Source organism: Verrucomicrobium sp. BvORR106, from assembly GCF_000739655.1.
Taxonomy (GTDB): domain Bacteria; phylum Verrucomicrobiota; class Verrucomicrobiia; order Verrucomicrobiales; family Verrucomicrobiaceae; genus Verrucomicrobium.
Genome location: NZ_BATR01000025.1, coordinates 1 through 57671, shown reverse-complemented (window position 1 = coordinate 57671; position 57671 = coordinate 1). Strand labels below are relative to the sequence as shown.

Below are 57671 nucleotides of genomic sequence, written 5' to 3'. Positions count from 1 at the left end.
ACAGTGCGGACGCGGGTTCCGCATTCAAGATTGACTGGGAGGTCAAGGTTGGCAACGGCGACTGGAGCGCGATCGGCAGCACCAAGCACACGGTCTACATCGTGATGGCAGACCCGATCAAGACGGCGGCGGCGGAGAAGAGAGAAGGCTTTTTCAACATCAGTTGCCGCAATGCCCAAGGCAAGGGGGCGGATGCGCAGGCCGTGGTGGATGCCATCTATGCGGACTTCACTGACAGGGATGTCCAAACGGTGAAACCCGGTACGGGTGAGAAATCAGGGACGGTGATGAAGTATTGGGGAAATCCGGCCACCGTCACCGCCAACCCTTTTGACTTGCTAAGCACAGGTGATGGGAAATGCGGTGCCTGGGCCACGCTCTTCATCAATCTCTTGCGAGCTCAAGGGATCGACTCGGATGTCTGCATGGTCACTCCGCCCCCGCCAGATCAGAACAAACTCAATACAGATTTGGTCGCCTACAACATCTTCCCGAACGGAACGCAGTACTATTGGGACGCAATGTTCATGGTCAAGGACTGGACTCTAAATGCGAACCCCTTCACTCCGACGGATGGGAACGGTGTGGCAGGGCAGGGGAATGGCAATCCTCAAGCCGTTTTCACCGATCATGCTATTGTCAAATACAATGGGAAGTACTACGATCCTTCCTACGGTCCGGCAAATCCCTATCCAAGTGTGCAAGCTTGGGAAGACGCTTCGCTGGATGCGTTTGGTGCATTGGTCAAGCTTTCACCGACTGGGCCAGGTCTTGTCTGGGTGTGGAAAGCGGATCCAAAAAACACAAAAGAAGTAGGGGAACCCCCAGTAAGCTACTAACATGAGAACTGCCATTTTGCTCCTGCTCCTGCTCCTGCCTGCGTCCAGTCGTGCTAAAGATATCAAGGAATTGCCGATGGGTAATTCTGCCAGCATGGTCCTGCAATCGGAAGAAGCCGACCAGAAGATCACCTACAGCCTGCAGCTTCGCCGGGAGGGGAGTGCTCCTGCTGAGTTCTGGAGAAAGGAAGTGGGGACGGAGAAGGTTCCCGGGAAGCTTCAGGAATGGGTGAAGATGGTCGATGGGATCGATGTCAATGGCAGGGTGACCGTGCTGGTTCAGACCTATATTGCGAGCTTTGTGCTGCTCCAGGGTGGGGAGAACGGTCAGGTGGAAAGTGAAGTCTCATTCCTTTCCAGTGCCCTTGAAGCTGCTGAGAACCTTGGTGGAGGCAGCATCAAGCTCAAGTCTCCCACTGAGGTGGTGATTACCTCCATATCCCATCCGGCTCCGGTGACGGCCACCATCACTCCCAAAGGAGAGCTGCTGGTGGATGGCAAACCGATGGTGCAAAGTGGTGGCACGTTGACGGTTGGCGGTGGGGTGTCGCAATCAAGCGCGGCCACACCTGATGGAGCTGCCACAGGTGCTGCGGCACAGGGCAAGGCTCCCACCGCGGCTGGTCAGAAGGGGGTGCAATCGCAAGCGACAGCTCCCGAGGCGAATGGCCTGTCGTACACGCGGTGGGGGATCGGGGCAGTAGTCGCCTTGCTGGGCCTGGGGGTGTTGCTTTGGCTGGTGAAGAGGTAGAGTCTCTGCGATGGGGTGAGGTCTGACCCGATGAGGCTTCCGGGTGTCGCTGCGAGGAGGTGCGGACTGGTTTCGCATTAATCTTATGTGCCTCTGACCGCGTCGGGCGGTGCCACATAGGGGCAGGCAAATCCTCCAACATACGAGTGAGACCACGCTCACTAAGGATCCTTGTTAAGATATGAAGTTGGCGATTTTTACAGCTTTGTTCTTCGCCTGTGCTGAGTGTGTGGCCAAAGATATTGTCGAGAAGAAGCTGACTCCTGCTTCCCAACTGGTGCTGCAGTATGATCAGACGGATGCGAAAACCACGTACAGGTTGCAGCTTCGAAAATCCGGCCAACAGCCAATAGAGTTCTACTTCAAAGAGGTCACCAAGGAGACGGGGAAGCCTTCGGAATGGCTCAGTCTTCTCGATGCGCTGGAGTCAGAGGGGAAAGTCACCGCTCTGGTGGCCACCGAAATTGGGGCGTTCATCCTCTTGCAGGGGGCGAAGGATGGGAGGCTGGAGAGCCAGCAGCGAGTCCACTCCCAGGCACTTGCGACAACCTTGAATTCAGGAGACGGGATAGTGCGGCTCATCTCGCCTCGCGAGATTGTCTTCCGCCCTCCTTCGTTCACGGAGTCCGTCACGGCCATGGTCATGCCGGACGGGGAATTGCATGTGGATGGCAAACCTTTTTGGCCCTATGGGGGCACTTTGAGGATTGGCTCCGAGGCGTCGCAATCAAGCAGCGCAACCCCTGATGAGGCTATCACGTCTGCTACAGCCCATCAGGAAGTGCCGGAATCACAAGTGACAGCTCCGGGTCACAGCAATTCGTTGTACCTGCCGTGGGTCATTGGCACACTTGGCGCGTTGCTGGGGGTCGGGTTGATGCTTTGGATGATGAAGAAGTAGATTGTCCGGCGGCCGTGTATCCAAGAATACTGACAAGAGGTTGGCTCCTTTTGAGCGCCGCTGTTTCGGCAGGGCACCTGTGCGGCCGAAATCCTGAACATGACTTGCGGAGGTTGAACCTTGTCTTTCGACTCCTGCCTGACTATGGATCACGATGGAATCGGTCCTCCCCCAAGTCATCATTCATACCGACGGCGGCTGCCTCGGCAATCCCGGCGTGGGAGGATGGGCGGCGGTTCTGGAGTCGCGTGGACGGCGCAAGGAGATCAGCGGAGGCGAGCCAGCCACGACGAACAATCGCATAGAGCTGCGCGCGGCCATTGAGGCGCTCTCCCACCTGAAAAAACCCTGCGCCGTGGAGATGCACACGGACTCCCAGTACGTTCGCAACGGCATCACGAAATGGCTGGCGGGATGGAAGAAGAACGGCTGGAAGACAGCCAGCAAGCAGCGCGTGAAGAATGAGGATCTCTGGAGCACGCTCGATGCCGCGGCACAGCGGCACCAAGTGAGCTGGCACTGGGTCAAGGGGCATGCCGGGCACGATGACAACGAACGTTGCGACCAACTCTGTGGGGAGGCCATGGAGGAGGTCAAGAAGCAACACACCCGTCAGCAACTCGCTGCCGCGCTCGTGGCTTTTAAAGACACCGGGCCGTGACCATGAGCACGACGAGATTCCCGATGAAGCTTCGCGACATCCGGTCCGCGGGCCGGACCCTCTGGCATCTCGGCATCCTGTTGTTGTGGGCGCTCATCATTGGCCTGGAACTGCTTCATGTCCGGCATCCGTCGGATGAGATGAGCTCGCTGCAAGATGGCCCGGAAGCGAACAAGCTTCACAGTATCAAACAAGCGTTGGAACAGGTGGCGTCCATTTACCGCACTCGTGACATGAGTGTCCCGACAGATCGAATGATTGGGCTCTGGCCGGATTTTGACGGGACCAAGCTCGGTGGGAAGCCAATCTTCTCAGGTGCAGATCCCCAGTCGATAGCGGACCCCCAAATCAGGGCTGCTTACGAGCAGGCACTCGTGGATCATGACAAGCTCTTGAGCCGGCTGCCGATCGAGCTGCACAAGCTTCAAGAAGGAGACGATTGCGCGAGCGAGGCATGGAGGATCCTCCAATCTTCCTCGAACTCCGCGAGCTTGATGGAAGCGGTCGCGAATCAGATCGCATCCATGCCAGAGGCTCCGTGGATCAAGGAGCGCTTGAGCAAGGTCATGCTTCTCGGGCATCCCTCCAAGGAGCCGCAAACGTCTGCTTCGGGCACAAAAGGTTAGAAGATGAAAACGCCGCGCATTCGAACTTTGCTCTGGGCTGGAACAATCACCGTCGGAGGCGCGGCAGTGCTTGCGTGGTTGTCGTTGGCCACTCCTGTGCTGACCAATGCAGCGGGACTGGCCTCTGAAAAGGTTTACATCATCCCCGAAGAATCGAACCTCTTGCGATTCAGACCGACAGAGATGAACAACGGATCCGGGGATTGGTGGATCTATGGCGAGGATCCCGACTGCTACTACCATTTCGAAGGCTCAAAGGAAGTGGCCTACCACGCCTTCAAAAGGAGCGACGTGGCGCAGTGTCCGAATTTCGAGCCGCGCGACTACGAGACATGGTGCGCGGGCCTGGTCATCCAAAGGAAGTCCGCCCGCATCACAGAATTCTGGACGCGGTAACGGGTGCGATGTTGATCAGTCCCGCGGGGTGCGAGGGCGTTCGTCACGCTTTCCGGATCTCCGCAAGCTTCGCGGACCCTTCGCTCCACGGCACTTCATGAGGCAGTCGTTTCGATTGCGCGGCGAGTGCCGCGATCACGCCAGCTCCTTCCCCCATGGCGACCGAGTTGCCCGTCACGCGATAACTGGAGTGCGAGATGAAGTCGCCGCTGATGCAGCGCCCGGCCATCATCAGGCCGTCCACGTCACGCGCGATCATCGCCCGAAGGGGGATGTCATAAGGCTCGACTTTGATGTTCATGTTCGCGCGATGGCCTGAGCCATCTTTGTTGTGATCGGCTGAGGTGGCGTGCACATCCACGCCAAAGGTCGCCCGCACCACCGCATCATCATACCTCGAACCTTTTATCACATCCTCCTTGGTGACGGTGAAGCGCCCCGCCAGCCGTCGTCCATCGCGCACGCCGATCTGCTCCGCCGTCGCCACCAGTTGCAAGCCCTCCCAGGGGCCACCGAGGCCGCGCAGTCCCGCCACCATTTTGTTCATCTCGGCGCGCGCCCGCACCGTCGCCGCGGTGAGCTCCGCCGCGTCCCAGGGTTTGACGCCATATTCGTGGTTCAACATGGCGAAAAGCAAATTATCCCGCACGTGGAACATGGTGGGGTTCGCGTAGGAGGGGAAGTGCCCTGTCTTCACGATCGCGTCTTTGATCTGTTTCTTCTTGTCGCCCTTGCTGTTTTCACCCGCCAGTGGCACTCCAAAGCGGACAAACTTCCGCAGGGCTTCGACGTCCTTCACGATCAGCAGAGCATTGAGCGACAGAGGCTGGCAGGGGCAGTCGGCCGCCTCGCCGATTTCAAACGTGCATCCTGCCAGTGCGCCCAGATCGCCGTCGCCGGTGGCATCGATGAAGACCGGCGCGCGCCAGGCCTGCCGGCCTGACTTGGACTCCGTCACGACCGTGGTGAGGCGTCGCCCATCCTTGAATGCCGCAGAGACCTTGGTGTGGTATTGAAACTTCACCCCGGCTTCCACACACAATTCTTCGAGAAGCAGCTTCAGCGCCTCGGGATCGTAGCAAAAGGCGCTCGCACTCTTGGTGTTCGCGCGCGCATCTCGCTTGTCCAGGCTGTCCCGCAGTTCCTTCGCAAAACCCGGTTTGTCGAAGTCGAGGAAGTACCCGAGCAATCCTGCGGTCCACACGCCACCCAGGCAGCCGCGCCATTCGAACAATCGCACCCGTGCTCCGGCGCGAGCGGCGGTGATCGCCGCCGTCACTCCCGCAGGTCCTGCTCCGCACACAATCACATCCGCATCTTCCACCAGGGGCACCTCGCACGCGGGCACCGCGAATGACCCTAGTTTGGCCGCCACCGCTTCCTGCGCTTGCGCTGAGGCACCGAGAGCAAATGGGGCGAGCCCGCCGCCCGCCAATGCGGTGCGGAGGAAAAGTCGGCGGGAGGAGTTTTCGGCAGACATCGGTGGTAGCGGGGATTGATGGGCCAATGACTCCCCAGGTGAGGAGCATTGATCGTGTTGGGTGGGGAGTTACGCGTCCGCCTGGGGTTTCTTTCGAGGATGAGGCTTCGAACGGCCTCCATTGAAATCAGGAGCATTGCTGGAGCAAAAGCGAGACTTGCACCCTGTCGGCAGGCGAGATATGGCGGGCTGGCAAGACGCATATGAGGTTTGATGACTACATAACCCAGTTTCAGCGGGTGAAGTGGGAGGGGGAACCGCTCTACTATCTGACGGAAGATTCATTGAAGGTGGATCGCCTGCGGGACAGGCTGGTGGTGATGGGCAAGCCGTTGCGATGGAAGGTCATTGGCGTGGTGATGGCGATTGCGCTGACTTTGGCTGCCATTGTCTCATCCGCATGGTTCACGGAGACGGTAGCCAGGAATCGGAACACCCGCATCATGGCGGGATACCTGCTCGCCGTGGGTGTGTTGGGCTGTGTGGTCGAGGTCGTGAGAGCGCGGGCGGCGAAGAACCGAGGCGTCATCATGGAGGCGGATGCGCATCAGATCAGATTGCCGCAACTTGAAGCAGTCATTCCCGTGAGCGACCTCGCGGCCATTGTGCAGATCGTTTGCACGAGCAACGCCACACTGGGCATGGAAGGGGCTGTGAAAGTGGATGAGCACATCGGCAATCATCGGATTCTGTCCACCTGTCTGGTATTGCAAAAGCGTGAAGATGAGGCGGGCGCGACCGGTTTGTACCGGGTGCTTCTGGGCGGAAAGCCGAATGCGTTCATCCGGCTCATGCACTCCATGTCTGAAGTGACAGCGCTGCCTTTGAGGTATGTGGCGACTTTCCCATTTCCCGGTGAAGTGCCAGATGGATGGAAGCTTGCCGATCGAGAGGCGTGAACTCTGTTTGTGGAGCTTGTCGCGGGATTGGACGGAGGCATGCGGTGGGAAGCATGCCCGTTGAATTTTCCTGCGCGTCGCATCGCGAGGCTGTAAACTGACCAACCATGTTCGGCCTAGGCAAGTCTCAAAAGTTGAGCATCAAACTCGATCCCATCCCGCTTGGAATTGTGCCAAGCGTGATTTCTGAAGGATGCGGGACGGGCAGGGCCTATGTCATCTATGTAACAACGGACCACAAGATGGGCATGATTGTCTTCAATCATTGTGCATCGATCTCATGTCTCCTGGAGAAGGGCTCTGGTTATGCCTCTGGCTTCGTGCATGATCTGCACCATTCGTCGGAATGGCGCTCGCTTTCGCCTGGCAGATCCGTGGATCTATGCCTGTCAGCCCCGAATGCCACCACCTGGGGAGACATCCATCACTACAAGATCCCCTTTGGACGAAGCATCGTGAATGTGTTTGCTGCGGACTTTGAAGTGAGGAGGCTCGACTGCCTTTCCGTTCCAGAAGCCGTTGAACACTGCATGGCCGATCTGCGGGCACACCACCGCGAGTTGGAGGAACTCGCCTCGGTGATCACTGAAGCTTACGGCGATTGAAAGTAGGACAAAATTTTGCGTTACAAGGTCGCGCCTAAATCCGTGGATAAAAACGTTTCATCGCCGACGGAGGACGAGGTCAAAAATTATCCATTTGGCTAGCTCGACACATTGGAGCGTGCAAAAAAACTTTGAGCCTCATAAAATGATCCTTCGCGCGTTTGCCAAGATCAGTCGTCATCCTTGTAACTCGACTGGGTGGCGTCCATCCTACTTCGAACCTTTTTCCCGCTTTCTCGTATGGCCGAATCGGAACACAATCCACCGACGCCTCTGAACGACGTCGCGCCATCCCTTGCACCTGCGAATGGTTCCGGCGGGGCTCCCATCCTGCTGCAAAAGCAGGCCATTTCAGGAAATTCTCCGGTGCACCAACCCACGTACGACCTGCCCAAGCCGCCGGGAGCATTCAGGAAATACTGGAACAAGATCGGTGGCGGTTCCTTCCTGGTGAGCCTGCTCATCCATGTGGGTCTGTTGGTGATCGCCTACTTCATGGTGCAGACCATTGTGCAGGAAAAGAAAGTGGACTTCCTGCCCGGCGGCGGGAGCAAGGCCGGTCAGGAGGCCTCCCAGCAGTTGAGCCAGCAGATCCGGAACAAAAAGCAGATGCTCAACAAAACCACGCCGATGAGGAAGGTGGTGTCCAGTTCGACCAATGCCGCCATCTCGCTGCCTGACATGCCGATGGACAGCATCGACATGCCGGAGATGAGCAGCATCATGGGCGGAGGGGCCATGGGCTCGGGTGGCTTTGGCAACAGCGGGGCCGGCGGCGGCTTTGGCTCGGGCATCGGCACCGGTGGCATGAAGGGGTTTGTGGCGCGGACGGTCTTCGGCAATCTGGGTGGAACCGGCGGCGTGCCAGGAGTGCTCTACGATTTCAAGCAGGATCGCAAAGGGAAACCGCAGCCCTACAACGCCAACGGATACTTCCAGCTCGTGAAGGCGTTTGCGGACAAGAAGTTTGGAGCCTCGGAAATGAAGGGTTATTTCCAAGCTCCACAGCAGATGAACTTCACCTTCCTGGCCGTGCCCTTGCTGGCGGCAGAGGAGGGCCCCAAGGCCTTCGCTGTGGAGAAGGACGTGCAGCCCCGCGGCTGGCTGGTGCACTACACCGGTATGGTGACCCCCCCTGAGAACGGCGAGTGGCGTTTTGTGGGCTACTTCGATGATCTCCTGGCCGTGTACATCAACGGCGAGCCGGTGCTGGATGCTTCGCGTGATGACCTGGTGAATCTGGGCGAATCCAAACCCGACATGGACCTGCGCCAGCCTTGGGGCGGGAGAGGCGTGCTCAACGGCAAGTGCATGGTCGGCAAGTGGGTCAATCTCAATGGCCACTTCAAGATCGACATCCTCGTCGGTGAACGTCCCGGCGGACAGGTCGGCGGCCTCCTGCTCGTCGAGAACCGCAAGGAAAAGTACAAGAAGACGGATTATGACCTCCCCATCCTGCCCCTCTTCACCGTCGGTAAGCCCGACAAAGAGGACATGGAACGTATGAGGGCTTTCTCAGAGAAGATCGCCGGCCAGATCGGCGGCCTGGAACTGAAGAACATCCCCATCTTCACCGCTGGCACCGTCGCCGATCGCGCCCGGTCGATGCTCAATCCCGGCATCGGCCTGCTGCCGGCGAGGGGCAATTGAGGGGAAAGTTTCTCATCCTGACGATCGACGTCAGTCAGCCTGGCATGATGATGGAGTTCGGCTGCCTGAAGCCGTCTGCAATGGCTTGTGTAGGGAATGCTCGTTCGTTCCCTTCCTATGGGTGCGCCGTGCGGCGCACTGTCAGGAGTGTGAGCAGACAGGCTATTGAAAGTGCTGAGAGATGAGGAAGAGCGCATTTTCAGCCAGCGATTCTTTTATGCTGGGCATGAAAGTTTCAGCCCGACAGGCACCGTAATCCGACCTGTGATCCCACTGCCGCACCCACTGAAGAAAGCGTTCACGCTGGCTCTCAGGGTGGTCTTGCTGGGCCTTTGGGGATGGGCGGGGGCCGAACGAGCCTTGGCAGCAGATATGCCACCTGCACCTTCACCCGCCGCGGCAGCCAATGACGCCGAGGGAATGCCGCAGCCGCTGAAACAGGAGCTCTTCGAGGGCCTTCTCACGAATCCTCCTTTTACCCGCTCCCTGGGGCTGTCGGACACGCTGATCCTCACCGGCGTGGCCCGCTTCGACAACGAGGTGTATGCCACGCTCCTCGACACCAAGACGATGGAATCCCAGGTGGTCTCGCAGAAGCCCAATCGGGAAGGGTGGCAGCTCATCGGCATCGGTGGCGATCCCGCCCTGATGCACACTTGGTCGGCCAAGATCCAGATCAAGGGGGGCGAGGTCGCGGTGATCCGCTACGGGAAGCCTCCACCCAAGCCTAAACGGCCTATTGGCGGTGGCGGAGGCTTTGGGGGTGGCCCGGGCGGCTCCCAAGCCCCCCTGAGTCCGTCTGAGCAGGCGGAGGCCAAGCAAGCCGCCGTAAACTTTCGCGAAGGATTTTCCTCAGACGGGTATCCGCGCCAGCCTCCGCCCGAGACGGTGGAGAAGCTGTCCCGCATGAGCGTGGAACAGCGCGAGGCGATCAACCGCGAGATGATCGGCATCCGTAATCGCGGCATGAGCATGGAGGAGCGCCGTCGCATCTACGAGGACATGGTGAATCGCACCAGCCGGGGTGGACGGTGAGCTGATGCAAAGCATGAAGGATTGACGCATGGGTGACGTTCATGAGGGGCGCGCCGTCCAGGTGCGCCTGACTCCCTGGCAGCCTCTGACCACCACCCCCGCTGCCCACAGGAGACTGTCGTTCGTGCCTTCTGCCACCGGTCAACACCCCACCACCACCGACTGTTGTACCGGATGGCTTTGCTAGTGCCTCCGTTTACATGAAAATCTCTCTACTGATTCTGTTGGCAACGGTCTGCTCGGTCGCCGCTGCCCCCTCTGAAAGACCCAATGTCGTGGTCATGCTGGTCGATGACATGGGCTGGTCGGACATTGGCTGCTATGGCGGCGAATTGAAGACGCCCCATCTGGACGCCCTGGCGAAGGACGGGGTGCGTTTCACCCAGTTCTACAATGCGGCACGCTGCTGCCCCACGCGCGCCTCCCTCCTCACCGGACTGTATCCGCATCAGGCAGGCGTGGGCCACATGACTGACGAACGGCGCGATGAGAAGGGCAACGCCCTCCCAGGATATTCCGGCCGGCTCAATGACACCTCCGTCACCATCGCTGAGGTGTTGGGCCAGGCAGGCTACTTCACCGCCATGACGGGCAAGTGGCACGTGGGCCAGAACTTGGGCGTGGTGCCGGACAAGCGCGGATTCCAGCGCACCCTGACGGCCGCCGCCGGTGGCTTCTACTTCCCCGAGGCCAAGAACGCGCGCCTTTTCTACAATGGCGAGGAGGTTGCCAAAGACAAAGAGGGCGGACCTGTGCCCAAAGAATGGTACTCCAGCGATCTATGGGCAGACTTCGGCCTGAAGTTTGTGGATGAGGCTCTCGCCGCGAAGAAGCCGTTTTTCCTCTACACCGCCTTCAATGCGCCGCACTTCCCGTTGCAGGCTCCGGAGGAGGACATCGCCCGCTGGCGGGGCAAGTTCAAGGCAGGCTGGGACAACCTCCGTGAGGAGCGCTATCGCCGCCAGATCGCCGCCGGGCTCATCGATGAGAAGTGGCCGCTCTCTCCCCGCCCCGGCGAGGTGCCTGCGTGGGACAGCCTCACGGCAGAGCAGCAGGACCGCTATGATCACCTCATGGCCATCTATGCTGCTGTCATCGAGCGCATGGACCGGGCCGTGGGGCAACTGGTGGACGGGCTGAAACAGCGCGGCCAGCTGGACAACACGCTCATCCTCTTCCTGAGCGACAACGGGGGCAACGCGGAAGCGGGCGTTCAGGGGCGCTCCAACGGGAAGAATCTGGGCAGTGTGGACTCTGACGTCTTCATTGGCCAGTGCTGGGCCACGCTCAACAACACCCCGTTTGTGCGCTACAAGCACTACACGGACGAAGGTGGCATCTCCACACCGCTGATCGCCCATTGGCCGAATGGCATCCCTGCGGCACGCCGTGGTGTCTTGGAAAAGCAACCCGGCCACTTGATCGACATTCTCGCGACGGCGGTGGATGCCTCCGGCGCGGAGTATCCGAAGGAGTTCAACGGCAAAGCCATCACCCCCAAAGCGGGCACCAGCCTGCTTCCGGCGCTGAAAGGCGAATCCCTGGCCCGCAGCCAGCCGATCTTCTGGGAGCATGAAGGGAATCGTGCGGTGCGTGACGGCGACCTCAAGCTCGTCGCTCTGGAGAATCAGCCCTGGCGTCTCTATGATCTGGCGGCAGATCGCAGCGAGCAGAACGACCTCGCGGCCGCACGCCCTGAAGTGGTGAAGGCCCTTGCGGACAAGTGGCAATCCTGGGCGGCAAACTCGAATGTGCTTCCGCTGGGAGGGTGGCGGGCTGGCCCCCGCAAGAAGGGGCCCAACCGTTTCACCCTGAAGAGCGGTGACCACCTCGATGGTGAGAAAGCTCCCGGTGTGGGGGGCAGGGGATTCACCCTCACCGCGAAGTTCGAGGCAGCAGATGGCGACAGCGAAGGCGTTCTTGTCGCTCATGGCGGCACGGCCCACGGGTACTCGCTCTCCTTCCAGCAGGGAAAGTTGACCTTTGCGGTGCGCCGTGATGGCAAGATCACCCAGGTGGCGCTGCCGGAAGCCGTCAAAGGACCGCAGACCGCCGTCGCCACCTTGGGAGCGGATGGAGCGATTTCGCTCTCGGTCGGCGGGAGTGCGGTCACAGCGAAAGCGGAGGGCGTCATCAAGGCCAATCCCAAAGACGGGCTCGATGTCGGCAACGACCTCGGCGCCCCCGTGGGACCTTATGCGAAGGCGGCTCCCTTCACGGGCAAGATCGACTCCGTAGAGATCGTGCTATCCAAGAACTAGTCGCCAGTGATGGCGGTCGTTTAAACCGTCTGCCTGCCTGCTGGCGCTCTTCACCGGGTGCCAGCGGTGCAGGGGCCTGGCTCCCCCTACATTTGTTGGGGGTAGAACAGATGCCAGAGGTTCGTAGGAGAGAGACCGTCCCATTCTCCTCCTGTGTTCGTGAAATACCTCCTGCTACCCGCCCTGCTCATCCTGTGGGGTGCTGCTCCCGCCATCTCCGCGGCTCCTGTCGGACCGGATCCGGTCACCATCTCAAGCCTGGCTGAGCTTTCTCAAAAGGCGGTCGAAAGCGGCCAGAAGGTGAAAATGACGCCCGGGGTGTACCGCTTGGCGGACTTCATCCCGCTGGCGACCATCCGGGAGCGGGCCAAGCGGAAGGCGTGGCAGTTCATCACCTTCAGCGGGAGCAACAACACCTTCGACCTCACGGGCGTGACCATCGAGCTGGACACCGCCCTGAGGGCAGCCCTCCGTTCCCCCATCCACACGGATGAGTTCCTCATCAACGGCAGCAATGTCACCCTCAAGGGCCTGACGATCACCAGTGTGGGTGATGGCAAGGCGAATGGCGGGGCGGTCCTCGGGGTGGTGGGACAAGGCACCACCCTGCGTGATTGCACCATTCATGTGCAGGGATCGGCACCGTATGGCTATGGCGACCTGTTCGGCAAAGGGGGGCTCAAGCACAGCGGGGTGCACATCACCGGCAGCCAGACCACCATCATCGGGTGCAGGATCGACTCGCGCTCCTTCGGCCACGGCTTCTACCTGCAGGAGGATTGCAACGACATCCGCTTTGAGGACTGCCACGTGGAGGGCGTGATGCGCTCCACCGATGAGATGCTGAAAGAGACGGATGGCCTCGCGGTGAAGCGCAAGTTTCAGACCGTGATGAAGACCCATGCAGGGGACTACCAGATCCTTCCGGGTTATATGAAAGCACTGGGGGAGGATGCCTTCCGCACCTATGGCCAGCACAAGAACCTGACGGTGAAGAACTGCACCGCGAAGAACATGCGCGGCGGGTTCGAGTTGCGCACCAAGACCGCGCCCCGGGTGGAGGGCTGCACGGCGCTCGGCTGCGAGCGCGGCTTCTGGGTTTCCAACGGCGCCACCATTCTGAGATGCAAGGGAGACACTCAATACGGGCCGCTGCTCTTTGTGGAAGGCGATGACGCCACGGTGGAGGTGAAGCTGGTGCCCTCGGAGGACAGCAACTTCAAGGTGCACGAAGTGGCCGCCATCTACGGGCGTAGAAACAAGGTCACGATCACCGCCCAGGGCAAGCCCGCGCGCCTCCTCCCCATCCTGCTTGGCTTTGGGCCTCCCGGCATGGGCACAGGCTTGTCCCCGGTCAGTGAGCGGGATGCGCGGGAAGTTTCGCTGCGCAATGAGACAACGATGCCCGTGGTCATCGGGGGCAAAGCGGCCAAGTGCGAGGTGACAACGTTCGGCCCGGTGAAGGAGAACAAGGGCAAGGAGATCACGATTACGAGCTTGGAGAAACTCTGAGGGAAATCTGGCCGGCGACTGCCTCCGGGGGGCTCACCGGAGAGAGTGGAGGAGTGCGGATTCTCAATGGATGGACGGGGCAGGGCAGCGCAGGAGGCGGCCCGCCCGGTTTTCGTCCTAAAAGCGCGCGATTGGCCGCGTAGTCTCGAACCGCCTTGTTCATTGGGCGGTCCGGCAGTACGATCCCGGCCCCCTTTTTCGCTTCCCCCAGCTCATGTTCCGTTTCCGATCCGCACTTGCTTTCACTTTACTGGCCTTTTCCTCGCTCCCTGCTGTGCGAGCCCAGACCTATTGGGATACCAACGGTGTGGCCTCTGGCTCGGGGAACCTCGGTGGGGTGTGGGGGACGGATGCCTTCTGGTCGAGCAACGCCAATGGCCTGACGGCGACGGGTGCGTATGTCTCCGGGAATCAGGTGGTATTCTCCGCCGGCACGGATGGAATCGGCACCTACACCGTCACCCTGTCCAGCAACCAGAGTGCTGCCGGGCTCAATTTTCAGGAGGGGCATGTCACCCTGGCCCCGGCCACGACCGTGGACTTCGCCTCCACCCAGGTGCTGACGCTCACCGGAGCGACGCCCGGTGTGAACGTGCAGAACATGGATTCGGTGATCACCAGCAGGCTCACTTCGTCAGGATTGACCAAGACCGGGCTGGGCAAGCTCACTCTCAACTACGGCACCTCGGGCAGTGCCAGCTACTTTAACCTGGCGGGTGGGGCCATCACGGTGAACGCGGGTACGCTGGAGCTGGCCGGTACGGGGGCCAGCGCAAACCAGCTGAATGCCGCCAATGGCATTGTCGTGAATTCCGGTGGGACGTTCCTGTGGAGCAGCGGGGTCAACAACATCAGCGATGGTGCCAAGTTCACCATCAACACCGGCGGCACGTTGATCACGAAGGTCAACGACCAGATTGGCACCTTCGAGGGGAGCGGTCTCATCTCCGTGCAAAACGGCTCCGTCAATCTCTCCATGGGGGCCAACGTGACCACCTTCTCCGGCATCATCACCGGCAATGGCACCCTGCAGGTGAACAACTCCACCGGAAGCCTTACCCTGACCAACGCCAACACCTTCTCCGGGGGAATCACCTCTCAGACCACCATCACGAACTCCGGCAGCATCCGGCTGGGGCACAATCGGGCGGCGCAGAATGCCACACTCAGGCTCAACAACTACGACGCATCGAAGATCAACATCAGCTTCGCCACCGGCATCGGCACCTTTGTGACGGGCGGTCTGGAGGGCATCAGCAAGCTGCTGCTGCAGGACACAACCGGTGCCGCCATCACCTTGCAGGTGGGGAACAACGATGCCTCCACGGTGTACCGGGGCGCTCTCAGCGGGAGTGGCGGACTCACCAAGATCGGCAGCGGTACGCTGACCCTGACCGGAGAGTTTATCACCGTCACCGCCACGACGGGCGGAGTCCCGACCACGCTGACCTCTCCAGGCGCGGCTTCACACACCTATACGGGTGACACCACCATCCTCTCCGGCCCGCACACCAACGGCGGCGTCAACTCCACCAGTGCCAGCACGTTGAAGCTGGACTTTAATGCTCTGGTTGATGTGACCACCGTCAGCGGAAGCACCACCTACCTCACCACCGCGACGGCGGCGACCAGCAACATCATCAGCAGCTCCAGCCGCCTGGTGCTCGGTACCGGGCGGCTGTGGGTAACGGGAAACAACGCCGGTGGCACGGCCAGCCAGACCTTCAACAACACCCGGCTCCTGACCGGTCGCAGCTATGTGACAGTGACCCAGGGGACGGTGGCCGGTCCCACGGTGGTGAATCTGGGCACCATCACCCGGGAGGTGGCGAGTATTCTGGAGTTCACCCTGCCTACGGGCACCCAGAGCCTGACCAACGGGATCACCACCACCACGGCCAACGGGGCCAGTGGCATCCTCGGTGGCTGGGCTATCGTGGGCAACGAGTGGGCGGTGAAGAATACCGCCGGGAGCGACATCGGAAACATCGTTGCTGCCGGCGCAGGGGTGTACACCGCCTATGCAGGTGGCGATGTGGTGGGCACAGCCATCACCAATGTGTTGATCAATGACGCGTCCACCACCGTCTCCACCGGCACGGGGACCACGGATGTGAACACGGTCATGGTCAGGAATCTCGTAGCCGACAACAGCGTGGTGAACCGCACGATCGACATCGCGGCAGGGGAAACCCTCCGCCTGGGGGAATCTGGCAGCATCTGGAATCAGGGGGGCGGGACGCTGGCAATCGGGACCGCCGCGAATGTGGGGGTGCTCACGGCTGGCGGCGCGGATAACACAGCAGGGGAGATCATTCTGCACCAGACGGGTGCCGGCGAGGTCACCCTGCGGTCATCCATCCGGGACAACGGCACCGGTGCGGTCACCTTCATCCGCACCGGCGCGGGCGGGCAGGTGATCATCTCCGGGGTGAACACCCACACGGGTGGCAGCGTCTTCACTCAGGGCCGCACCCGCGTGGATAGTGTGGGCGGCCTAGGATCCGGCCGGGTCACCGTTACCACAGGGGGGCAGCTCTGGATGAATGCCTCGGGCACGTACGCCCAGGCGTTTTCACTGTCGGGTACGGGCTATGGGGAGTCGGGCGTCCCCGGGGCGCTGCGCCTTGCAGGTGGGCAGGTGCTCAGCGGAGTCATCACCCTCACGGGTGACACCCGCATCGGAGCCGTGAATGCGAATACCGCCAGCACCCTGTCGGGCAAGATCACCGGAGACTATGCCCTGGACCTCTCCGGCGGCGCCGGTGGCACCAACATCATCGTGCTCAGCAACACGACGAATGATTTTACCGGGAACCTTTCGCTCAACACTAACCTCAACAGCACTACCGCCTTCAACTCGGCGCTGGTGACGGTGCGGCTGGGCGCATCAGAAGTCATCCCCAGCGGCTTTGGTAAAGGCAATGTGGTGCTTTCGGGCGGCTCCCTGGCGGTCACGCTGGATCTCAACGGGTTCAGTGAAACCATCAACAGCCTGATCTCCTATGGCACGCACGCCAACACCTTTGTGATCAACAACGCCACGGGCACCACCTCCACCCTCACCCTGGGGGACAACAACACGAGCACGCTTGTTGCCATAAACGCCGCCTACAGCACCTACTTCGGCGGGGCCTTGAAGGACGGTCTGGGCGTTCTGGGCCTGACCAAGGTGGGCGAGGGCACGCAGACCTTGAGCGGGGCCAACACCTACTCTGGCGTGACCCAGATCAACAAGGGCATCCTCCAGGGCGGGGCGGTCAACACGCTTTCCGCGAACTCCGATGTGGTGCTGATGAATGATGCCACCGTGATCCTCGCACTCACCAACGGCATTGCGGACTTCTCGCAGGTCATCAAGTCCCTCTCGGGAGGTGGCATGGTCAATCTGGGCACCATCGCCGCCGCAGACACGGTGGCGACGCCCGGCACGCGACTTACTACAGGCAGTACGGCGGACACCACCTACTCCGGCCAGATGGTCGGTGCGGGTGGTCTGGTGAAGCAGGGCGCAGGACGCTTCACCCTTGCCGGGGCGAATACGTATGTCGGTACCACCACCGTCACGGCAGGGAATCTACAGGTGGGGGTGTCCGGTGCGGGACAGACGGGCACGGGCCAGGTCACGGTGAATGCAGGGGCCACACTCTCCGGCACCGGCGTGGTTCAAGGAGCAACAACCGTCAATGGGTTGCTGAGCGCCGGAGACAATGGTGGCACCGGCATGGGCAAGCTCACCTTCAGCAATGTGACCTCAGGCAGCCTGGTGCTGGCGGGTGGCGGCTCGGCGCTGGATCCGCGCGCTCTCTTCACCCTCGGCGGTGCCACTGGGAATGAGACCAATCCCATGGATGGCATCCAGACCACCGGATGGCTCAATGGCGGTACCGGCAACCACGATCACCTGTCGGTGCAGGGCTCCCTGACCCTGACGAGTGGCAGCGTGATCAAGGTGGTGCTGGCGGATGCCTACACCCCGGCGTGGGGCGATGTCTTCAACCTCCTCGATTGGGCCACGGTGACCGGCAGCCTCAACGCAGGCACCTTCAATGTAGCCACAGACCTGAATCTCCAGGTGAGTGACACGATGACGGCCAACGGTTGGTACTGGGAAACAAACCAGTTCCTCACAGATGGCATCATCTATGTGGCACCCGAGCCGGGACGGGCGATGCTGATTGCGATTGGCCTGGGGCTCGGATTGCTGAGGCGGCGGCGGAGGTAGTCTCCCGCCGAACAGTCCTGCTGGAATCTCGTCAATGCGGAGGTTGTGGCTGCGTCTTCTTCAAGGAGGGAGGGGCCACGTGCTCAACAGTGACGAAGACCAGCAAACGTCTCTGGAAGCTCACGGTCTCTGACTTGATGGTGCGTCCGGCCCCGTCTGTCTCTTCCACCTGCTGCTTGTCGATCCTCGGTTCCATTTCGAGGACTACGGTCTGTCCGGGGAGCACTGCCGCGTTCAGCCTGGCTTTGCGCACATTGAAGATGGGCTCCTGCCAGCCGCTCTTCTTGCGAGGGAGAAACCCTTCGAACTCCATGACCTGGGAGGACACATCGAGAGCGATCTCTCCCGTCTTCTTGAGCTTGGGGGTGACGCTGAGCGTGACGCCGGGCTTTTTGGTCGCCTGTCGCTCGGCTTCGTCTTTGTAGGAGAATTCGCGTACCACCTCGAACCGGGCTTGCTGGCGGTCTCTGGTGATCATTTGCGGCGCCGAAAGGAGATCCAATCCCTTCCGTTGATTGAGGTTCCGGATGAGTTTTTGGAACTCTGGATCGGTCAGAGTGGCAATGTGGCCGGGCACTTTCTGATCCGGCTTGTCCAGCGGTGCGGGCAGAGGAGTGCTACTGGATGATCTTGGATTGCGTTCGCTGACCTCCACAAACTTGGCGTGGATGAGGATCTGCGGTGCCTTCGGGTCCGGGGAGGCTGCTCGAGTGATGCCAAGGAAGGTCAGGAATGCCATGGCGAGGCAAAGGGCGGTCTTCATGAGAGGATGGGGCGTGGGTGGCGTGGCGATGGATTGAATGCGGGCACGCAAGGCAGTGCCCCGCTGGAAGATGCCCACAAAACCGAGGCTGAATCCAGCGGGGCTGAAGGCGGTTTCGACCTTTAACAGCGTGTGGCCATAGGCGACTCGTCCGGCCTGGCTTTCGCGGTCGAGCACCTGCGCATCGCAAGCAGCTTCGCGATCAAGGCGGAGTTTGAAGAAGGCGACCCAGAGTACGGGATTGAACCAGTGCACAGCGAGCAGCAGGCAGAGCAACGCATGGACGGGGAGGTCACCTCGCTTGAGATGCGTCAGTTCGTGTTTGAGGACAAAGCGCCTTTCCTGCGGCGCGAGCGTTTGCTCAAAATGAGCGGGCAGCAACAGGGTGGGGCGCAACAGACCGGTGACGGCAGGACTGTGAACCTCTGAGGACACCCAGACGCGTGGCACCCGCCGCAGACCGATTGCTTGGGACTGTCCGTCGATCTCGCTGAGCAAGGCGGAGCTGGCGGGAAGAAGGTCGCGCTGGCACCGGCGCAGCGTGTGCAGATAGGCACCCAGGCCCAGGATGACCATGCCTGCTGCCCCACCGAGCCATATCCAGCACAGCAGGAGCGCCCACGAGGTCGGCACGGGAATGCCCGGGGTTTCAGCCTGAGTGGTGTGGGTGAGCAACACCCCGGTGGGTTGCATAACGGAAGAAACGGTGAGCGGAGACTCCGGGGCCAGATTGATGATGGAACTGACGGCCCACGGACTCTCCGGGCAGACCGGGATAAGTAAGACCACCAGCACCGGCAGCCACAATGCGTAGCGCCAGCGTGGGGAGACACGATGCCTGACTACCGCCTGGGTCACGAGCACCACCATCACAAGCAGGGAAGCTCGGGCACTCGTCGCGAGGATCCAGTCAAAGAGACGCAGGAGAGTTTCCATGGCAGGTCAGGATTTCAGGGATTGATCCAGGATCTTCTTCAGCTCGCGCACTTCCTCAGCCGTGAGCTTGCTGTTCTGGGCGAAGTGGACGAGCAGAGGCTTCGCCGCCCCGCCGAAGACCCGCTGCATGAAGGACTCGCCCTCGGCCCGCACACAGGCCTCGCGCTTCACCGCCGGCAGATAGGTGCGGGTGCCGGAGCTGTTTTCGGCCGTCTTGAGCGCGCCTTTTTCCACAAGGCGGGTGAGCAGTGTACGCACGGTGTTCTCCGCCCACTTCGTGGTAGGGCGGAGGAGTTTCGTGAGCTCGGATGCCGTCTGCGGGGCCGCATCCCACAATGCCTCCATGACGGTCCATTCGGATTCGGAAATATCAGGCGCGGGTGTCATGCGCACAGTTTCACTACATTTGTCGTGATGTGGCAACTACAAATGTAGTGATGGGAGACAAAAGACTTCAAGACACAAGTCGCAAGACCTGAGGTCAGGGGGGCTGGACCGTACGACTCGCGAACCTGGCCGGGCAAAGGAGGCGGGGGTTCCCAGCCCCGCTCAGTCGGGCGTTCCTTCAGCAAGTCAGGCCGATGGCACCTGCTCCTCACGTGCAAACCGCCAGCACCTGGCCCCGCGTGCGGGGCTGTGGAGTGCGTGCGTGAAGCGCCGCTTTCGCCAGGAGATGCGGTGCAGAGCAGGCGGCACGTGTCGTCCTGCCTCTCGTCGAAGGTTCATGAAAACCACTCAGTCTCCATCAGGGCCGACGTTTTGTGGGCGATAGACGGCCAGCCGGAGTATCTTAAAGCTTGGGGTGCCACTCGCAGGCGAAAGCGCTGCATGTCTCACAAAGCGACTTCCTCGCCAGGTGTCGGCAATGGAAAGCCGGGTGTCGACGTCACAAGACTCGACACCCGGCTCTCTTGAATTTCACACGTCAGGGCGCTGCAGAGGCAGCGGTTGTTTTACCTTTATCCTTCGCGAATTGATCCGTGCCATACACCGCCATCTCATTGAAGGACCAGAAGCAGCCCTTGTCGGAACCCGTCTGGGTGATGCGCACAAAGCGGGTGACGGTATTGGGTGGGAACTGGACGGTGGTCATGGCGGCGCCTTTGCCGGAGACCACGGGCTCGGACCACTTTTCACCGTCGGCGCTCACCCGGACCTCATACCCGCGAGGGTAGTCGTCCTTGGAGGCCAGGGAGTCGAGGGTGATCCGAGTGAGCAGATGGTCCCGCTGCATGTCGAACTGGAACCACTGGCCGGGCTGCTGCGGGGTGCCGGTGGACCAACGGGATTTGGCATCGCCGTCCCACGCGTGTTTGGTGTCCTTCTCCTTGAGGGAGGCGCTGAAGGCCCAGGCTTTCATGTTGTCGCGCGGCACGGTCAGATAGGGCCCCAGCTCAGCCAGGGTGTAGGGTTCCAGTCGGTCGGACTCGGCGCGGATGGCGGCCACCTCCGCAGGGGTGATGGTGGGCGCATTGTTGCCAAAGTTGTTGCGGATATAGGTAAGAACCTCCGCCACCCACTGGTCATCGTTGGCCTTCATCGGCACCATGGCGCCAGGGTAGGTCTTGCCATCCACTTCGCCCATGAGACCATGCAGCAGAATGCGCACGAGCGCATCCGGACTGCCTGCCACGCGGGGTGAACCGGAGAGCGGCGGGGCGAGATGGAGACCATCGGAGGTCACCACGCCCTTGCCATCCGGGCCATGGCAGGCAAAGCAGATCTGGGCGTAGTGCTCGCTGCCCTTCCGCATGAGCGCCATGCCCACGGGATCGATCTTGACGGAGATTCCGCTGGGTCTGGCCGGATCGAACTGCAGGCTCTGTCGGGCGGAGGCGGTGATGATCTCGTTCCAAGGATGGGAGGTGGCGGCTGCCTGCATCGCGGTGTGTCCACCTTTGGCGGGGACGTAGCGCAGAGAGTTGACAGCTTGAACGACCACATCAGGAGAGGGGTCTTTGACCATTGCCTCCACCTGGGTCAGCAGTTCCTTGTCAGCCTTCTGCAGATGGCCTTCGCTGATGCGGATGGCGGCGGCGCGCACGCGTTCATCTTTGTCTTTGAACGCGTCCAGGAGAAGCTGCCGGTCCGTGGCGCCCAAGCCGTCCAGAGTCCAGAGGGCGTGCATGCGACCCAGGGGCTCCTGGCCCTTGCGGACGAGATCGGTGAGGGCCGGGACCACGCTCCGGTCTCCTTTGAGCACCAGGAGCTTCTGTGCGGTATCCCGCCACCAGCCGTTGGGGTGGGAGAGATGCCGGACCAGTTCGGCCGGTTTTTCCTGCAGCATGCGGGGCTGTGCGCCCGGCTTGTAGTCCTTGTGCACCAGGCGGTAGATGCGGCCGTGGCCCACATACTTGTCATAGCCCTCGTTCACGATCGCGCTGTGCAGGTAGCCGCCCTGAGGTACCCAGGCGCTCTCCTGAATGACACCGTGGTGCATGTCCACGATGTACAGGCAGCCATCGGGCCCGGTGGCGGTCCACACCGGGCGGAAGGCCATGTCGGTGGAGGTGATGAACTCGTCGCCCGGGGTGGCATTGGTGAGCACACGCTTGCCATCCACGTTATTTACCTTGGCCCGGCGGATGAGGCGGCCCACCGGCTCCGGCAGGATGTAGTCGCCCCGCATTTCCTGGGGCAGTTGATCACCGCGGAAGATGGACTGCCCGCAGCAGGCGCTGAAGTGATTGAGCGTGCCCTTGGTGTTGTGGATGCGGTTGAGGCCGCTTTGGGTGTCCACCGTCTGCACGCCGGGGAAAGTCTCGGCAAATCCCGGCTCGGTTTCGTCTGGCAACGTCAGGCTGCCGTAGCTGGGAAACTGCTGGAAGCCAAAGGCCGGGTTTTCCCCACCGGCCGCAGAGCAGAAGAAGCGCCCTTCATCATCCATGGCCAGACCCCACTGCGAGGTGCGGCCGAAGATCTGCACGGGCTCCATGGCGCTGCCTTCACGGGTGAGGCGGAAGCGGCGGGAGAGATTGCCGCTGTACAGGTGGTTGTCGATGCCCCACTGCAGCGCGGTGTCCTGGTGCTCCAGGTTGTTCTTGGTCGGTTCCCCGTTGTAGAAGTCTTTCTTCTCATCTGCAACACCGTCGCCGTTGGTGTCCTGATAGGTGGCGAACTTGCCGGTATAGGTTTCGGCAATGATGACGCGCCCGTCCAGGGGCAGGACCATGCGCGGCAGCACCAGTTTGTCTGCGAAGACCGTGGATTTGTCGAGGATGCCGTCCCCGTTGGTATCCGTGAGGCGGGACACCCGCGAGACCGGCTCGTCCTGGCCGGTGGCCTTGAGATCATGCATGTAGCTGCGCATCTCCGCCACATACATGTGCCCGTCTCCATCCCAGGTGCAGAGCACGGGATGCACGATGGTGGGCTCTGCGGTGACGAGTTCAAGGCGATAACCTTCCGGCACTTTGATCCGGTCCATGGCCTGCTGGGTGGTGAGATCCATGATCGGCACCTTGGGCACGCCACCGGGGAAGTTGCGGCTGGTGCGCTCCTCCGTGGGGAAGTCCTGAGGGATGGCCGTCGGGCACTTGCCGGTCACCAGCCATTCAATGGATCGCAGGAATGTCGTTTGAAAACCAACACAGGCCAGCGGGCCGGAGCTGTCTCCCACGTGGCCCATCACATTGGTCATCACCTTGCCCTTGCCATAGGGCACCCACCAGAGCACCGGCTCATGTTTGCCCGTCCCCTGGTACTTCGCATCGTCAAAGGCGCTGAGGAGAATGTTCACGTTCTCAGCCGGCCCGCGCTGGCCGTGGTAGAGCTCGTCCTTCACATGCTTCCACACACGGGGCATGCCGGCGGTGACGGGGTGTTGCGCATCGCGCACGGTGACCTGCCAGTCCCACTGCTTGCCATGGCCGGACGAGCGGCCTTTGCCCGCGGGCTCGCGCACCACGGTGCCGTCATCTTCCAGATAGAGCCCTGCACCATAGACGGTATGACGCCAGAGGAGGCCCACCATTTTTTCGTATTCCTTCCAACCGGTGAAGCTGTTGTTGGCGGCATGAACCAGCGCCACGGAGCCGCCTTCAGCGACATATTTCTCAAAAGCCGTCTGCACCCGCTGCGGCCACATGTCCCCGTTGTAGTCCAGGACGATGCACTGGTACTTGTGGAACTGGGGATCCCACTTGTCCCACTCCGCCGCTGGCGCGCCTTTGGCGGGTGTGTTGGATTCCTCGGCGATGAACCCCGGCAGTCCATTCAGGAGGGTCAGCAGGAACTCATTGCCGATTTTCCAGTCGTGATTGTTCTGTCCTCCAATGACGAGTACCGAGATGGCATCCTTGGATTTTGCGACGGTCGGGGCCGGAGCGGGCGTGGCAGGTTGTGCGGCAAGAGGCTGGGCGAGCGAAACGGACGTCAGCAGCAGCACAGCCAGCCGGAGGCCTTGGGTGAATGGCGGTAACTTGATCACGGAGATGAGGAGCGGTGGTTGAACTGAAGCGCGATGGTCCCGGAAGCCGGGGTCCCCATTCAAGTTGCACGCACTCCCGCGGCTCGTCACTTTCCGCCGCATCCCCTAAAGCGGGGAGGTCACCCCCTGCCCGCAGAGGGTCAGGATTCGCCGGAAATATGCTTCGCCACTGCCTCAGTGCGGTTCTTCACCCGCAGCTTCACGCAGATGTTTTTGACATAGGTGCGCACCGTTTCCGTGCCGATGCCCAGCTTGTCCGCGATCTCCTTGTAGATGTATCCGGAGGCCAGCAGCTCAATGACCTCCCCCTCGCGCGGCGAGAGTTTTTCGTTCTCATCCACCGGCTTCGTGGGCCCGCGAAAGTACTGCACCACCCGGCGGGCGATGTGGGCGGAGAATTGCGCTCCACCCGAGTGGACATCACGGATGGCCTCGAACAGTTTCTCCGGGGCGCTCGATTTTACGAGGTATCCGCTCGCCCCTGCTTTGAGGGCGCGGAAGATGCGTTCGGCATCTTCGTACACGGTGAGCATGATGAACTCCATGTCCGGCAGGCGCTTCTTGAGCACCGCCACGCATTCAATGCCCGACATCCCAGGCAGTTGAATGTCCATCAAGACCACATCGGGTGGGTTGGTGGGGATCTGGCGGACGGCTTCTTCCCCAGACTTCACGGCGTAGAGGCACTCGATATCGCGGGCGCTTTTCAGCACCAGGAGGAGCTGCTCCCGAAGCCCCGGATCATCCTCCACAATCACGATCGTTTTCTTGTCTTTCATCAGCTTAGGTCGCAGGAGAAGAGGATGGTGATGGCCGCCTGGAGGGCGTGGCAGGAATGGGCACTTCGAATCGGACGGTGGTGCCCTTGGCGGGCACGCTCTGGAAGGTAACGGTGCCGCCCAGGGAATTCATGCGGCGCTCCATGTTGTTGAGACCGTGCCCTGGCGTCGTGTTTGCGGAATCGAATCCGCTCCCATTGTCGGTGATGGTGATCGTGAGGGTCGGATCGGTGAACTCCATGCGCACGGTGATCTCGGTGGCCGCGGCGTGCTTGATGGCATTGTGCAGGGCTTCCTTCACGGCCAGTGTGATGTTGTGGCGCACCTCACTGGTGACGCGGCGCTGGCCCGGCACCTCGCAGGAATGAATGCGGCAGCGGATCCGTGCGGTGTCGCAGAAGTTCTGCGTGAGCTGGCAGATGTAGTTCACCAGCGCCTCCAGGTGATCGTGCTCGGGATTCACGGTCCATACCGTTTGGTAGAGCGCGCCCACCAGCTCGCGAGCCATGGCAGAGATGCGTTGGAAGCTCTCCCGCGAGGACTCGCTCTGGGGCTCGTTCTCGGCGAGCCCGCTCATGAGCGAAATGTGAGTGAGCCTCGCCCCGAGGTCGTCATGCAGATCCCGCGCGATCCGCAGGCGTTCCAGCTCGACCAACCGCTCCTGCTCGGCCCGGGCGAGGTGCTGGCGGATACGCCGCCGGATGATGGCCCGGCAGGCCCACCAGAGCACCAGCCCGCCGATGGTGGAACTGCTGATCCAAAACCAGACGCTGCGCCACAACGGCTTCAGCACCACAAACTGAAGCTGGCGCGGCCCATGGAGCGAGTTGCCCGTGGCATCCAGTTCATCGCTCCAGAACGTGTGGGTGCCGGCGCCCAGACGTCCGTAGTTCACGTCAAAGCGGTTGCCCATGCCGATGTTGTACATCTCGGACCACTCCACGGTGAGGGTCTCGCCGGGAGTGACGCGTGGCGCACCCGTGCGGAGAAGATTCCACTCAGCATGAGCTCCAGCATCATCATCCAGGATGCACAATGCTTCTCCCGCAGGGGTGGTCACCAGCCTGGCCATGGAGGGGCGGGTGCCGCTGCGCGTCCAGCCAGTGGTGATGGAGTGCTGCTCATCGAGACCGGAGGCCGTTTCGTAGACCATCCTTGCTGTCGGCGTGGCCGGGCTCGAGAGCTTCAAGTCTCGAACGGCATAAAGTCCCATGGCCGTGGGAGGGCCGGACGAGGAAATAGCCACCGTCACAGTGGCGGCATCCGGTGGCACTCGTAAGGATTCCCGTCGCGAGGTGAAGGTGGAAGTCCCGGTCTCACCCCGCCATCCTGCACTGATGCCATCCACCGGGAAAAGACGCTGCCCCACCTGGTCTCCCGCCACATCGGCGAACCGTACGATGAGACACATCTCGCTCTCGATCTGACGCCAGGATTCATCCACTCCATCCAACTTGAAGCGAATGCGGCGGCAGTTCTCTGGATCCTCCTGGGCGGATTTGCCCAGGCGGAAGCTGACCGTTTTGGCGAACGCTGGAACTCGAAAGCCAGTTGGACCCGCAGAGAACGGTTTGCCGTCCACCAGCAACACCACCGGGGCGGGGTTGGGGAGGGATTCGGCACGGACTGAGGGCAGGGCCAGCGGCGAGGCCAGGCAACCCCAGAGGATGGGTGCCATCCGCCACGGACCCCCACGCCGCTGGAGTGGGGCGGGTCGGGGGAGGATGGAGAGACGCGAAGGCACCACAGACGCTACTGTATCTGGAAGCAGTCTCAAATGCGAGGTTGGGTGCACGGGGAAGAGGGGAAGTTTCGTGAGTTTGCCTCAAGTGGCAGTGGTTCCAAGGTGATGTCTTCTGCAGAGAGACTCCCAAAGGCGGTTGTGGGTGTCGACGTGAGGAGAACGGACCAAACGTGCACGTTTGCGGGGGTGCCAAGGAACTACCTTGAGATGCCCGCCTCAGACCGAAGTAGATCCCAGTATGGGATCTGTAGCACAGCCCAAGGTTGGACGAGCCCTAAGCGAGTCTACCTTGGGGACCTCCGCAGGAGATGATCAGGTGGGAAAGCCGACAGCATCCGCTTCCTCCCCACCGCCATCAACACCCCCACGTCAGCTCCTCAGGTTCCTTGGCAGGCACTAACTGAAGCGTCTGTGGTGAGGATGACGCGACAGATATCCGCCTGTCCAACGCCCTGCTGCCGCCCGACCCAGCGGATAACTTGGCCACTTGGCTCCGCTTCCTGCCGCGGCGTGATAGACCGGGAAATTAGTGTCTCCTCACGTCGTCAACTACGACCGGGATCGTTCGGGATGGGGCAGAGAGGATTTGCGGGGACTGTTGTGGGCATAGGGGGCTGATGGATGGCGGTGTCAGGGGTTCTGCTGCTGGGGCTGGGTTCTAGGTGATCACCATCGAATCGAATCTCCGACAGGCGACTACTTGCCCTCCCCACTCACCACCTCTGTTGAGGTCGGGCCGTAGGAACGCAAAATCACCGGCACATCGGTGACACCGGCGATTCGCTCCAACAACGCCGCTGCAGATGTCACTGCCTCTTCAGCGTATTGGGGCTGGGCTTGATAGAGCCATTCCGTCAGCTTCTCCTGGTGGGCGAGGTCTCCCATTTCGCCTAAAGGCAGGCGCTCGCACGAGTTTGCTGCATCAGGCAGGCCATCATAGCGCTCACACCACTTCAATTTGACATCGCGCTCGAAGACATCCAGGTGGCCGATGAGCAGGCCAGACAGTGCACCCGCAGACTCCAGGGCGTAGCGAAGCAGTACTGCATCGGGGTGCCCGCGACGGAACTGGCCCTGCCAGCCCTCTGCGTGGTTGTGGGGCTCGGGAAAGATTGCATCCAAAGTGGCATCGTGTGTGGGCATGGGACCGATGCCGTGACGAGTGAGGTAGCTGCGCAACACGCCGTAGTGTTCAATGTCCGACTGCACCCCATAGCGCGAGGCCACGTGATTGACGGCGTGGGCTGTGGTGGAACTCCAGGTGGTGTGAGGATGAAAGCCCCGCCACTCATCCAACAGCACGCCTTGGGCCCCTTCAAACAACACGCATCCGGGACGTGTCAGTTGCTCATGGATCTGGGAGGCCGACGCAGGAGGGCACTGGCGGGCCAGCGCGCGACAATGGTTCAACCAGGTGGTGGGAAGAGATTCGTCACGAAGAATGGCCAACTCGTCGGTGACGCTTTCTACAGGCATGGCCTGCACCAGTGGTTCAAACTCCTCTCGAATGGACTGGCGAATGGCCGAGAGTTTGTCCCGTTGCGCATGAAGGTTTGCGGAGTTGGAACTGGAGAAGTCACCATAGCGCAGCACCTGGTCAGGGTGCTCCAGGGAGTGGCGGACCGTCTCGCCCACACCCACACCACAGGTGCCATGTGCCGTGGCACCTCGCAGCAGCTCCCGCAATCGCCCGGCAGCCTGATGGTAGGGCGTGGTGACGCGGCACATGGCATCGATGGTGAGCCGCGGCAGGGCGTCATCGATCCCGGTTTGACCTAGAACTCCCGCCTCTACCAGCAGGGCGGTGGGATGTACCACCACGGGGTCGAGAAGCAGCGTCCGCACCCCCGGGACGAAGGTGCCGCTGCCAAACTGGGAATAGGTGTGGTGCCGGGCTGGCAGTCTTGCTTCCGCGGGGGTCACCACATTGTGCCCGGCCTGGGCGCCGCCGTTAAAGCGCACGACGGTGTGTGCCTGCCAGCGCCTGGCCAGGACGTCAATAAAGTGTCCCTTTCCACAGTCGCCGAAGCCGAGGCCCAGCACGGAAGCAAAGCGGGTGCTGCTCACTTGAAGACGGGAATCAGCCGAACAGTCGCTTCCACCAACTGCCTCCCGAAGTCACGGGCGCGTGATAGCTCTTGGAGGGCCCAAGGTGCAACACGGCCGCGTAGTCCTGAATGGCACGCAATGTGGCGCTGATGCGGTCACGCTGGAAACCATTCTCGCCAAGCGTCTTCGCCAGGGCATCCAGGCTGGGGATCCGCTTTTCCGTGAGTGCCACGATGGAGGCGGCCACGGCGCAGGTGTCCGATGGCGACTCCATGCAGATGGTATGGTCCCCCAAAAGCTGACGCCAGCGCGACTCACAGCGTTTGGCGCGTTGCAGATCCGGGATCAGGAAGAACAGGTGGTAGGACTCCGCGGCGGCAGCGATGACCTCCTCAATGGGAATGTCTTCATCAAGCTTCTCATCGAGGAGCGCATCCACTTGATGACGCGAAACTGTGGGATAAGGCAGCTCATCTCCGGTGAGGAAGAGATAGCCCTTTTTCTTGCGCTTCACCATGTTGTCCATGTCGGTGTGTTGCGCCGCCACATAGAAAGCCAGCTCATAGCTCTCGTGACCTGTGCCACCGCCTCCGCCTTCCAGGTAGCTCCAGGTGAGCCACTGGTCCATCAGCTCTGCCGTGCTCTCGAACTGGCCCACCTGAAGCGAGGCCTGATCCGACGTGGCATCACCGATCGCCATGAACATCAGCTGGGGATCTTCCACCTGGCATCCAGTGAGGAGTTTCATCAGCGTGGGCAGCTCCTGCTTGGCCAGCAGGTGCGGAATGTCCCCCATGGAACCCGTCACATCCAGGGCGAACGCAATCCCGAGGGAATTCGGGTGATCGGCGCTGTCACGGCATTCACGCACCTTGAGTCCCTTGGGATTCATCAGGGCATGGCATCGTGTCTGGCTGAAGACCTCGGTACGCGACTGATGAGCGCGACCGGCGGTGAGTGCGGCGTGGGCGGCATGTGAGTAGTTTCCGTAGCCCATGGGTGTTTTGTGGTTGGGGTGGGTTTTGCTGTACTGAAAAAAGGAGAAGTCTGGATCAGACGTGCAGAGGCACAAAGGCTGGCGGTCCGAAGGTGGATCGAGCGGCCGTCCGCAACAAGCCGTCCAAGCCGGAGGCTCCTTGCTGAAAGCAGAAGTCCTCGTCCTGACATGCCTGCAAGACCAGTTGGGCGAGAGGCTCGGGAACGAATCCGGAGAGGGCCGTCCGCTCGCTGGTGCCACAGAGCAGCACCAGCACCACGCGGGCGCTGTGTTGCAGGTCCTGGGCCTTTTCCCTGGCGCTGGCACCGTTCTTCGCAGAGGCCCAGCCGATGACGCGTACGCCGTGGTTGGCAGGATGGACCAGAGCATGTTCGGGTCGGATGTCTCCGTGTGCCCAGCCATTGGCATGGAGGTAGTGCAAGACATCCAGAAGTCTCCGCCAGATCCAGACCGCATGGCGTGGATCCAGCCCATTCGGATAGCGCTGACTGAGAGCTGCCAGGCTGCCCCAGAAGCCATTGGGATGCCGCAGGATCAGAGCCTGACGCAGACCATCTCCATCGCTCTCCAATACGTCCTGGGCGATGACCACCGGCAGATGCTGCAGACCGTAGGCACTGGCCGAGCCCGCCTCCATGGAGTGAAGCTCGCGCAACACTTCCGCCTCTCTTGCATAGAGTGCGGCGGCTTTGGGCGAGGACGAGAGTTTGACCGTAGCGAGGAAGGGCATGGGCCCGACTCGCTGGGCCAGATGCACCAGCGAGACGTCGCCACGTCCCAGTTGTTGCATCAAGTGATAGTTCTCACCCCGACACGTGATGTCCCCACCCAGGGCGCCCGTTTGTTGGCGGGCGCGCCGCAAGGCCTGGCGAAAAGTGTCGCGCAGCACCATCGCGGTGGTTCGCATGATGAGTGCGCCGCACGAGCCGCATTTCACCGAGCGCCAGATGGCCACGCGTGGGAGCGGGGCTCCGCATTGAGGGCAGTTGAGAGCCACCCACGCCATCAGTCGATCCCTCCGTAACGTGGAAGGTGGTCCGGGCCGCCAGAGACCGTGGGTGCCATTTTGCGCACCGAAATCAAATTCAAAGCCAATGTTTCCGGGCCAGGGGCCGGCACCGTTGAATTCATGTTGGGGGTTGGTTTTGCTCCTTAAAATCGCCAACCTTCCTGCAAAGGCAAGTGAAGTTTTATCTGCGCCGCCTCGTAGCCCCGAAGTTATCCATTCTGGTAACCAAAACGGGCACGCCAATGATCTCCATCGGCGTGCCCGTGAGTTATGGCAGTGAGAGCGATCAAGGCCCTGTCACCTTCAACCGCATGAAGCGGCGCGGATGAGTAGGATCTGAGATCTGGTAGAGGTCTTCAACAGTGACGGTGCGGAAGCCTTCGGTGCCGGTTTCATGGATTGTCGTGCCGGCGGTGATCACGGTGAACGCGGCTCCGTTCACGCTTTGGGCGAGGTCGGTCCAGGTGGTCAGGTTCTCACTGGCTTGCACCGTGAGGGTGAGATCCGTGCGATCCAGATACCGGTAGAAGGAGATCTGCAGTTTGTTGCCACTGCTGATGGAGAGCACTGGCAGGACATCTCCTCCGGTGGTGTTGCCGGTGGGGTCACCATCCAGCGCGTACTCCACCAGGTTGCGAACGCCGTTGTTGTTGGGATCCACGGTGTCGGCACCGTTGCCGGAGTTTGCGGAGCTGCCGAACCAGAGGGTGCGCCACGCCCCGATACCGGTGCCGCCGGATTGCTGGGTGACAGGGATGTTGACTCCCAGTACCCCAATCTGGGCAAGGCGTGTGGTGCCGGTGAGGTTGATGTTTTGGTAGGTGTTGATCAGACTGTTCACGGTGCCGTCCACCTGCAGCCACCACTGATTGCTCGTGGGGGCGAAGGGTTCCAGCAGGCTCTGGTTGAGCGGTAGCACGCGGGAGAGCGTACTAGCCCCCGCCGCGGCGGAGAAGTTCTGCGGGGTGGTGTCCACGAAGGCGCGCGGGCGCGACTTGATGGACTGGCTTCCTTGGTCAACGACGTACACGCTGCGATTCCCGTCCACTGCCACGCCGAAGGGTGAGTTCAGTCCCGGTACCACCGTGGTTACGGTCTGGTTTCGGGCCTGCCAGACTTTGACCACGTTGTTGGAGGTGTCCCCCACATACACGTTGCCGGATACATCCACCGCCAGCCCGCGGGGTACATTGAGGCCGGTGGTGATGAGCGGGGTGATGGTCTGAGTCTGCGCCTTCCACATGGCCACCTGACCGTTCGTGTTGCCATAGGTGTAGTACACATTGCCCGCTGCATCGACGGCCACGCCCTGGAGGGTGTTCAGACTATGGGCCAGAACAGTCATCTGGTGGGTGATCACATCCCACTTCTTCACAGCACCGTTTCCGGAATCCCCGATGTAGAGATTCCCCGTGCCATCCACGGCCACGCCCACCGGTTCATTGACGGGTGAGGCGCTGGTGTCCACGATGCTCACCGAGTTGTTCACCGGAGACCACCGCTTGATCTGGTTGTTCAGGGAGTCGGCGATGTACACCGCACCAGCATGATCCACCGCCAGCCCTTGCGGACCGTCGAGCGGGGCGGCAGAGGTGTTCAACGTGGTGAGCCTTCCGGTGACGGGGTTCCACTTGCGGACCACATCGTCACCGTAGTCGGAGATGTACACATTGCCGACGCGATCCACGGCGACACCCGCAGGGAAGTTCAACCCCTCTGTATCGACCAGCGTGGGCACGGCGGTGGCGGGTTGATGGCTCGAACCCGGTTGCGTCACGCTAAGCGTCAGGCCACCGACGGTGACGGTGGCGGTGCGGGTGGCCGCCGCATTGGCGCTGAAGGCCAGCTTGAAGCTCGTGCTGCCTGACCCGCTGGTGAGTGGGAGGGAAAGCCAGATTGCGTCATCGGAGGCGGCCCAGGCGGTCTCCGTCGCGGCGGTGGAGATCACCACGGTGTCGGAGTCAGCGGCATTGTCCAACAGCAGGTTGTAGGTGCTCAGCGCCAGGGGCACGATGGCGACCTGCACCGGCGCCCCGTTGGAGCTGCCGCCCGACTCCACCACAACCGTGAGTGCCCCAGCGCTGGTGGGAGGCGAGGTCAAGGTGACGGTGAGGGAGTTGGCGGTGGACGCGGTGACAACACCCGTCGCGCCGTTGTTGAAATAGACGATGTTGTTTCCTGGAGTGGCGGTGTCAAAGCCGCTGCCCTGGATCGTCAGGGTGGTGGCATTGGCAGCCAGGGTGCCGCTGTTGTAGTTGACGATGATGTCGGGGCCCTGGGTGATCGTGATCTGGTGACCCAACACACTGAGGTAGGCAGTGCGTGGGCCACCGGTGTTGGCCGTGTAGCTGTATGAGATCACACCATTGGCGACGCTGTCCACGGTCAGCCAAGCCTGGCTGCTGGTGGGGGCGAAGGGTCCGGTGAGTTCGCGGTTCAGCGGAAGATACACCAGAGTATCCGAGCCTGCGGAAGATCCCTTGGAGACCGCCGCGGCACTCACGTAGGCGTTCGCCAGTTCTTTGACCGCGTTGTTTCCCTGATCGCCGAGATAGAGATTGCCTAGAGCATCGGTGGCCATGCCGAAGGGCCGGTTCAGCCCGGTGCCCAGCGCGCTCACGGTCTGGGTGGCGGCGGTCCACTTGAAGATGGTGTGATCAAAGGTGGACGCATACACGTTGCCAGAGATGTCCACCGCGATGCCGCGCGGGAGATTCACGCCCGTGGCCAGCACCGTGAGGGTTTGCGTTTGCGGAGACCAGACCTGGATGGCGTTGTTGAGCGTGTCGGCGATGAAGACATTGCCGGTTGCATCCACCGCCAGTCCTTGCGGGCCGTTGAGCTCACTGATCGGGCCTCCGGCGAGCGTGGAGATGGCTCCGGTGGCTGCGGTCCACTTCTTGATGGCGTTGTGATCGCTGTCGGCGATGTACACGTTGCCCGCTGTATCTACTGCGACGCCATAGGGGCTGAGCAGGGGCGAGGCGCTGGTGTCGAGAATGCTGACCGTCTGGGTCGCGGGCGACCACTTCTTGATCTGGTTGTTTCTGGAATCCGCGATGTACACATTGCCCAGTGCATCCACGGCCACTCCGGTGGGACCGTTGAGCTCGGCGGTAGTGGTGTCGAGGATGGAGACCGTCTTGGTGGAGCGGGTCCACTTCTTCACCTGGTTGTTGGTGTAGTCGGCGATGTAGAGATTGCCGGTACTGTCCAGGGCCACGCCGCTGGGATCAGCCAGTCCGGTCGCGGTCACAGTGAAGGGCACGGTGGTGAGGTCATAGTTGGCCCCTGCCTGGGTGACGGTGAAGGTCTTTCCACCGATGGTGAGCGTCCCGCTGCGCGGGGCCCCTCCGTTCGTATCCACCGTGAAGATCACGTTCGTGGAGCCAGTGCCGTTGGCGGTGGTGAGATGCAGCCAGGCCGCATTGGCCGTGGCCGACCACGCGGCGGTGCTGGGTGTGGTGACGAGGGTGATGCTTTTGGCACCGCCACTTGCGCCCACCAGCAGGGCTGGGGCGGTCAGCGTGTTGACGGCCTGGATGGTGGCCACCTGCACGCTGCCGGCGCTGGCCACGCCATTCACCACCACGGAGGCGGTGATGGGGCCGGTGCTGGTGGGCTTGGTGGTCAGGGTGATCGTGAGACTGGTGGGGGTGGCGGAGGTGACTACGCCGATGGCCCCGTTGCTCAGTATGACGATGTTCCCGCTGGCCACCGGATCAAAGCCGGTGCCCTGGATGGTGAAGGTGTTGGCATCGGCGTCCACATTGGTGCTGCTGGCGATGATGGTGGGGGTAGGGCCTGCCTGATGAACCGGCACCTGCTGCCCCAGGAGGTTGATGTGGGCCGTCCGGCCATTGCTCCCGGCGTTGGCGGTATAGCTGTAGTTCACCACGCCTGCAGTCACGCCAGTGACGGTGAGCCACGGCTGGCCACTCGTGGGAGTGAAGGGGGGCTGCAGGTTCGTGGAAGCAGGAAGGACCACCGACAAGGCACCTGTCCCCGATGTGGCGGGGACGTTGTTCCCCGAGACATCCACAAAGGCGCGGGGAATGGCCGCAATGGCGTTGCTTCCGGAGTTCGCCACATAGACATTCCCTGCGGCATCCACCGTCAGACCCTGCGGACTGTTCAGATTGGAGGCTGCCAGGACCGTGATGGCCTGCGTCGCGGAAGACCATTTTTTGATCGCGTTGTGACCGTTGTCGGCAATGTACACGTTGCCGAAGACGTCCACGGCGACGCCGCTGGGGTTGTCGAGTCCTGAGGCAAGGAGGGACGTCACGGTGCCTGTCGTGGCCGTCCACTTTTTGATGCTGTTGCTGCCAGTGTCAGCAATGTACAGATTGCCAAAGACATCCACCGCTACGGCCGTGGGGAAGCTGAGTCCTGAGGACACCACCGTGCTCACGGTCTGGGTGGCGGCGGTCCACTTCTTGATGGCGTTGTTGGAGGTGTCTGCGATGTACACGTTGCCCAGTGCATCCATCGTCACACCGTAGGGATTGTGCAATCCGGTCGAAACCAGGGTGGTGACGGGACCAGCCGGAGCCGTCCATTTTTTGATCGCGTTGTTGCCTGTATCCGCAATGTACACGTTGCCTGCGGCATCAGTGGCCACACCATCGACCGTCAACAGTCCGGTTGTGACCACGTCCGTCACGGTGTTGGTGGCCGGGGTCCATTTCTTGACCGCGTTGTTATTGGCATCGGCAATGTACACGTTGCCTGTGCCGTCCACCGCCACGGTGAAAGGGTACTTCAGCCCTGTGGAGGCCAGGGGGATGAGGGGTTGGGCTTCCACATATCCGGCTCCTGCCTGGGTGACGGTGAAAGTCTGGCCGGCGATGGTGACGGTGCCGGTACGGGTGGGGCCGGGGTTGGCATCGAAGGCTACAGGTACGGGGCCACTGCCCGTGCCGGTAGGATCCACATGAAGCCACCCGTCGTTGGCCACAGCGGTCCACTGGGCGGTCGCTGGGGAGGAAACCAGGGGGGCGCTCGCTGAACCGGCGGAAGGGCCCACGATCACCGATGAGGCAGCCAGTGACCGACTCAATGGACGGAGTGCGAGATATTGCGCGAGGTAGGTGCTGGGATCGGCGACTACTCCCAGATCCACTCCGACGGCGGAAAATTTCCGGATGGTCCGGGTGACGCCATCGGAAACGTAAACGTTGCCTTCACTGTCGATAGCGAGAGCATTGGCGATGCCGCTGGACGGCATGGTGGCGAAGGTCCCCAGGTCTACTTGGGATGAAGAGTATTTCCGGATGGTGCTGCCGTAGCTGACATAAACGTTGTCTGCCGCATCGACGGCCACGCCGTTGATGACGGTCGCGCTCAGGTTGAGGAAAACGGGCAATTCGGTTCCCGAGGAATTGTACTTTTTGACAACCCCACTCCCGCTGAATCTGACGTAGAGGTTGCCGGAGCCGTCGAGGGCCATGCCTCTGGGAGCGACGAGCCCGGTATCCGCGACGATGTTGAGGAGGTCAGAACCGGCAGCAGAGAACTTCCGGATGGAGCGACTGACCGAATTGATGACATAGAGATTGCCCGCAGTGTCACAGGCCATCCCCGCCGGAAAGCTCAGCCCTGTGCTGGGAAGCGTGCCCAGATCCGCTCCTGTGGGAGAGAACTTTCTGACCGTGTTGCTGCCGGAGGAGACGTAGCAGTTTCCGGCGCTGTCCAGCGCGATGCCGGACGGCTGAACGGTGAGGTCGATAGTCATGCCCACCCCTGCCTGTCCCTCCACAAAGGCGTCGATCCGATTGCTGGAGGTGTTGGGCGCATAGATCAGCGCATTCGCACGGGCAAGGTTCGAGCCCAGAGCGGCAAATACGCTGAGCAGCAAAGGTATGAGGAGCCAATGGCGGAGGGATTTCATGGGGATTCTTTCTGAATGAGACAAATTGCCGAGGCATGCTTCGACACTTTTGCCCGGGCATCGTGGCCGCAGGAGGCGGGTTGATTAGTTTGGCTATTGAATGGTTGCAAGGTGAAAAGTTGTTACCTCGCCCATCGCATAGTTGTCAGTGATCATCCTGTTGGGTGCCCATGAAAAGGCCGATGAATGCCTGCTGGTGGCGGACATGATGAGCAAAATTTGCCCTGTCTTGCTCAAACCTAGACAACGCGGCGTTGCTCGCTGCGACGGCAGAACCTCGTATCTCGCCAGGGGGCTATCAGGCCGCCCCTGATGGAGTTGGAGGTGCAATCGAAGGGTCAAAATTTCTCCAAGGACTGAGGGTGGCCGGGCGTTGTGGGTTCCATGATTTCCCGCGTTGTTCCCCGTTGGTCCATCCGCCCCCTGGCGGGATTTGCTGCCGCATGGTTTGCCGCCCTGGCGGTGGGAGGGGCGCTCGCGGCAGAGAACTACCCACCCGTAAAGCTGCCGGACATGACGGGGAAAGGTCGCAATATCCAGCGGGCGATGCGCCTGCTGGCGGAGAGCACCCCGGAGAAGCGCAACAACGTCCGGATCCTGTTCTACGGGCAGAGCATCACCGAGCAGGGCTGGACCCGGCTGGTGACGGAGGACCTGAAGGCCCGCTTTCCTCATGCCAATCTGGTGGTGGAAAACCTCGCGCTGGCAGGGTACGCCTCGCAGCTGCTTTCACGCACGGTGGAGACGGATGTGGTGCCCTTCCAGCCGGATCTGCTCATCTTTCACGTGTACGGGGCACACGACAAGTATGAGGACATCCTCCGCATGGTGCGTGAGCGCACCACGGCGGAGATCCTGCAGCAGAATGATCACGTGACCAAGACCGAGCATCTCACCGAGGAGATGGATCCTGGCAAGGTGCCGATCCAGAGCGGGAACTGGGATTCTTTCATGAACCACAACTGGCTGCCGGCGCTGTCCAGGAAGTACGGCACGGAGTTCTGCGACCAGCGGGCCATCTGGAAGCAGTATCTCGCGGACAACCGGCTGGAACCCAAGGCCCTCCTGAGGGACAATGTGCACCTCAATGCCCACGGGGAGTATCTCATGGCGGAATGCGTGAAGGCGTACCTGCGCTATGACCCCAAGCTGGGCCCATCTCCTGCCGAGGGCTGGGTGACCGCAGGCCAGCCAGTGCGTCGGGGCGATTCACTGAAGCTGGAGTTCGAGGGGACAGCGGTGGAAGTGCCGATCCAGGGGGCGTCAAACCTGACAGCGGAGAAGCTGCGGATTGACGGCCTGCCCGTTACGGAAATTCCCACTCTGAGAGGGTTCACACGAGCCCTCGCCTGGCCGGGCGGCAAGTGGAAGGGCCCGGTCAAGTGGCCCGCAATTGCCCCTATCCGATCCCAGACCCCACTGCTGCTGGAGGACTGGACGCTGGAGGTGAAGCGGGCGGATGCAGAAGAGGATCCGAAGAAGATGAAGTTCACCTTCACTCTCATCGGCTCCAAGACCGGTCCGGATGGCAGTGGCAGGAGCGATCAGCGTTTTGTCTCGAACTCTGGTCGGGTGGTGATCGAACCTGAGAGCTGGGGCATCCCCTATGCATTGATGCTGGCCCAGGTGAAGCCTGTGCCCGAGACCCTGACCATCCAGTGGAAGGCGGAGCCGCGCTATCTGGAGAAGGTGGGGCTGCAAACGATCTCGGAGGTTCACGCGCCTTCGTGGATCTGGCTGGTGCAAGGTTTGCCCCATGGGAAGCACACGCTGGAGATCACCCAGGATGCCAGCTCGATCGGGGAACTCCGGGTGCACCGGCCGCCGCTGACACCTGCCAAGTAAGAGTCGAGATCCATTTGCAGGAGGTCAGGATCTGCTCCTGTGTATTTTGCGCATCCACCTTGTTCCCATGAGCCGCTGTTCCCTTCCATCGTTCCCCCGTCGTACTTTTCTGACCTATGGTTTGGCGGCATCCGCCGGCTGCCTGCTGGGCGAGAACCCGGCGACGAGCCCTGCGGGTGGAGTGCCGTCTGTGAACGCCTTCTCACCGCTTAAGCAGAAACTGGCAGGCGGGGAATCGGCCACGCTGCTGATCATCTCCGACAGCACCGGCTACCGGGACGACTCGGGTTTGCGGCGTTTTCTCCGCTGGCTGGCAGCGCAGTATCCCGGCTATCGGGTGGTGGAGCACTACTGGGCGGAGTGGGTGACGAATGCCCCCACGGGACCGAGGAACTACCGCGAAGAACCGATCGTGATCGCAGAAGGGAAGGGGGGATCAAAGGCCACGCTCACGATCCTGAATGCCGTGCTGCCGGGTGCCTTTGCCCAGGCGATGGTGGATGGCTCCCGCTGGGCGAATGTGATGGCACCGCTTCAGAAAAAGGCACCGGACTTGGTCCTCTGGAATCACGGCCACAACCATCAGGCCAATCTTCAGCCCAAGGACTATCCTTATGGATGCGGCAGCCTGCTGGCTCCCATCGGTCGCGTGGGACTGGAGTTCCCACAGGTGCCGCAGGCCGCCATTATTCAAAATCCCTGGCGGGACAACGATGGCTATGAGCGGGTGCGCAGTTGGTGGTTGGCGGCCGCGGCGGCCATGCCGGGCCTGACCTTGGTGGATGGGTACTCGCCTTTCATCGAAAGGAAACGGGCGGCGGAATTCTATCAGGACAACGTGCATCCCAATGCCAAAGGGTACGAACTGATCACCCAGGCCCTGACCACTGCATGGACGGCCACGACCCCGCAGGCAAAGGTGCCTATCACGAACTGGGTAAACCTTCCAGCGGATCCGCTGGTAGCCAATGGTGACCTGTCCAACTGGACGGGGGATCTGCCCGACAAATGGCGACCCATCAAGAATGCGAAGGTGCAGAAGGATACTGTCCACACCTTTGGCGGCGCACCGTATTCCCTGGCCCTGACCGGCACCACGCAGAACGACGGCCTCCAGATCAGCATCACCGGTGAGGCACTGGCCAGAGTTCGAGGTAAGCAGGTGAGCGTGGCGGTGCTGTGTTATGTCCCGGCGGGTGCGGAGCAGGACATCCAGGTGAAGTTCACCACCAACTCCAGCGATCAGGTGACGGGATCCACCCTCTTCGCCCGGGACAACTGGAAATGGATCGTCATGGCCGGGTGCGCGGTGCCAGCCGAGGCCAGTCTTGCATTCGTCGGCATCTTCCGTGCCTTTGCGAAGCCGCCCACCACGGAGGTGCCGTTCTACATTCAGAAACTGGTGATCGTGGAAGGCGCGGCGCCGCGGGGAGGGATGTGAAGGTGGAGTCGCGAAGGCGGATGACAGGGGCGCTGCCGGGTGGCATAGGTTCTAGGGAATCACTAGTGCTGCCAAAGCGGCGTCGAGCCACACGCACTCCAAGACGCTTCGCGAGGTTGGTGGTGTTGAGCTGATGACGGCCCAATCGCGGTTGAGGTTCGAGACGCTCTGGCTCATGCTTGTCGCACGCCAGTGTCTTGGAGTGCTGGCGGCTCGACGCCGCTTTCGCCTGCTGGTAGCAACGATTTTTGTTGGTCAGCGTTCTGCCAGCCGGTTAAGGAGGCAGGCCCATGCAGCAGTCGTGCTTGATGGCTTGGAGCGAGGGTCAGACCGCAGACGCTTCAGCTAGTGCCTCCTTACGTCGACAACTACAGGGGCGATGGGTGGTCGGTGATCAAACACCCGTGAGGGAGTTTCAGGCGTGAACAAGGACGAGGATCAAAACGCCGCGCCCCCCACCCCCCTACGTCCCGCAAAACGTCTGGTAGTCACCCGACGGTGAGCCCACGAGGTACTCCTCCGACGGTGTCTGCACGTATTCATGCGGCTGCGCCAGCACGGCCAGCAGGCGCTCCAGCACTCCCAGGTCCTCACGCTCCACGGCGGCGGTGAGGGCTTCCTCCACCTTGTGATTGCGCGGGATGACCACGGGATTGTGCCAGCGCATGATTTCCTGAACCACTTCTGCCGTCTGCGGCTGGCGGGCCAGACGTTCCTGCCAGCGCTGGTGCCAGGCGAGGAAGGCCGGGTCGGCGGAGAGGGATGCGGAACCTGGAGACGACAGAGCCCGGTAGGTGTTGGTGAAATCGGCTTGAGTTTCCTGCATCCATTTCAGAAGGGACTCGATCAAAGACAGGTCATCATCTTCTTTTGTGAGGAGGCCGAGCTTGCCCCGCATGCCGGTGAGCCAGTGCTGCTTGTAAATGGGCTCGAACCCGATGATGGCATCGTTGGCCAGCTCCACCGCCTTCTCCTCCACGGGATCAAGCAGCGGCAGAAGAGCCTCGGCAAACCGTGCCAGATTCCACTGGGCGATGAAGGGCTGCCTGCCGTAGGCGTAGCGGCCCTGGTGATCAATGGAGCTGAACACCGTGGCGGGATCGTACGCCTCCATGAAGGCGCAGGGTCCATAGTCGATGGTCTCGCCAGAGAGGGCCATGTTGTCCGTGTTCATGACGCCGTGGATGAAGCCCACGTGCTGCCAGCGGGCGATGAGCGCGGCTTGACGCTCGATCACGCCCTGCAACAGGGCCAGATAGGGCTGGGAGGCGTTTGCTGCGTCAGGGTAGTGCCGCTGCAGGGTGTGGTCCGCCAGCGCCTGGAGCAGCGCTTTTTCGCCACGTGCGGCGGCGTACTCGAAGGTGCCGACCCGGATGTGACTGGCCGCCACCCGGGTGAGGACGGCTCCGGGCAGCATCCCATCGCGTCGCACCAGCTCTCCGGTGGTGACCACGGCCAAGCTGCGTGTGGTGGGGATGCCCAGGGCGTGCATGGCCTCGCTGATGACGTACTCCCGCAGCATGGGGCCCAGCGTGGCCCGGCCATCCCCGCGGCGTGAAAACGGCGTCTGGCCGGAGCCTTTGAGCTGGATATCAAAACGCTGTCCCTTCGGGGTGATCTGCTCGCCCAACAGGATCGCGCGGCCATCTCCCAGCATCGTGAAGTTGCCGAACTGGTGGCCTGCATAGGCCTGGGCCAGGGGTTGGGCACCCGGTGGCTGTTCATTGCCGGAGAACCACGGTGCGTGGTCCAACTGAGCTGCATCCAGACCCAGAGCATTGGCCAGGGCCCGGTTCAGGATCACCAGCTTCGGCTGCCGCACCGGGGTGGGCTGGAAGGCGATCTGAAACGCCTCAGGAAGCTGGGCGTAGGAATGTTCCAGGTGCCAACCGGCGGTCGAAGAGCGGGTGGAGGAGGCGGAATCGGGGCTGGGCATTGATCACAGGGAGGGGGCAGGATGGAGCGGCGGCAAGCGTGCTTTACGCGAGAGAACTTACGCCGCCAACGGATAAGCGGGGACTGCCGATGGCGTCGGGCCGGATAGAGGCCCCTGAGATGGTCCGTTTGTAGCACGGTGCTCTTTCTGAAGCTCAAGATGACTGTTTCCGAGGTTTTTCAACGTGGTATGAAGGCCAGACTCCTGCTCAGTGTAGGCCTGGCGACGTCATGGGCTTTTCCGTGTGCCGGGCAGGAACTGGCCTCCGCGACCCCGGCAGGGGCGGGGGCTCCTCCCGCCAAGGCACAAACAACAGCACCTGCGCCAGCGCCCAAGCCCGTCCCCGCGCCAGCTCCCTCTCTGTCGGCTGAGGATGCGGAACTGGTGGCGCTCCAGGCCGAGATCAAAAAGTCATTTCGCGAGAGCGTCACGCCTTTCGTCAAAAACTACTGCCAGCAATGCCATGGGAACCGGCGCTCCAAGGGGGGCATCAACCTTGAGGTTGCCTTGAGGAATCCTGGCGCGGTGGCGTTCAGCAAGCACTGGAAGGCGGCCATCGCCACGGTGAACAGCAAGGACATGCCGCCGGATGATGAAGATGCCCTGCCGACTGATGCGGAGCGGCAGGCCTTCGTGGACTGGATTGCCAAGCTGAAGTTCCTCAGCCCCAAGGACCCCGGACCCTTTGTGATCCGCCGCCTGACGAAGGTGGAGTACGGCAACACGCTGCGAGATCTCTATGGGGTGGATCCGGCCATCGCCCACGCGCTGCCGGATGAAGTGTTCGGTGAAGGGTACATGAACACCCTCTCTCCCCTCCATCTGGAGGAGTACCTCGGGATTGCCAATGAGGTGCTGGACAAGGTGCTCGCGCCTCTGGACGCGCCGCCTACGGAGACGCAAAAGCGCCTCTTTGGCGACGCTCCGGCACCAGGGGCGGATCCGCGCGCCGCTGCGCGGAACGTGGCGCGCTCGCTGGCTCGCAACGCCTTCCGCCGCCCTCCCTCCGAGGCGGAACTGGACACGCTGGTGGCTGTGTTTGATCTGGCCACCCAGAACAAGCTGACCTACCCCGCCGCGCTGCGCCTCATGTACAAGGCGGTGCTGGTGTCTCCCCAGTTCCTCTTCATCACCCCGGCGACAGAGGCCCCGGCGGGGAGCAAGATCGTGCCGCTGGATGATCACCAGCTCGCCTCCCGTCTCTCCTACCTGCTGTGGGCCACCATGCCGGATGCGGAGCTCATGGAGCTGGCAGACAGTGGTAAACTCCACGAACCCGCCGTGCTCAAGGGTCAGGTGAAGCGCCTCCTGCTGGACCGCCGGTCACGGGCCTTGTTCGATGGATTCGGCGCCCAGTGGCTTCAGCTTGGGGAGCTGGAGAGCAAGACCTTCGACACCACGAAGTTCCCGCTGATGACGGGTGAACTCCGGACCGCCATGTATGATGAAGCCCGCCTGTTCTTCGAGAGCGTGGTGCGGGAGAACCGCAGCGTGGTCAGCCTGGTGGACAGTGACTACACCTTCCTCAACGGGACCCTGGCGAAGCTCTACGGCATGGAGAAGACCGTCTCCGGGCCGGAGATGCGCAAGGTGAAGCTGACGGATGCAAACCGCGGCGGCATCCTGGGCATGCCCGGCGTGCTGGCCACCACTTCATTCCCCAATCGCACCAGCCCGGTGAAGCGCGGCGTGTGGGTGCTGGAGCAGGTGTTGGGGCAGCATGTGCCACCCGCTCCGCCCAATGTGCCCGCCCTGGAGAAGCAGGATCAAAATGCGGTGGCCAACATGACGCTGCGTCAGCGCACGGAGATGCACCTGACCAACTCTGTGTGCGCGAACTGCCACAAGGTGCTGGACCCCATTGGATTCGGCCTGGAGAACTTCGACGCCATCGGCCGCTGGCGCGATCAGGACGACACCGGCGGCGCCATTGATGCCGCAGGAGAACTGCCTGGGGGCAAACGCTTCACGACCCCCAAGGAACTGAAGGGCATCATCGCTGCCCGCACTGATGACCTCGCGCGGAATCTGACGGAGAAGCTGCTGGCCTATGCGCTGTGCCGCCAGATCGAAGGCTATGATGACATCGTGGTGGACCGCCTCATGGAGACCATCGCCAAGGACGGCTACCGCATGCAGACGCTCATCACCGAGGTGGTGACGAGTTATCCTTTTCTGAACCGCCGCGTGCAAAACTGACCCCGCGCCAACCCTTTCCCCCACCTGCTATGAGAAACCGCTTTCTGATCGACCGCCGCACTTGCTTGAAGGGGCTGGGTGCCTCCCTCGCGCTGCCTCTCCTGGAGACCATGGGCTGGGCAGATGCCCTCAAGGGCAAGGCCGCGTACAAGCCCCCGGTGCGGATGGGGTTCATGTACATGCCGCATGGGGTGATCATGGATCAGTTCTGGCCCGCGAGCCCGGAGGGCTTTCTCACCTCGCCACCTCCCGCGCTGGAGTCCCTGCGACCGGTGCTGGACCAGTGCTTGTTGATGAAAGGCATCTCCGGTGTGCCCATCGCCCCGTTCAACGGCGCGCCTCATGCGCTGGAGCTTTCCACCTGGCTCACTGCGACCCTGCCCGATGCCAACCGCCGCAACCAGATCAACATTGCGATTTCGGCAGACCAGATCGCGGCCAACTATGTGGGCGGGCTTACGTCGCTGCCCTCCCTGGAGCTGGCCACCATGCCGCAGACACACAAGGAGAACCAGGAAGGGCTCAATGAGGGGTACTACTCGCATTGTAGTTTCCGCTCACCCACCCAGGCCGTGCCGGCGGAGATCAACCCGCGCAATGTGCTGAACCGGCTCTTCAAGAGCAACGACTTCAGCGGTCAGGGACGGGACGGGCGCGGTGCCGGCCAGTCGGATGCGCTGGACCGCAGCATGCTCGATCTGGTGATCGGCGGGGCCAAGGACCTGCGTCGCACCCTGCCACAGAACGACCAGCACAAGCTGGACGAGTATCTGGACAGCGTGCGTTCCCTGGAGCGCCGCATCGCCTCCATTGAGTTCCGTCAGAAGGAGGCCGCGCTGGAGAAGGCGGGTGTCAGCACCAGGCGGCGCAACGATGCCGACTCCCCGCCCATCGAGATCAGGATCCCGGAAGGCGACCGGCGCAGCGAGTACATGCAGGTCATGTGTGACCTGAACGTCCTGGCCTTCCAGACAGACACCACCCGGGTGAGCACCTACATCGGCTCCACCCCCAACGGCGTCTCCTACCCCGAGCTCGGGTTCAAGGACGAACACCACTCCCAGACCCATCACAACAACCAGGGGGACAAGGTGGGCAAGGTGGCCGCCATCACTGCGTTCAACATCTCCCAGTTCGCCCACATGGTGAAGAAGATGGCCAGCTTGAAGGAGGGCGACGGCACCCTGCTGGACAACTGCATCATGATGTGGGGTTCCGGCCTTGAGGATGGCAACAAACACTCCCGCGAGAACCTGCCCTTCATCATCGCCGGCAAGGGCGGTGGCTCCATCAACACGGGCCGCTTCCTGGCCGATACCAAGGGCACCCAGGGCGACCTTCTCACGACCCTGCTGGCCTGCGCCGGGGTGCCGCTGGACCGCCCGATTGGGAATGCGACCAAGCAGATCTCGGAGATGATGGTGAAGGTATAGAGAAAGGAGAGGGGAAGTGGCGCGTACCTACACGCCATGAAGCTCTTCCTCCTCCTCGCGGTCCTGCTGGTGCCGCTGGCGATCCGTACCACCGCCAGCGCCGCCCCTCCGGCCAAGCTCAAGATCTACCTCCTGGCAGGCCAGTCCAATATGGAAGGGCACGCCAAGGTGGAGACCTTTGACTACATCGGGGACGATGCCGCCACCGCACCGCTGCTCCAGCAGATGCGGGGTGCGGATGGCAAGCCAACCGTCTGCGACCATGTCTGGATCTCCTATTTCACGGGTGCGGGAGACACGAATGGCGAAGGCTTGGGGAAGCTGACCGCAGGCTATGGCTCGCGCCAGGACCCCACGAAAGATGGCGGCAAGATCGGCCCTGAGTTCACCTTTGGACTGACCCTGGACAAGGCGCTCCAGGAGCCGGTCCTCATCATCAAAACGGCGTGGGGTGGCAAGTCACTGTACCACGACTTCCGTTCACCAAGCTCCGGCGTGTACCCGCGCACGGCCAAGGACGTCGAAAAGGGGCAGCATGCCGAGGCCCAGTCCGGCGAATACTACCGCCTCATGATCGGTCACGTGAAGCACGTGCTCTCCGACCTCAAACGCGTGTGCCCGGCCTATGACGAAAAGCAGGGCTACGAAATCGCCGGGATGGTCTGGCTCCAAGGCTGGAACGACATGGTGAACCGTGATGTGTATCCCTTGCCGAAGCCGGGCGATGCCACCCCGCGCTATGCGGAGTACAGCCGCCTGATGGCCAACTTCATTCGCGATGTGCGTAAGGACATCAATGCCCCTCAGATGCCCTTCGTCATCGGGGTGATGGGCGTCGAAGGGAGCAAACCAAACGAGCACATCGCCGCCTTCCGCGAGGCCATGGCGGCTCCGGCGGCTTTGCCAGAGTTCAAGGGCAATGTCATCGCCGTACCGACCGCGCCGTTCTGGTCGGAAGAGTTGGGGGCCATCGCCGACAAGCGTGACGAGGTTCGGCAGATGGGTTATTACCTGAAGACGAAGAGCGCCAAACACGCCAATGCCGATGGCTCCATGAGCGAAGTGCAGCAGCGGGAGTACTTGAAGAAGTTCGAGGCGGATCTGATCTCGCCCGCGGAAGAGGCTTTGTGGAAGCGGGGCGCTTCCAACGCAGGCTACCACTACCTCGGCTGCGCGAAGACCTTTGCGCTGATGGGCAAGGCGTTCGCGGAGGTGTTGTTGCGGACGGGTGACCAGCGTTGAGGCAGCTGAATGTAGTCCAGAGCTTTAGCTCGGTATTGAGATACGGGAGCCGTTCGACTGACGCACTAAAGTGCTGCACTACTTTGCCTGCGAGTCCTCTGGTTTCGTGGCTTGATGCCAACGGGCACAACGAAATATGCTAGAAGTACAGCGTCCGCAGGTGCAAAGATACAGCATGCTTGCATGGGAATGGCTGAGGAGATGGTTGGGAATTTCCAGCATGAACCCCCGTGTGAAACAGGCCACCCAGCACTTTCAATCGCTCCATCTCGATTTGCTGGTGAAGGAAGCCTGGGTGAAAGAGGAGGTAGGCGGCAGGACCTACGTGGTGATTGTTTACGAGGTGCCGGGAAGGCACTCCAGGCCTGCCCCCTACAAGGTCATTACGGTGGAGAAAGGGGGGCGCTACAGTGAGGTCGATCTAGAGGCTCATCCTCAGTTTAGGGTTCGGGGCAGGAAGTAAACTGGTAATGGACCGACTTCACAGGCGAAGCTTTGGAAGCTGTTCGTAGTACAAACTAAAGTTTGTACTACGAACAGTGCCTCCGAGTTCGACGTCGAGGGTCTCTTGCCCCCGATCCACACCCAGCCAGGCCCGATGCGTCTATTGCATCAAAACCGGGCGGGGCACGGCGATAAGGGGCCTCAATACGTGATCACGGCGCGTCCCACGATGTCACCGGTGCGCAGCAGTTCGAGGTTCTCATTAATGTCCTTGAACCCGATTTTCTTGACGGTGTGGCGGATCTTGCCGGCCGCTGCCAGGGCCATGACCTCGCTGAGGTCGGTGTAGTTGCCCCAGAAGGAGCCGTGTAGGGTGTACTCGCGGGCCACCAGGGGGAAGAGGGGGATGTCGATGCGGTCGCCCACCAGCCCAACTGCGGTGTAGTGAGCGGCAATGGACAACAACTCGAACCCGGTCCGCATGAACTCCGGAGCTCCGGCGCAGTCAATGACTGCATCCAGCTCACCCTGGCCCACGGCCTTCTCCAGCTCCTTGCGGATTTCGGCTGTGGACTTGTCCTTGGTGCTGATCACGGCATCGGCTCCGTATTCACTGGCCACCGCCAGTTTGTCGGAGTTCCGGGCAAAGGCGACCACCTTGGCCCCGCCTCCGAGCAGCTTCGCGTACTGCACGGCGTAGGAACCCAGGCCGCCGACGCCGAAGACGCCGAGCACCCGATCCGGGCCCAGGGCTCCGGCGTCGCGCAGCTTCTTGATGCCGCGGTACGGCGTCAGGCCCGCATCGGTCAGCGGAGCCAGCTCGGCGGCGTCCAGCCGCTTGTCCACTTTGATAATATAACGGGAGGGGATGGGGACATATTCGGCATAGCCGCCATAGGGGCCGAAGCCCGGCCAGCGTCCGTGACCGCAGATCTGTGTGTTGCCCTTCTGGCAGTGGCGGCAGGTGCCATCCCCCCAGCCACCGACCACGACGACTTGGTCACCTTCCTCGAACCCCGAGGATGGAGGCACGAGGTTGCCGATCTTGTCGATGGTGCCAGCGATCTCGTGGCCCGGCGTCAACGGGAACGTGGACTCGGCGTAGGGCCGGAAGTAACCGTCCAGGAGCTGCACATCCGTGCGGCACATGCCGGCGGCGGAGACTTTGACGAGCACCTCGTCCGGCTGGATGTCGGGGATGGCCACTTCCTCCAGCGTGAGAGGCTGATGGTAGGCGTGCATGCGGGCGGCGAGCATGGTGGTCTTCATAGGGATGTCGGGATTGGATTTTGAGGGTGGTGGGGTGGATGAAGGCCAAAAAGGAGCCTTAACAGGCAGGCCGGTTTGGCAGGCGTGCCACCCGAGTGGTGGTCCGCCACACCGCCATTGGGAGGCCGCGGCAAGTCGTGACAGCCGCACGAGTTTTTTCTTGGAGGGAAGCCCACGGGCCTGCGTCTTCTCATGCCGATGGCAAAAAAGGGGTGACAACCCTCCTGTCATCCTTTCCCATGACCCCTCCCCCATGTCCCCCCAGCCCCCCATTTTAGTAGACTGCACGCTCCGCGAAGGCAATCAGGCCCCGTTGGTCCGGTTCAATGTTGCGGCGTCGTGCCGCATCGCGCAGGGGCTGGGACGCCTTGGTGTGGAGGAAATGGAGGTGGGGCACCCCTCGGCGTCTCCCGTGGAGTTTGAGAGGGTGGCAGCAGTGGCCCGGCTGAAGGATCGGCCGCGCATGATCGCACACGCCCGGGCACTTGAAGAGGATGTGCGCGCCGTCCACGCCGCAGGGGCGGAGGCCGTGGGCATCTTCATCGGAGTCAATCCGCTTTCGCTCCGCTCCCGGCTCCGTGGCCGGACCTTCGACGATGTCATTCAGTTGATCACGAGCTCGGTCCGGTTTGCCAAGTCCCTGGGTTTGGGTGTGCGACTCACCGTGGAAGATGCCACCCGCACCGAGTTGGAGCAGTTGCTTATAGCCTTCCAGGCGGCAGCCGATGCCGGGGCAGACAGGATTTGCCTGCCGGACACGGTCGGATGCGCGTCACCGGAGAACATCACGGAACTCGTCACGGCGGTCGCCGCACGCATCCCGCTGCCGCTGGAGATCCATGCGCACAATGACCGGGGGCTGGCCGTCGCGAATACGATGGCGGCAGTGCGGGCGGGGGCGAGGTATGTCTCCAGCTCCTTGCTGGGAATTGGTGAGCGGGCGGGCATCGCGGACACCGCAGTGGTGCTGGCAAACTTGCACTACGAGTCCCTGCGGACCCTCGAGCACCCCGAGGTGTTGCAGGCGCTGTGCAAAGAAGTGGAGGTGCTGGCGCGCCTGCCACATGATCCGGCCAGACCGGTGACCGGCAGACATGTGTTTCATCATACCGCGCAGCTCCACCGGAGGGCGATGGAGACGGATCCGGACTCCTACCACTGGCTGCCGCCAGCCGTGCTGGGACGTGAATACCTGGTGAAGCTGCTGGACCTGGTGCCTGAAATCAATCACCAGCTCATGACCTCCCCTCTGGAGAGCACGGCGGCATCGCTTCACAACGGTGCGCATCCTTCGCGCCAGGTCTTTCTGGACCGGCGGGTGATGCCCGACTGCCGGCGAACGATTGTGGTGGAGCGCATCCTGCCAGACCAGCCGCCCGCGGCACCTTTGGCAGCAATCCGCACGCATGACTGCGATAGTTATTTCCTGTTGATCGGACGCGGTGAGAAACTGGAAGGTCTGGAGGCTGAGATCACGCTCGAAGCAGATGTGATCCATGCCAGCAGCCCGGCAACGGTTTTCATCCCGGCGGGGAAGGCTCATGCGTGCCGTGTCAAAGCGGGGGCAGGACTGCTGATTCACTGCATCGATCAGGAGGGGGAGGCTTCCTAACGTCAGGCGTCCTGGCCGCAGAGGGCACCGATCATTTTTGCCAGCCCTTTTCGGTGCTGGCGGAGGTAGGTCTCATGGTTGCCGGCCACCGTGTGCCCGTGGCAGGTGGACTGGGTGTGGGACTGCCACCAGGTCAGACAGGTCTCCATGCGCTGCGTTTCCTCCGTACAGACAATGTGAATCTCCCCGGCATACGGCCGAGGCTGGAAGCTGCGGGAGAGCTGGTAATACCGGGCGATGGCGGGAGGATGGTGGGACAGACTGCTGGAGGGCTGGCCTCCGGGGACGACACGGCGCGGTAGAGCCGGGTCCAGCAGAATGAGGCGCGGGGGCTGCTTCAACTTGCCAGCGAGGATCTGGGCGATCTCGAACGCGAGTCCACCGGCCTGGCATTCCCCGATCAACAGGGGGCGCCCGGCTCCTGGCAATGCCAGGATCTGCCGGGCGATCCGCCGGGCTATGCGACGCAGGGAAGAAGGGCGGAGCACTCGCGGCGCGTGTAGGTTCATTCGCACACCGAGAAAGGGGCGCTCCAGGTCCAGATACGGCAGGAGGCCGGCTCCGATCAGCAGCTCATTCTCACTGGCATATCCTCCCGGCAGGAAGATGATGGGATTCCTCGAACCCTGCTTTCGCAAGGGCAGCAGCGTGGCCTTCCACCAGCGGAACCAGGGCTCCCGCTCCCGCTCCGACTTTACCACGCCCGACTCCAGTGCCTCCGCCATCTGGGCGATGGTGGCGTATTGCAGGAGAAATTCCAGGGGCAGCGTTTTTCCGAGTTCCCCGGAGAGGGTTGTGATCAGATCCACCGCCCGCAGGGAATCGCCTCCCGCGTCGGTGAAGTGCTCATAGACTCCGATGGAAGGGCGGTCCAGGACACGACACCACATCTCGGCCAGCCGCTCCTCCATGGGGCTGCGTGGTGCGGTCGCATCTGCGGCACCCCTCATCTCCAGATCCGCCAGGAGCCTCTGCCGGTCCACCTTCCCAGTGGGGGTTAGAGGAAATGCCTCCAGGAACACCATGGCGGAGGGGATCATGTGCGCCGCGAGCCGGGACTGCAGGGCCTCACGCAGGGAGGTGCTGGTGGGGACTTGGCGGTCGCGGGGCACCATGAAGGCGGCGATCTCGGTGTCACCCCGGGCGGTGGTTCGCGGGCAAACCACGGCGAGCGCCACCTCCGGCTGCTGCTGCAGGACGTCCTGCACCTCGGCAAGGTGGACGCTGAACCCCCGCACCTTGATGCGGTCGTCCTTGCGGCCGATCACGCAGAGCATCCCGTCTGGGGTGAACCGTCCCAGATCTCCCGTGCGATAGAGGCGTGAGCCATCTCCGGAGGGGCAGGGCGAAAAACGTTCTCCGGTCAGGGTGGGATGGTTCCAGTATCCCGGAGACAAGTACCGGCTGCGGATCACGATTTCACCCACCTCATCGTCAGACACGGGATGGCCGTCTTCACCAGTCAGCAGAATGTCCACATCCTCCGCCGGATGGCCTGCGGGCATGCGTCCCTCCGGCAGAAAGTCCGTCTTCGTCAGGCGCAGCCGGGTCATGTTGCCGGTTTCTGAGGAGGAGAAGGAATGCACGAGCACGCAGTGGTCGGCGAAGTGCCGCTTGTAGAGGGCGAACTCTTCCGAGGTGGCGGACTCTGCTCCGATCCGCACCACTCGCAGGTGCGGAAAGCTGGAGTCTGCCTCCAAGGTGCGGACGAACTGCCGGAAGATGGATGCCGCCGAGACATAGACGGTGATGGCGTGCTTCTGCATCCACGAAGCCAGACGACCAGCCCCTTGCTCAACGAGTGGGAAGGGGTAGAGCGTGGCTCCATTGCACAAGGCGGTCGCCATGGTCGCCAGTCCCTGGATGCCACCGAGGGATGCGAGCAGCACCATGCGGTCCTCGGAGCGGATGTTCATGCCGCGGGAACTGCGGTACACGTGATGCAGAAACGAGCGGTGCGATGCCATCACCCCTTTGGGCTGTCCTGTGGAGCCTGAGGTGTAGATCAACACGGCCACATCCTCCGCAGACCGCGTCACTCGGGGACGGGGCACGAGATCGGTGGAGAGATGATCTTCAAAGCACAGCACGGGGCAGACAGGGCCCGCGAGCCCTCTGGCCAGTTCCTGGCACTGCGTGTCCGTCAGGAGCGCTTTGGGCCCGGCATCTGCCATGACCTGATCCAGACGGGCTCGCGTATCTGTAGGATTCAGCACCACCACGATCGCGCCTGCTTTGATGACGCCGAGAATTCCCGCCACCAATTTGCCGCCGTGAGGCATGAGCACCACCACGCGGTCACCGGGTGCGACTCCTTGATCGAGCAAGGCATGGGCCTGGTGATTGGCGGCGGCATCCAACTCCTGGTAGGTTGGCTGCCAGCCTCCGCTGCCAATCGCCTTGCGGGTCGGTAGAAACTCTGCCCGCCGCTCAAAGCAGGCCGACAGCGTGAGGTCCACTTCGTCGAGGAGGATGCGCGCGTCTGGAGGGCTGGAGAGACGTTGGGGCGGGGGATTCACACTGGCTCAGGGGGGGCGGGTCCAAAAAGGACAGGGCTGCCTCCCTTTGGCAAGCCTCAAATTTCGCCATATGCCTTACCCTGACGGGGCGGCGGCCCGTGCGCATCCGGACCGCCGCGTTTTGAAATGGCATCACACACTCTGGCTGAGCGCCTGCATGGTCTCGTCGTCCAGATGCAACAGGGCTGCGTGGGTGTTGCTCTCCAGATGGTCCACACTGGAGGTGCCGGGAATAGGCAGCATCACGGGTGACTTCTGCAGGAGCCAGGCCAGTGCGACCTGCCCAGGGGTGGCGTCGTACTGGTGGGCGGCCTTTTGCAGCGGACCATTGGGATTGGAGGCCATGTCTCCCGCGGCCAGCGGATACCAGGGGATGAAGCCGATGTTCTGCTGCTCGCAGTACTGCAACACATCCTCAGAGTGACGGTCCCCAAGGTTGTAGCGGTTCTGCACGGTGGCCACCGTCACGTGCTGTTGCACCGCCTTGATGTCCTTCACGGACACTTCGGAGAGGCCAATGTGGCGGATCTTGCCTTCCCGTTGGAGTTCGGCCAAGGTGCCGATCTGGTCGGCAAGGGGCACCTTGGGATCGATCCGGTGGAGTTGGTAAAGATCAATCCGGTCCACCTTGAGTCGCTGGAGGCTGCTCTCACAGCGGGAGCGCAGGTGCTCAGGGCGGCCATCGGGCTCCCAAATATCGGGGCCGGGCCGTTGCAGCCCGGCCTTGGTCGCGATGACCAGATCCTTGGCGTACGGGTGCAGGGCCTCGGCGATCAGCTCTTCAGAGACAAACGGCCCGTAGGAGTCCGCGGTGTCGATGAGCGTGATGCCGAGCTCTACGGTGCGGCGCAGCACGGCCAGAGCTCCGGCATGGTCTGCGGGTGGGCCCCAGATGCCGGGACCAGTGATGCGCATGGCGCCGAAGCCGAGACGGTGGACAGGAAGATCGCCACCGATGAGGAAGGTGCCGCTGCGGGCGGCGGGAGGGTCAGAAGGGTTCATGGCAGGAAGAGAGAGGTGCTCAGGGGGTGCAAGCAGTCATACGTGTACGGACGGCGTGCGGGCGGTATTCTCCCATGGATGTCGTTCAGGGGGCTGGTTTGGGAGCGACACGCTTCCAGAAGTCGTCAAAGGCGGGTGCGTCAAAGAACGCCGTCACTTTGACAATCCGGCCTTCGTGCATTTCCATGAACCACGCATAGGTGTTGCGGTAGGGCTTGCCATCCAGGGCCAGAGCTTCGCCGTCAAAGAGGGCGATGACCGTGTTCCCGTCCTCATAGAGTCCCTTCACGGTGGGCACGAGGGGCTTGGCAAGGCGGGCGTTGAAGGGCTTGATTACCTCATTGATAAAGGCGTCTCGCGACGGGTAGGTCCCAGCGGCAATGGAGTTGCCCGTGATGGTCCACGTGGCGTCCGGGGCCAGTAGGGTGAAAGGGCCGCCGGTGCCAGCCCGCCAGGCATCGAAGGCGGCCTGCACGGCCGCTTTGTTGCTAGAGGGACCTGAGGCGAGGGCGGGGCTGACGGTGGCCCGCAGGCCCGTGCAAAGGAGGAGACCGATGAGCAGGCGTTGAAGAGTGGTTTTCATGTTTTTTGGGATAGGGGTGGGAGGTGTTTTCTTCAGGGCGCGGGTGCGCTACAGGCCCATTGGGAGGTGTCGCAAAATCGTGACAGGAGGGCCGCGCTTTTTCTTCGCAGCGCGTGGGAGTTCGGGCGAGGGCTGGGGCGACTCCCTTACATCCAAACCCGTACTCGAACCGAACTTGTGCTCGGAGAGCCAGTCTTCGTATACTCGACCCGCCGTCGCATGCCCCCTGCTGCCATGAAACTCCCCCGGCCCTCACTCCGCCACGGATTGGCGTCTGTCGGTCCGCTCGTATTCGCATTCACATTCGCCTTCCAGCTCCAGGCAGCACCGCCCGTGGCGGTCAATGACTCGGTGGTGATGCATCACCTGCAGAAAACCCGGATCGCGGTGCTTGCCAACGATACCGGGAACGTGAGCAGTCCGACGGTCACCATCATGCAGGCTCCGCAGTCGGGCAGCGCCGTCCCGGACAGCACTGGCCGCATTCTCTACACGCACCAGTCAGGTGCCCCGGCCAGCGACTCATTCGCCTACCGGGTGACCAGCGCGGAGGGCACGTCGAACACGGCCACCGTGACGGTGGCGTTCTCCAACAGCCTGCGCATCTCCGGCATCTTCAATGTCCCGGCTACGCCGCCCCCGCTGGCCGTGCAGCTCACGCCAGTCGTGACTGGGCTCGCTTCGCCCACGGCAATCGCCACACCGCCCGGGGAGACGCGGCGGGTGTTTGTCTGCCAGAAAGGCGGGCTGCTGCGTCTGGTTCAGGACATAACGGCCACCCCGCCTGTGGTTTCCACCTTTCTGAATCTCCCCAATTTGCTCGGAACACGGGGGGAGACCCTCAGCACCTCCAGCGAGCAAGGGTTGCTGGGGCTGGCGTTTCATCCCAACTACGCGACGAATCGATACTTCTACCTCTTCTATTCTGTCACCACCGGCGGCATCACCTACGAGCGTGTTTCCCGCTTCACCACCAGTGCCACGGACCCCAATGTGGCTGATGCTGGCACCGAGGTGGTGCTCATCCAGCAGCGAGACGATGCTCCCAATCACAATGGCGGTGACATTCACTTCGGACCGGATGGTTATCTGTACATCTCCCTTGGGGACGAGGGGAATCAGAACGACTCGCTGAACAACAGCCAGACCATCACCAAGGACTTCTTCTCCGCCGTGGCAAGGATCGATGTAGACAAGAAACCCGGCAGCCTGGCGCCCAACGCGCATGCAGCAGTGGTCCTGACGGGAGGGGTGGCAAACTATGCGGTGCCGCCGGACAATCCGTACGTGGGCGCGACCACCTTCAACGGTGTGACCATTGCCAACACCTCGGCCATCCGCACGGAGTTCTGGGCCGTGGGCTTTCGCAATCCCTGGCGCTTTTCCTTTGATTCCGTCACGGGCGAGCTCTGGCTGGCGGATGTGGGGCAGGACACGTATGAGGAAATCGACATCATCACCAAGGGTCGCAACTACGGTTGGGCCTACCGGGAGGGGGCACACAACGGAGCCAAGTCGGGCCAGGCCCCGGCGAATTTTGACTCCTTGTACCATACACCGCCGCTCTATGAGTATGTGCATACGGGTGTGAGCGGAGGGGACGCGAACTTCAAGGGCAACTCGGTTTCAGGCGGCGTGGTGTATCGTGGCACGCGTCATTCCAACCTCATCGGTGCCTACATCTTCTCTGATCATGTGTCAGGACACATCTGGAGTCTGGTACGCAATGTTTCAGGGCCACCCACAGTCGCCCGCATCGCGGGCGAAGGCAGCGTGGTGGCCTTCGGCAAAGATCCCTCCAATCAGGATGTGTTGCTGGTGGATCACAATGACGGCCGCCTGCTCCGCCTGACCTCCACGGCCGCCACGGGCACCTATCCAGACACGCTGAGTGCCACGGGCCTGTTTGCGGATCTGTCGGATCTGTCTCCCTCACCCGGTCTGCTGCCCTATGCGCCGAATCTGGCCTTCTGGAGCGATCATGCGGTAAAGAACCGCTGGTTCAGCATTCCCACCGCTGGGGCCACCATGACCTGGAGTCGAGATGGGCAGTGGACGTTCCCGAGTGGCCAGATCTGGGTGAAGCATTTCGATCTGCCGCTCAACCGCGACAATCCCACCACGAACAAGCGGCTGGAAACGCGGGTGTTGGTGAAGAACGCTTCAGGGGCCTACGGCGTGAGCTACCGCTGGAACGATGCTGGGACGGAGGCCACCCTGGTGCCGGATGCGGGTGTGGAGTTTGATGTCAACATCACGGCGGGAGGCAACCCGGTCGTGCAGCGATGGCGCATTCCCAGCCGGGCCGAGTGCATGATTTGTCACACCTCTCAGGCAGGACATGCGTTGTCCTTCAGTACTCGCCAGCTCAACCTTTCCCAGACGGTGAACGGCTTCAGCGGGAACCTGCTCACCCTGCTCAGTGGCGCAGGTTATTTCACCAATACCCCGGAGGCACCCAATGTGCTGCCCCGGCACGTGCGCCTTGACGAAGTCAGTCAGCCGGTGGAATCCCGCGTGCGCAGCTATCTGGCGGTGAACTGCGCCTACTGTCACATGGCGGGTGGTTCCGCCGCGCCTGCCGCCTGGGATGGCCGCATTGAGCTGGCATTGGACCAGACCGGTCTCATCAATGGCACTGCTGTGAACAACGGCGGCAGCATCGTCAACAAGCTGGTCGTGCCGGGCGATACCGCGCACTCGGTGCTGCTCAATCGCTTGGCTGTGACCAATGGCTTCACCCGCATGCCCCCCATCGGCAGCAATCAACTGGACACCCAGGCGATTGACCTGCTCACGACCTGGATCAGCAGCAGCCTGCCCACCCGGCAGACTTTTGCGGACTGGCGGTTGCAACAGTTTGGCTCATCGAACTCCACCAATGGCGACCCGCTTGCCGACCCGGACAACGACGGCGTGAACAACACGGCCGAATATCTGGCCTCTACCTCGCCTCTGGACGGGGCGAGCTTCTTCAAGGTAGAACCCGCCGTGACCGGCCCCGCCGGAGACACCATCACGGTCACCTTCAGCGTCCCGCCCAACCGTTCCGCCGTGGTGGAGACCTCCACCAACCTCTCCGACTGGTTCTACTGGGATGTGCCCGGCAACAGCGGCCTTCCCCAGGCCGGCGGGCCGGTGACCCTCACCGGGCCTGCTGAGGGCAGCCGCCAGTTCTTCAGGGTACGGTTGAGGGACCATTGAACGGCGGGGGATTTCCATCCGTGCCTTGGAGCAAAAGGGGCGCGCTGGGCCGGTTGCGGACATAGGAAGACTGGACGGGCGTGGAATCCGGCGGCTGACGAAGGGTTCGAGGCGTCACAAGGCCTGGCGAAAGCGGCGGTTCCCGCGCGCACTCCAAAGATGCTTCGCATCCAGGTGAAGGTTGTGCTTGGGTTCATGGATGCACAGACGGCTTCTGAAGTCGGAGGCCGGTTGGTGTGCAGACGCTCTTATGCAATCAGCACCTGGCGACGAAGTCGCTGTTGTTGATCCCAGTATGGGATCTGTAGCACAGCCCAACGTTGGACGAGCCCTAAGCGAGTCAACGTTGGGTAACTCCGTAGAGGATGATCAGGTGGGAAGGCCGGCAGCATTCGCTTTCTCCCCACTGCCATCAACACCTCCACCTCAGGCGGATGCGATGTCATGTGCTGTCTGACGTTCGCGGCAAGATGCCGCGAACAGCACGCAAGGATGCGTGCGC

Annotated in this window: 36 protein-coding genes (1 of these 36 running past the window's edge); 21 read left to right on the top strand and 15 right to left on the bottom strand. The window is 62.0% G+C overall.

Translation table 11 applies throughout. From position 1 onward, the window contains the following. The 6 genes from BV106_RS04595 to BV106_RS04570 form a co-directional block, all read left to right on the top strand. On the top strand, nucleotides 1-839 hold part of the coding region annotated (locus tag BV106_RS04595) for a hypothetical protein (protein WP_265595336.1) (this coding region is incomplete at its 5' end). The annotated region extends 729 nt beyond the left edge of the window; 839 of 1568 annotated nt are visible. Nucleotide 840: 1 nt separating this feature from the next. After that, a complete protein-coding gene (locus tag BV106_RS04590; RefSeq protein WP_265595335.1) occupies nucleotides 841-1590 on the top strand; it encodes a hypothetical protein in 750 nt (249 codons plus the stop codon). Between the two features lie 181 nt (nucleotides 1591-1771). Further along, complete coding sequence (locus BV106_RS04585; RefSeq protein WP_038161169.1) at nucleotides 1772-2491, top strand: hypothetical protein; 720 nt, start codon at nucleotides 1772-1774, stop codon at nucleotides 2489-2491. Nucleotides 2492-2645: 154 nt separating this feature from the next. Continuing rightward, nucleotides 2646-3152 carry a ribonuclease HI gene (gene rnhA, locus BV106_RS04580; protein ID WP_038161159.1) on the top strand — a complete coding sequence of 169 codons (507 nt, stop codon included), beginning with the start codon at nucleotides 2646-2648 and terminating at the stop codon, nucleotides 3150-3152. A 2-nt stretch (nucleotides 3153-3154) separates the two neighbouring features. After that, nucleotides 3155-3778 carry a hypothetical protein gene (locus BV106_RS04575; protein ID WP_038161155.1) on the top strand — a complete coding sequence of 208 codons (624 nt, stop codon included), beginning with the start codon at nucleotides 3155-3157 and terminating at the stop codon, nucleotides 3776-3778. Nucleotides 3779-3781: 3 nt separating this feature from the next. Further along, on the top strand, nucleotides 3782-4174 hold the full coding sequence (locus tag BV106_RS04570) for a hypothetical protein (protein ID WP_265595334.1): 393 nt from the start codon (nucleotides 3782-3784) through the stop codon (nucleotides 4172-4174). Between the two features lie 43 nt (nucleotides 4175-4217). Here BV106_RS04570 and BV106_RS04565 read toward each other — a convergent pair whose 3' ends face one another. Further along, complete coding sequence (locus BV106_RS04565; protein WP_038161150.1) at nucleotides 4218-5654, bottom strand: FAD-dependent oxidoreductase; 1437 nt, start codon at nucleotides 5652-5654, stop codon at nucleotides 4218-4220. A gap of 203 nt (nucleotides 5655-5857) precedes the next feature. Between BV106_RS04565 and BV106_RS04560 the strand changes: the two genes are divergently transcribed. The 7 genes from BV106_RS04560 to BV106_RS04530 all read left to right on the top strand — a co-directional run bounded on the left by BV106_RS04560 (nucleotide 5858) and on the right by BV106_RS04530 (nucleotide 17841). Next, nucleotides 5858-6553, top strand: a complete 696-nt coding sequence (locus BV106_RS04560; RefSeq protein ID WP_265595333.1) for a hypothetical protein — start codon at nucleotides 5858-5860, stop codon at nucleotides 6551-6553. 107 nt (nucleotides 6554-6660) lie between these two features. After that, nucleotides 6661-7158, top strand: a complete 498-nt coding sequence (locus tag BV106_RS04555) for a hypothetical protein (protein ID WP_038161143.1) — start codon at nucleotides 6661-6663, stop codon at nucleotides 7156-7158. 240 nt (nucleotides 7159-7398) lie between these two features. Beyond that, the gene (locus tag BV106_RS04550) at nucleotides 7399-8808 is read left to right on the top strand and encodes a hypothetical protein (protein WP_038161140.1); all 1410 of its coding nucleotides are present in this window, start codon (nucleotides 7399-7401) and stop codon (nucleotides 8806-8808) included. Nucleotides 8809-9180: 372 nt separating this feature from the next. After that, a complete protein-coding gene (locus BV106_RS04545) occupies nucleotides 9181-9843 on the top strand; it encodes a hypothetical protein (protein ID WP_265595332.1) in 663 nt (220 codons plus the stop codon). 200 nt (nucleotides 9844-10043) lie between these two features. Beyond that, nucleotides 10044-12104 (top strand): arylsulfatase, encoded by a 2061-nt coding sequence (locus tag BV106_RS04540; RefSeq protein WP_038161134.1) that lies wholly within the window; start codon nucleotides 10044-10046, stop codon nucleotides 12102-12104. A gap of 159 nt (nucleotides 12105-12263) precedes the next feature. Further along, nucleotides 12264-13616 (top strand): right-handed parallel beta-helix repeat-containing protein, encoded by a 1353-nt coding sequence (locus BV106_RS04535; protein WP_265595331.1) that lies wholly within the window; start codon nucleotides 12264-12266, stop codon nucleotides 13614-13616. A 214-nt stretch (nucleotides 13617-13830) separates the two neighbouring features. Then, on the top strand, nucleotides 13831-17841 hold the full coding sequence (locus BV106_RS04530; RefSeq protein ID WP_038161132.1) for an autotransporter-associated beta strand repeat-containing protein: 4011 nt from the start codon (nucleotides 13831-13833) through the stop codon (nucleotides 17839-17841). 31 nt (nucleotides 17842-17872) lie between these two features. Here the strand turns inward: BV106_RS04530 and BV106_RS04525 are convergent, their stop codons facing one another. The 9 genes from BV106_RS04525 to BV106_RS35035 all read right to left on the bottom strand — a co-directional run bounded on the left by BV106_RS04525 (nucleotide 17873) and on the right by BV106_RS35035 (nucleotide 36440). After that, nucleotides 17873-19540, bottom strand: a complete 1668-nt coding sequence (locus BV106_RS04525) for a M56 family metallopeptidase (RefSeq protein ID WP_038161127.1) — start codon at nucleotides 19538-19540, stop codon at nucleotides 17873-17875. Nucleotides 19541-19546: 6 nt separating this feature from the next. Further along, complete coding sequence (locus tag BV106_RS04520; protein ID WP_038161125.1) at nucleotides 19547-19927, bottom strand: BlaI/MecI/CopY family transcriptional regulator; 381 nt, start codon at nucleotides 19925-19927, stop codon at nucleotides 19547-19549. 538 nt (nucleotides 19928-20465) lie between these two features. Beyond that, entirely contained in the window at nucleotides 20466-23969 is a 3504-nt protein-coding gene (locus BV106_RS04515; RefSeq protein WP_038161185.1) for a ThuA domain-containing protein, read from the bottom strand. Between the two features lie 140 nt (nucleotides 23970-24109). Then, nucleotides 24110-24748: a response regulator transcription factor gene (locus BV106_RS04510; RefSeq protein WP_038161123.1), complete on the bottom strand. Its 639-nt coding sequence runs from the start codon at nucleotides 24746-24748 to the stop codon at nucleotides 24110-24112. A gap of 4 nt (nucleotides 24749-24752) precedes the next feature. Continuing rightward, nucleotides 24753-26426: a sensor histidine kinase gene (locus BV106_RS04505; protein WP_038161119.1), complete on the bottom strand. Its 1674-nt coding sequence runs from the start codon at nucleotides 26424-26426 to the stop codon at nucleotides 24753-24755. Between the two features lie 762 nt (nucleotides 26427-27188). After that, the gene (locus tag BV106_RS04500) at nucleotides 27189-28559 is read right to left on the bottom strand and encodes an adenylosuccinate synthetase (protein WP_038161117.1); all 1371 of its coding nucleotides are present in this window, start codon (nucleotides 28557-28559) and stop codon (nucleotides 27189-27191) included. Between the two features lie 13 nt (nucleotides 28560-28572). Next, entirely contained in the window at nucleotides 28573-29538 is a 966-nt protein-coding gene (locus BV106_RS04495; RefSeq protein ID WP_038161114.1) for a hypothetical protein, read from the bottom strand. A 55-nt stretch (nucleotides 29539-29593) separates the two neighbouring features. Further along, a complete protein-coding gene (locus BV106_RS04490; RefSeq protein ID WP_265595330.1) occupies nucleotides 29594-30445 on the bottom strand; it encodes a lipopolysaccharide kinase InaA family protein in 852 nt (283 codons plus the stop codon). Nucleotides 30446-30833: 388 nt separating this feature from the next. Next, the gene (locus BV106_RS35035; RefSeq protein WP_051945058.1) at nucleotides 30834-36440 is read right to left on the bottom strand and encodes a BACON domain-containing carbohydrate-binding protein; all 5607 of its coding nucleotides are present in this window, start codon (nucleotides 36438-36440) and stop codon (nucleotides 30834-30836) included. Nucleotides 36441-36824: 384 nt separating this feature from the next. Between BV106_RS35035 and BV106_RS04480 the strand changes: the two genes are divergently transcribed. Beyond that, the gene (locus BV106_RS04480) at nucleotides 36825-38285 is read left to right on the top strand and encodes a hypothetical protein (protein WP_051945055.1); all 1461 of its coding nucleotides are present in this window, start codon (nucleotides 36825-36827) and stop codon (nucleotides 38283-38285) included. 67 nt (nucleotides 38286-38352) lie between these two features. Continuing rightward, nucleotides 38353-39726 carry an SGNH/GDSL hydrolase family protein gene (locus tag BV106_RS04475; RefSeq protein ID WP_038161108.1) on the top strand — a complete coding sequence of 458 codons (1374 nt, stop codon included), beginning with the start codon at nucleotides 38353-38355 and terminating at the stop codon, nucleotides 39724-39726. 463 nt (nucleotides 39727-40189) lie between these two features. Here BV106_RS04475 and BV106_RS04470 read toward each other — a convergent pair whose 3' ends face one another. Then, a complete protein-coding gene (locus BV106_RS04470) occupies nucleotides 40190-41662 on the bottom strand; it encodes a YdiU family protein (RefSeq protein WP_038161104.1) in 1473 nt (490 codons plus the stop codon). A 189-nt stretch (nucleotides 41663-41851) separates the two neighbouring features. On the opposite strand from BV106_RS04470, the gene BV106_RS04465 reads away from it, so the two are divergent. From BV106_RS04465 to BV106_RS04450, 4 genes are all read left to right on the top strand, one after another. Further along, entirely contained in the window at nucleotides 41852-43861 is a 2010-nt protein-coding gene (locus tag BV106_RS04465; protein WP_265595329.1) for a DUF1592 domain-containing protein, read from the top strand. A gap of 29 nt (nucleotides 43862-43890) precedes the next feature. Further along, entirely contained in the window at nucleotides 43891-45294 is a 1404-nt protein-coding gene (locus BV106_RS04460) for a DUF1552 domain-containing protein (RefSeq protein ID WP_038161098.1), read from the top strand. A 36-nt stretch (nucleotides 45295-45330) separates the two neighbouring features. Continuing rightward, nucleotides 45331-46536 (top strand): sialate O-acetylesterase, encoded by a 1206-nt coding sequence (locus tag BV106_RS04455; protein ID WP_038161096.1) that lies wholly within the window; start codon nucleotides 45331-45333, stop codon nucleotides 46534-46536. Between the two features lie 220 nt (nucleotides 46537-46756). Next, nucleotides 46757-46999, top strand: a complete 243-nt coding sequence (locus BV106_RS04450; protein ID WP_038161094.1) for a hypothetical protein — start codon at nucleotides 46757-46759, stop codon at nucleotides 46997-46999. 182 nt (nucleotides 47000-47181) lie between these two features. Here BV106_RS04450 and BV106_RS04445 read toward each other — a convergent pair whose 3' ends face one another. Continuing rightward, a complete protein-coding gene (locus BV106_RS04445; protein ID WP_038161179.1) occupies nucleotides 47182-48237 on the bottom strand; it encodes a zinc-binding dehydrogenase in 1056 nt (351 codons plus the stop codon). A 265-nt stretch (nucleotides 48238-48502) separates the two neighbouring features. Here BV106_RS04445 and BV106_RS04440 point away from each other — a divergent pair, with 265 nt between their 5' ends. Then, nucleotides 48503-49861 (top strand): LeuA family protein, encoded by a 1359-nt coding sequence (locus BV106_RS04440; protein ID WP_051945052.1) that lies wholly within the window; start codon nucleotides 48503-48505, stop codon nucleotides 49859-49861. 2 nt (nucleotides 49862-49863) lie between these two features. Here the strand turns inward: BV106_RS04440 and BV106_RS04435 are convergent, their stop codons facing one another. From BV106_RS04435 to BV106_RS04425, 3 genes are all read right to left on the bottom strand, one after another. Beyond that, on the bottom strand, nucleotides 49864-52380 hold the full coding sequence (locus BV106_RS04435; protein WP_038161092.1) for an AMP-binding protein: 2517 nt from the start codon (nucleotides 52378-52380) through the stop codon (nucleotides 49864-49866). 132 nt (nucleotides 52381-52512) lie between these two features. Beyond that, entirely contained in the window at nucleotides 52513-53382 is an 870-nt protein-coding gene (locus BV106_RS04430) for an aldo/keto reductase (RefSeq protein ID WP_038161088.1), read from the bottom strand. Nucleotides 53383-53467: 85 nt separating this feature from the next. Next, complete coding sequence (locus tag BV106_RS04425) at nucleotides 53468-53965, bottom strand: nuclear transport factor 2 family protein (RefSeq protein WP_038161085.1); 498 nt, start codon at nucleotides 53963-53965, stop codon at nucleotides 53468-53470. Nucleotides 53966-54199: 234 nt separating this feature from the next. On the opposite strand from BV106_RS04425, the gene BV106_RS04420 reads away from it, so the two are divergent. Continuing rightward, nucleotides 54200-57169 carry a PQQ-dependent sugar dehydrogenase gene (locus BV106_RS04420; RefSeq protein WP_038161082.1) on the top strand — a complete coding sequence of 990 codons (2970 nt, stop codon included), beginning with the start codon at nucleotides 54200-54202 and terminating at the stop codon, nucleotides 57167-57169. Nucleotides 57170-57671: the final 502 nt, after the last annotated feature.

Coding starts and splice junctions, on each gene's coding strand:
- BV106_RS04505 (WP_038161119.1), bottom strand. CDS start 26,426: ATGGCACCCATCCTCTGGGGTTGCCTGGCCTCGCCGCTGGCCCTGCCC.
- BV106_RS04575 (WP_038161155.1), top strand. CDS start 3,155: ATGAGCACGACGAGATTCCCGATGAAGCTTCGCGACATCCGGTCCGCG.
- rnhA (WP_038161159.1), top strand. CDS start 2,646: ATGGAATCGGTCCTCCCCCAAGTCATCATTCATACCGACGGCGGCTGC.
- BV106_RS04540 (WP_038161134.1), top strand. CDS start 10,044: ATGAAAATCTCTCTACTGATTCTGTTGGCAACGGTCTGCTCGGTCGCC.
- BV106_RS04425 (WP_038161085.1), bottom strand. CDS start 53,965: ATGAAAACCACTCTTCAACGCCTGCTCATCGGTCTCCTCCTTTGCACG.
- BV106_RS04495 (WP_038161114.1), bottom strand. CDS start 29,538: ATGGGCTACGGAAACTACTCACATGCCGCCCACGCCGCACTCACCGCC.
- BV106_RS04430 (WP_038161088.1), bottom strand. CDS start 53,382: ATGAACCCTTCTGACCCTCCCGCCGCCCGCAGCGGCACCTTCCTCATC.
- BV106_RS04585 (WP_038161169.1), top strand. CDS start 1,772: ATGAAGTTGGCGATTTTTACAGCTTTGTTCTTCGCCTGTGCTGAGTGT.
- BV106_RS04445 (WP_038161179.1), bottom strand. CDS start 48,237: ATGCTCGCCGCCCGCATGCACGCCTACCATCAGCCTCTCACGCTGGAG.
- BV106_RS04465 (WP_265595329.1), top strand. CDS start 41,852: ATGAAGGCCAGACTCCTGCTCAGTGTAGGCCTGGCGACGTCATGGGCT.
- BV106_RS04545 (WP_265595332.1), top strand. CDS start 9,181: ATGCCACCTGCACCTTCACCCGCCGCGGCAGCCAATGACGCCGAGGGA.
- BV106_RS04455 (WP_038161096.1), top strand. CDS start 45,331: ATGAAGCTCTTCCTCCTCCTCGCGGTCCTGCTGGTGCCGCTGGCGATC.
- BV106_RS04450 (WP_038161094.1), top strand. CDS start 46,757: ATGAACCCCCGTGTGAAACAGGCCACCCAGCACTTTCAATCGCTCCAT.
- BV106_RS04460 (WP_038161098.1), top strand. CDS start 43,891: ATGAGAAACCGCTTTCTGATCGACCGCCGCACTTGCTTGAAGGGGCTG.
- BV106_RS04590 (WP_265595335.1), top strand. CDS start 841: ATGAGAACTGCCATTTTGCTCCTGCTCCTGCTCCTGCCTGCGTCCAGT.
- BV106_RS04530 (WP_038161132.1), top strand. CDS start 13,831: ATGTTCCGTTTCCGATCCGCACTTGCTTTCACTTTACTGGCCTTTTCC.
- BV106_RS04510 (WP_038161123.1), bottom strand. CDS start 24,748: ATGAAAGACAAGAAAACGATCGTGATTGTGGAGGATGATCCGGGGCTT.
- BV106_RS04470 (WP_038161104.1), bottom strand. CDS start 41,662: ATGCCCAGCCCCGATTCCGCCTCCTCCACCCGCTCTTCGACCGCCGGT.
- BV106_RS04565 (WP_038161150.1), bottom strand. CDS start 5,654: ATGTCTGCCGAAAACTCCTCCCGCCGACTTTTCCTCCGCACCGCATTG.
- BV106_RS35035 (WP_051945058.1), bottom strand. CDS start 36,440: ATGAAATCCCTCCGCCATTGGCTCCTCATACCTTTGCTGCTCAGCGTA.
- BV106_RS04475 (WP_038161108.1), top strand. CDS start 38,353: ATGAGCCGCTGTTCCCTTCCATCGTTCCCCCGTCGTACTTTTCTGACC.
- BV106_RS04570 (WP_265595334.1), top strand. CDS start 3,782: ATGAAAACGCCGCGCATTCGAACTTTGCTCTGGGCTGGAACAATCACC.
- BV106_RS04550 (WP_038161140.1), top strand. CDS start 7,399: ATGGCCGAATCGGAACACAATCCACCGACGCCTCTGAACGACGTCGCG.
- BV106_RS04480 (WP_051945055.1), top strand. CDS start 36,825: ATGATTTCCCGCGTTGTTCCCCGTTGGTCCATCCGCCCCCTGGCGGGA.
- BV106_RS04440 (WP_051945052.1), top strand. CDS start 48,503: ATGTCCCCCCAGCCCCCCATTTTAGTAGACTGCACGCTCCGCGAAGGC.
- BV106_RS04555 (WP_038161143.1), top strand. CDS start 6,661: ATGTTCGGCCTAGGCAAGTCTCAAAAGTTGAGCATCAAACTCGATCCC.
- BV106_RS04525 (WP_038161127.1), bottom strand. CDS start 19,540: ATGGAAACTCTCCTGCGTCTCTTTGACTGGATCCTCGCGACGAGTGCC.
- BV106_RS04560 (WP_265595333.1), top strand. CDS start 5,858: ATGAGGTTTGATGACTACATAACCCAGTTTCAGCGGGTGAAGTGGGAG.
- BV106_RS04490 (WP_265595330.1), bottom strand. CDS start 30,445: ATGCGAACCACCGCGATGGTGCTGCGCGACACTTTTCGCCAGGCCTTG.
- BV106_RS04520 (WP_038161125.1), bottom strand. CDS start 19,927: ATGACACCCGCGCCTGATATTTCCGAATCCGAATGGACCGTCATGGAG.
- BV106_RS04420 (WP_038161082.1), top strand. CDS start 54,200: ATGAAACTCCCCCGGCCCTCACTCCGCCACGGATTGGCGTCTGTCGGT.